Raw genomic sequence first — 57,671 nt, forward strand, 5'->3', positions numbered from 1 at the left:
GAAGCGAAGGCCCGTCAGAGCGTTCAGCTCTGATCCGCTCCCGCCCCCCAGGCAACTTTCTTTGGTGACTTTCTTTTTTGCCAGAAAAGAAAGTTACCCCCCGCAGGGAAGGCGCTCACCCCTAAAACCACAAAAGAACCCACCCAAAGCCAAAGCCAAAGAACAAGAACAAGAACAAGAACAAGAACAAGAACAAGAACAAGAACAGAAAACGCAGCAATCAAATCACCCGGCAGATTTTTGCTACTAAATTTATAGCTACCTGCACATACCATTCTTGCGCAAACGGCCTATTTAATGCTGAAAATCATTGACTGAACAACAGGAACGATCGCTAGGCCGACTTGGCCAGCAGGCCGCGCAGGCGGCTGATCACCTGGCTGTGCAGCTGGCATACCCGCGACTCGCTGACTTCCATGACCGCGCCAATCTCGCGCAGGTTGAGTTCTTCCTCGTAGTACAGGCTCAGCAGCAGGCGTTCGCGCTCGGGCACGGCGTCGATCGCCTCGATCAGGCGCTGCCGCAGGCCGTTTTCCAGCAGCCTGGCCAGAGGGTCACCGGTTTGCGCACTCCCCTCCTGCCGGCTAGCGCACTGCTGGTCAATAAAGGTGTTTTCCTGCTCGTTGCGGTCAAAGTCCTCGTAATACACCAGCTGGCAGCCCTGGATTTCCTGGAGCAGGCTCTGGTAGGCTGGCAAGGGCAGCTGCAGCTCGGCGGCAATCTCGCCCTCGGTGGGGTGCCGTCCGCGCTTTTGTTCCTGTGACTGGATGGCCTTGGCCACGCTGCGCGAAGACTGCCGCAAACCGCGCGACACCCAGTCGTTGGCTCGCAGTTCATCGAGCATGGCGCCCCGGATGCGCTGGCCGGCGTAGGTCTCGAACTTGGCGCCCTGGTCGTCCTGGTAGCGGCTCGATGCATCAAGCAGGCCGATCATGCCGGCCTGGATCAGATCGTCCAGGTCCACGCTGGCCGGCAGTTTGGCAATCAGCTGCAGCGCCAGGCGCCGCACCAGGGGCGCATATTGCGTCAGCAGGCCAGCGGTGCCGGCGGGGTCAATTTTTCCCTGGCATGTGTACATTGAGGAAGCGTCCTGCATTTCTGACAATCTGATGAGGGGTACGGGCAGCAGCTTCAGTAGAGGCCGGCCGATGGTTGGGTTTCATGGGCCGCCCTTTGGCTGGAAGGCTGAAAGGGTGTACGGTCTGCGGCTGCCGGACACGGCCAGTTCACCAGGTCCGAGGCAATCTGCAAGAAGTCCCGGGCAGCGGCGCTGGCGCTGAAGGCCTGCACGACGCTCAGCTTGAGCCGCCCGGCCTGCGCCAGAAAGGGATCGGCCCGGACAAATCCTGCAGGTTCAAGCGCCATGCCAAGGTAGCGGCTGCCGGTGGAGGCCAAGTTGGCGAGCAGGCGCCGGGCCTGGGCCGGGTCGGCGGCCTCGTTGACCAGCACCCGCAGGTTTGCCAGCGCATGGGCATAGTGCAGCTTCTTGATGCACAGGTAGGTTTGCGTGATCGCTTCGCTGCTGGCCGGGCAGACCACCAGGATATGGTCGGCACTGGCAGCCAGTGGCGACAGTGCGCCGTCGCTGTCCACGACGGCATCCACCAGTACCAGCTGGCCACCGCGCGCCGGCGGTGCCAGCTGCGGGCCGTTGCGCTCATCCAGCAGCAGCACGTCCCGGCCCAGCTGCGTGAGGGCTGCTGCCAGGTTGAGCGCGACGCTGCAGGCGCCGCTGTTGCATGCGCCATCGACCAGCGTGACACGCCGTGCGGTATGGCCAGCCATCAGCCGCCGCAGTCCGTCGGCCTGGTCGGTCACTGGTTTTTCCACACGCCGTTCCTTGTGCCGCCATCGGCTGCGTGTTGAACTGCTGACACCGGAGCCGACTCGCCGTTTTCCAGCGCATCCAGCAGCACATAGAGTTTGCCCAGGCCTTCCAGCAGGACCGCACCCGGTACCGGCTGGGCCGGCTTGAACGTCTGCCCGGCCAGTTGTGCAATGACCCTGCGCGCTGGTTCTGCCCACGCCTGCGGGGACTGCTGCAGCCTGAATACCGTCAGGCAGGTGTGCGCAAGCACCCGCAGGCGGTCAAGCCGGAGCGCATCGCCGGAGCCGGAGTCATCTTCGGGGTTGGTCAGCGACTGCTCAAGCAGCAGAAAATATGCCCTGGCGTCTGCCTGCCAGCCTGCCCACTGGATCAGTTGCTGCGCTTTTGCCTGCACCATGACACTGGCCAGCAGGTAGCTGTGCGCCACCAGCTTGCCGCTGGCCGCATCGACGATTCGCCGGACCACGCAGCGCTGCATCGTCGCATCTGCGGGCCTGCCGACGCAGCCCGATGCGGGCTGCGCAAACACATTGACCATCATTTCCGCCACCGACAGCAGGCCGGCCCTGCCGCGAAACGACACCGGCTCCGGCGCACTGAACGTCATACCGGGAAGCAGTTCATGCAGCGTTGCCGACACGCCGTCTTCGGCCAGCGCCACCTGCAGGCCGGCCGGTGCGCAAGCCATCCAGGCCAGGCCGCAAGCGTGCCATGTCTGGACGCGGTCGAATGAGGCCATGCCGGGCAACAGGTGGACCACCGGCTTGTTGTCAAGCTGTCGCAGTTCCGAAGCAGCGCAAGCTCCCATTTCAGCTTCAGCCCCGCCAGACGCCAGCAGGGCAGCAAAAGGCAGACCCGTGCCGTCAGACAGCAGGGCCGTGAGTCGCACTCCTGCAAGGGCTTCTTTCCCGGCCGGCAGACTGGTTTCACCGTGGCTTGCCAGCACGTAGCCGCTGCAATGGCGCTGGCTGTCGGCTGCGGCCCGGGACAGCAGCATCCGGCTGATCGCGCCTTCTTCCTGTGGTGGTTCTGCCGGTTCATCGGACAGCTGGCGGCAAAGCGCGCGGCCCGCATCAAAGCCGATGTCGGCCGCCGACAGCGCCGCCGCATTCAAGGTCAGTTCCTGGGCGTTGTGGGCCAGGGTGCGGATCAGCTGCTGGCACTGCGAACGCAGGCGCCGGCTGACCGCTTCGGCAGCCGCCACTTTCTCGTCGGTACGCGCGGGTTGCTCGTCCAGGTCGGCCTCGCCCGGAACAAACCAGGCGCTCTGGCTCCTGGCCTCGAAGACGCTGTCGATCAGCTGCCGGCGGTCGCCCAGGACCAGGTTTTCCGGCACCTTCTGCCCGCTGGAGACATAGTGGACCGGCAACTGGTGGCGGATCACGATGTCGATCAGCGCGCCGGGATGCGTCGCTTCGTCCACCTTGGTCAGGATGCAGCCGGCCAGGCTGCTGCTGCCTGACGCCTGGGCACCGTGACGATAGGCCTTCACCACTTCATTGAGCGTGTCGCCATGGCTGGCCGCATTGAGCAGCAGCAGGCGCTTGACCGGGCGGCTGGCGCCGCACAGCATGGCGATCTGGTCGGACACGGCGCGGTCGCGCTGGCTCATGCCGACCGTGTCGATCAGCACCATGTGCTTGTCGTGCAGGCTGGCGAGCACCGTTTCCAGGTCGCCCGCATCCTTGACCGCATGCACCGCCACGCCCAGGATCTGCCCGTAGATGCGCAACTGCTCGTAGGCGCCGATGCGGTAGCTGTCGGTGGTGATCAGCGCGAGTTTGTCAGCTCCGAAGCGCATCACGCAGCGCGCTGCCAGCTTGGCCGTGGTGGTGGTCTTGCCGACGCCGGTCGGCCCCATCAGGGCATACACGCCGCCTTCGTTCATCAGCGCGTCCTCGTCCTCCAGCATCGGCATCTGGCAGGCCATGGCCGACTTGAGGTAGTCCAGCCCGCCGGCATGGTTCAGGCCGGCCGGCAGGTCGGCCAGCAGGTCTCTGGCCAGGCGGGCGCTGAAACCGGCGCCCAGCAAGGTGCGCAGCAACTGGCCGCGCAGCGGGTCGCGCCGCTGGGTCTTGTTCCATGCCAGCCCGGCCAGCTGCTCTTCGATCATGCCGCGCATGGAATGGATTTCGCGCAGGACGCTGGCATCGCCGCTGCCCGCATCCAGCACAGTCAGGGAAGTGGGCGAAACGTCAGCCGCCGGCAGGGGTGGAAGGGGCGGCGCTGCAAGCGCAAGGGAAACGGCGTCTGCCGCAGCGGGGGCGGCGGGCGCCTCCAGGGAAGCGACTATTTCGACCCCGTCGGCGGTCACGGTGCTCGACACGATGAAGGCATCGGGCCCCAGTTGCTCGCGCATCAGCCGCAGCGCCTTCAGGATGGAAGGCGCCACGATGGCCAGGGTTTGCGCTTCTGCCGGCTTGTCGCTGGTCATGCCTTGCCTCCAATCGTGGCGGTGACGCGGATGGTGCGGGTGTCAGGAATCTCGGCATGCGACAGCACCCTGAGCTCGGGCAGGCTGCGGCGCAAAAAGCGCGCCAGCAATACCCGCAGCGGATGCTGCACCACCAGCACGGCCGGCAGGCCCAGCTGCGCCTGGCGCGCCATGGCTGCCTGGGTTTGCTGCAGCAGGTTGTCGGCCAGGCCGGGCTCCAGGCCATTGCTGTTGGAAAGCGCCTGCAGCAGCATGCGGTCGAGCGCGCTGTCCAGGCCGATCACCTGCAACTGCTCGTTGCCGGGGTAGAGGTCCTGGATGATCGCGCGGCCCAGGGCCAGGCGGATCAGCGAGGTCAGCTCTGTGGTGTCGGACACGGCCGGCGCATGCTCGGCCAGCGTGTCCAGGATGGTGCGCATGTCGCGGATCGGCACGCTCTCGTCGAGCAGGTTCTGCAACACCTTCTGAACGCTGGTCAGCGGCAGCGCCTTGGGCACCAGGTCCTGCACCAGCATCGGCGACTCCTTGCCGATGCGGTCGAGCAGCTGCTGCACTTCCTGGCGCCCGAGCAGTTCGGCCGAATGTGAATGGATCAGGTGGTTCAGGTGCGTGGCCACCACGGTGCTCGCGTCGACCACGGTGTAGCCGTAAATCTGCGCCTGCTCGCGCAGGCTGGCATCGATCCAGATGGCCGGCAGGCCAAAGGCCGGGTCCTTGGTGGGCGTGCCGGGCAGCGTGGCGCTGACCTGCCCCGGATTGATCGCCATCCACTGGCCAGGCGTCGCTTCGCCGCGCCCGATCTCGACGCCCTTGAGCTTGACCACATAGGCATTCGGCTTGATCTCCAGGTTGTCACGGATATGCACCACGGGCACCAGGAAGCCGATGTCCTGCGCAAACTTCTTGCGGATGCTCTTGATGCGGCCCAGCAATTCGCCGTTTTGGGACATGTCCACCAGCGAAATCAGCCGGTAGCCGACTTCCAGCCCGAGCGGATCGACCAGCGCCACATCGTCCCAGCTGGCTTCCTGCGACTCCGCCGCAATCGGCGCAGGCGCGGGTGCTGCGGTAACTGCTGCGGTACTGACCGCCGCTTTTTGCATCACGCGCCGCCCCATCCAGATCAGGCCGCCGGCAATCAGGAGAAAAGCCAGGTTCGGCATTCCCGGAATCATGCCCATCATGCCGATGACGCCGGCCGTCAGGAACAATACCTGCGGATTGGCGAACAGCTGGCCGGTGAGCTGGCCGCCGACGTCCTCGTCGGTGGTCACGCGCGAGACGATCACGCCGGCGGCGGTGGAAATGACCAGTGCCGGAATCTGCCCGACCAGACCATCGCCGATGGCCAGCAGCGTGTAGGTGGTGGCGGCATCCGAAAAGCTCATGTCGTGCTGGGCCACGCCCACCACCAGGCCGCCGATGATGTTGATGACCAGGATCAGCAGGCCGGCCACGGCATCGCCGCGCACGAACTTGCTGGCGCCATCCATCGAGCCGTAGAAGTCGGCCTCCTGCGAGACCTCGGCGCGGCGCTTGCGGGCCACGTCCTCGCCGATCAGGCCGGCATTCAGGTCGGCGTCAATGGCCATCTGCTTGCCCGGCATGGCGTCGAGCGTGAAGCGCGCGCCGACCTCGGCAATGCGGCCCGCGCCCTTGGTGATGACCATGAAGTTGATCACCACAAGGATGATGAACACCATCACGCCAACGGCAAAGTTGCCACCCACCAGAAAGTGGCCGAAGGCCTCGATCACCTTGCCGGCGGCATCCGGGCCGGTGTGGCCTTGCATCAGCACGACGCGGGTGGACGCGACATTGAGCGACAGGCGCAGCAGCGTGGTGAAGAGCAGCACCGCCGGAAAGGCGGCAAAGTCCAGCGCCTTCATGGTGTACATGCTGACCAGCAGCACCATGATCGACAGCGCGATGTTGAAGGTGAACAGCAGGTCCAGCAAAAAGGGCGGCAGCGGCAGCACCATCATGCTCAGGATCAGGATGATCAGGATCGGGCCGACCAGGCCCTTGCCCTTGTCGGCGCCCATCATCATGGCCGGCAGCCGTCGCAGGGAATCCATCGCGCTCATGCCGGGCTTCCTTCGGGGTCGAGTGTTTCAGGCACTGGCAGGTTCTTCGGCATGGGCGGCAGGATGCCGCCTTGCGTCGTCTGGCGGTGCAGCTGGTAGGCCCAGGCCAGCACTTCGGCCACGGCGGCATACAGGGCGACCGGAATCTCCGCATCGAGCCGGGTATGGCGGTACAGCGCACGCGTCAGCGGCGGCGCCTCAAGCACCGGGATGTTGTGCTCCTGTGCCAGCGCGCGGATGCGCAGGGCTACAAGATCGGCCCCTTTGGCAATCACGCGCGGTGCGCGCATGTCCTTGTCGCTGTACTTGAGGGCGACGGCAAAATGCGTCGGGTTGGTGACGATGATGTCGGCCTTGGGCACCTCGGCCATCATGCGGCGCTTGGCCATCTGCTGTTGCTGGCGGCGGATTTGCGCCTTGACCTGCGGGTCGCCGTCGCTTTCCTTTTGTTCCTGGCGCAAGTCCTCGCGCGACATGCGCAGCTTTTTATGGTGGCTCCAGAGCTGGTAGGGCACGTCGATGCCCGCCACCAGCAGCAGCGAGCCGATGATCATCGCGCAGGTCCTGGCCACGAGCTGCAGGGTATGCGCCAGCGCCTCGTGCACCGGCTCGCCCATCAGCGCCATGATGACGGGCAGATTGCCGGAAATCACCCACCAGGCAATGCTGCCGACCAGCATGGACTTGACCAGGGTCTTGACCAGCTCGGCCAGCGTCTCGGTCGAGAACATGCGGCCAATGCCGGCCACCGGATTCAGCTTGGAAAACTTCGGCATCAGCGACTTGCCAGAGAGCAGCCAGCCGCCCAGCAGCATGGGCGCAACCAGCGCAGCCACCATCATGGCGGCCAGCAGCGGCGCCAGCGCCTGGAATGCATGGACGATGGTGCTGCCGGCCTGCACCATCATGTGCGAGGCGTCGAATGCCGAGGCGCGTTCGAACTGCAGGCCGTTGCGCAGTGCGCTGCCCAGATGGTCGGCCATCAAGCCGCCGCTGGCCCACAGGCAACCCAGCCCGGTGGACAGCATCACAAAAGTTCCGAGTTCCCGCGAGCGGGCAACCTGCCCTTCCTCACGGGCCTTTTCCAGCCGCCGGGGCGAGGCCGGTTCGGTTTTTTCGAGATCACTTTCTTCCGCCATCAATGCTCCGAAGCTTCGGACGCAAAGCCGTCCGACTTGCAGAATTATTGAGGCGCAAGGCCCGGGCCATTAGGCCAAACAAGCCGGCGATAAAGCTGTTCCTCGGTCAATAGGACAGGCTGCCTAGAAGCCCAGGCTGGCCAGCAGGTCGTCCACCTGGTTCTGGTCATCGACCGCGTCTGGCTGGCCGGCGACGGTCTGCGGTCCGTGCAGCAGCCCATGGGGGGTGTCCTGGCGTTTTTCAGGCGGCGCATTGTCGATCAGCAATTGCAGCAGCTGCGTGTCCATGTCCTGGATCACGTGCATCATCTTCTTGATGACCTGGCCCGTCAGGTCCTGAAAATCCTGCGCCATCATGATTTCCATCAACTGGGCATTGGTGGCGCTGACCTGTTGCGGCACGGCAGCCAGGTAGGCGCGGTTGTCGAGCACCAGTTCGCGAGCTGCATCGAGTTCGACGGGATGCTCGAACCAGGCATCCCAGCGCCTGGTCAATGCCTTGGCCTGGCTGGCCAGGCCGTCCTGGATGGGCTGGGCCACGTCGATGGCATTGAGCGCCCTTTCCGCAGCGCGCTCGGTCATTTGCGCGATGTATCCAAGACGGTCTCGCGCATTGGGAATGGCCTCGGCCACCTTGGCGATACCCTTGTCCAGACCCAACTCGCGGATGCTCTCTCGCATCTGGCGCGTCAACTGCCCAATGCGGTTGATGAGTTGCTCGGCTGAATCGGGAACAGTTTCGCCAGAAATATTTTCCTGCACCATGTCACGCACTCTCTTTCGCGATTTTTTCAAAAATCTTGGTGATCTTCTCTTCCAGCGTGATGGCAGTGAACGGCTTGACCACATAGCCGTTGGCGCCTGACTGGGCCGCGGCAATGATGTTTTCCTTTTTGGCTTCGGCCGTCACCATCAGCACCGGCAGCTTGGCCATGGACGGATCGGCGCGAATCGCCTGCAGCATGGCCAGGCCGTCCATGTTCGGCATGTTCCAGTCGGACACGACAAAGCCGTAGTTGCCGGCCCTGAGCTTTTCAAGGCCGATGGCGCCGTCCTCGGCCTCGTCGACATTGACGAACTCCAGCTCTTTCAGCAGGTTGCGAATGATCCGGCGCATGGTCGGAAAATCATCCACCACCAGGATTTTTATGCTTTTGTCTACCACGTTCACTCCAAAAATTGATTGTTCAACACATGCTGCAGGCAAGCAACGCTGCCTGTACGCAAAAAACTTTCCGGCATTTCGCTACACCCGGTTGGCCTGCAGCCCCAGCGAACGCAGGTGCGCCATCACGCGCTGGCTCATGTCCTGAAGCGGCACGACCTCGTGCGCAGCGCCCAGTGCAATGGCCTCGCGCGGCATGCCAAAGACCACGCAGCTCGCCTCGTCCTGCGCCAGCGTGTAGCTGCCTGCCTGGCGCATGCGCAACAGGCCGTCGGCGCCGTCGCGGCCCATGCCGGTCAGGATCACGCCGATGGCATTTTTTCCGGCATGGCGGGCTGCCGAATCGAACAGCACATCGACTGACGGCCGGTGCCGGTTGACCGGTGGCGCCAGGTCCACCTGGGCCACATAGTTGGCGCCGCTGCGCACCAGCGACAGATGAAATCCGCCCGGCGCAATGTAGGCATGGCCGGGCAATATGCGCTCGCCCTGCACCGCTTCGGACACCACGATGCGGCACAGGCCGTTCAGGCGCTCGGCAAATGAATGGGTGAAACCTGCCGGCATGTGCTGCGCGATCATGATGCCCGGGCAGTCCGGCGGAAGGGGCTGCAGCACCTCCCGGATGGCTTCGGTCCCGCCGGTGGAAGCGCCAATGATGATGAGCTTTTCGGTGCTCAGCAACGGGCTGCGCAGCAGTGGCGCCTCGGCGGCGGCACCTGCGCTGCTGCCCGGCGCCGAACGCCTTGCCGGCAGCAGCCGTGCTGCGGCGGCGATGCGTATCTTGCCGGCGATCAGCTCGGTGTAGGAAAGCAGTCCATCGCGAATGCCCAGGCGCGGTTTGGTCACGAAGTCGATCGCACCCAGTTCCAGTGCGCGCAGCGCTGCCTCGGAGCCATGTTCCGTCAGCGACGAGACCATGACGACCGGCATGGGGCGCAGGCGCATCAGCCGTTCCAGAAATTCCAGCCCGTCCATGCGCGGCATTTCCACGTCCAGCGTCATCACGTCCGGGTTGTGCTGCTTGACCAGGTCGCGCGCGATCAGCGGGTCGGATGCCGTTGCCACCACCACCATGTCGCTCTGGCTGTTGATGATCTCGGTCATCAGGCTGCGGATCAATGCCGAATCGTCAACGCAGAGCACCCTGATTTTCTTGTCCGTCATAAAGTCCAGCCCATCTTTTTGTCAAGCGTGTACGCAGCGCCTGCAGCCAGTCTGCCGTCCCTGCTGCTGCCTTGCTGCCTGAGCAGCGCGCTGGCCAGTGCCTGCTCCTCGCGCTGCACCAGAAAAGCATCGTCCTGCTGGCGCAATTTTCTGACCGCCACCCGGCCGGAGAAAGGGAAAAAGTTGATTCGGCGCGGCAGCTTTCCGCGCAAGTCCTGTGCGGCAATACGGATACGCTTGTCCAGCAGGTAGCGCAGCACGAAGTCGGCATTGCGTTCGCCAATGTTGAGCAGCGTCATGCTGGCCAGCACGGCCCCGCCGCCAAAAACCTTGGCTTCCAGGCGCTCGCGCCGCGCCCCGGCCCGGACCACTTCGCTGAGCAGCACCTGCATCGCATGCGCGCCATAGCGCATGGCGGCGGTGGCATCAAAAAGCAGCGGGTCGGCTGCATCGGGCAGCATGAAGTGGTTCATGCCGCCAATGCCCGAGACGCTGTCACGCAGGCAGGCCGCCACACACGAACCGAGCACAGTCGTCAGCACCATGTCTTCGGACGTGACGTAATACTCCCCCGGCAGCAGCTTGACTGCCGACAGGCTGAATTCACGGTCGAAATAATGACGCGTGGCCAGGGGTTCGGCTTCTGCCGTGATCATGCCGCGCCTCTGGACAGGCTGTTGGCCAGGCCATAGACCGTCTGGCCGCGCAGCCGCAAGGTCTGCTGGGCAAAGGAAAAGTTTTCCGAATGCCCGGCAAACAGCAGGGCATGGGGCTTCATCAGGGGGACAAAGCGCTGCAGGATTTTTTCCTGCGTCGGCTTGTCGAAATAGATCATCACATTACGGCAAAAGATGGCATCAAACGGGCCTTTGAGCGGCCATTTCGGATCAAGCAGGTTAAGTTGCGAAAACCTGACCAGGGCGGCCACTTCCGGCCGTATCCGCACCTTGCCGGCATGCGCGCCGGAGCCCTTGAGGAAAAACCGCTTCAGGCGTTGCGCAGGCAGCTTGCTGGCCTGTTCCAGCGTGAAAATGCCGTCCACCGCCTTGGCCAGCACCTGCGTGTCGATGTCCGTGGCCACCACGCTGCAAGCGCTGGCGCGGCTTCCCAGTGTTTCGATCAGCGTCATCGCGATCGAATATGGCTCCTCACCGGTCGATGCGGCCGAGCACCAGATGGTGACCGGCTGCGCAGACTGGAGGACATGCTCGGCAAGCAGGGGGAAATGGTGCGCTTCGCGAAAAAAGGCCGTCAGGTTGGTGGTCAGCGCATTGGTGAACAGCTCCCACTCGTGGCTGCGCGGATCGGCCTCCAGAAAGCCCAGGTAGGCCGAAAACTCGCGCATCTCCAGTTCGCGCAGGCGGCGCGACAGGCGGCTGTAGACCATCTGCCGCTTTTGCACGCTCAGGGAAATGCCGGCTCGCTGGTGAATCAGCAGGCGAATCCGGGCAAAGTCCGTGTCGGTCAACAGAAAATCGGGGCCTGCCGGCGAAAGCGCAGCAGCGCGGGGGGATGGATTCATGGCAGGCTTGTGGGTTCAGGAGATCATTCACCATTGCTGCCCGAAGGCAAGCAATGCGCAGGCACCAATGTAGCCAGCAAACGCTCCTTTCGATGCCCCGAAAAGCATGCCAAACAGCGCCCATCTTTGCACATGGACCCGGCTCAGCCAGCCACTCCAGTTCCCGTTAAAGGTTCAGGTCCTGCGCCCACACCATGGCCGACCCGTGGGCCTTGTTCACCTGCGAAGGCGCCATGAACAAGGCGTCGGCAAGGGCTGGCGCAGAGCCGCCCTCGCCCTCGCACGCCTCTGCCAGCGCCAGCAAGGGCCCGTAGATGTCCCCCCGGTAAAGCAAGGCCTGGACAATCGCATCGGACAGCGACACCTGGCGCATCAGTTGATGCATCGGAGTCCCCATAAGCTGGTCCAGCAATGAGAAAAGTCCCACGACAAACAGGTTTCCCGCTTCGCCCGATGGGAGCAGGCCCACGCCCAGCAGTTCGACAAACCGTCCACGCACAATGGCCGTCTGGAGCAATGCCCGCGAAGACCCCGCCGAGCCGGTGGTTGCCAGCAACAGGGCCAGCCAGCGGTACAGCGGTTGGTAGCCCAGCATCGTGATGGCATGGCGCAGCGATTCGATTTCGATCTGAAGCCCGAAACCGGCGCTATTGATGTAGCGGAGCAGCTTGTAGGAAAGCATTGCGTCGCGCTGGAGAACCTTTTCCAGTTCGCGGATATCGGCGAAGTTCTGGACCATCGTCATCAGCTGCAGGATCAGCACCGTTTGCGAACCCATTTCGGCGATTCGCGGCAGGCTTCGCGGCGACGCACACAGATTTTCAAAAAACCCCGCCAGGCCAAGCGCCGCACAGGCATCAAACCCGTTCCAGTCCGACACCTTGTCGACCATCAGTTCCAGCGCAGGCTCGGCGAGCGTTGCCAGACTGGCAATCCGTGCCAGGTCGGGATGTGCCAGATCAGCCGTGACATAGGTCATCAGCGAAAGCAGGCCGTCGCTCGAATCAAACAGCGCCACATCCGGATGGCGCAGCGCCAGTCGAAAGCCCTGGGCATGCAGCGAAAGTGCCAGCTCGATGCCTTCCGGGCAGGCCAGTTCCGCCTGGCCGAACATCAGGACCGTTGTGGCGGGATTGAGGTATTGCAGTCCATCGGCAGACAGGGCAGCCGCATCGATGTCAATGAAAAACTGGCAGGACCCGGCCTGATGGGGAAACTGCGCCATCAGCGCCAGCAAAGGTTGCATGGTCCGGTCTGGCGGCGCAGTGTCCACCTGGGCGTCCTGCCATGAAAGGCGGTAGCCCCGCACGCGCTGGGTGGCGTCGATCAGGGGCGTTCGCGAAAGATAGTTGTCAGGGTTCATGGGCTGAAGTTCAGCAGTATCCGGCGTTGAATGTGTGTGGTTATGCGGCTGCAGTCAGTTGTGTTCCAGGCCCTGCCCTGTTCCGGGCAAAGGATGGCAAAAGACCGGCGCCAGGCGTCAATATTCAATGCAAAAGGACAGCAGCGTCGCAGCACAGGAATGTTGCGCTGCATGATTCTCAGGCAGGCTCTCCGGGCTGCAGGCGGCGAACAAGTGCTTGATCAGCCCTTTGTTTCCAGGATTCAAACGGGCCGTCCACGCCCTGACCTTGCCCAGGGATTTCAGGAACCCAGGAATTCACCAATAGGCTTGAGGTCTTCGACCCGGTCGCACACCGACTTGACGATCATCAGGATCGGAATGCCGAGCAACAGGCCCCACACCCCCCAGAGCCAACCCCAGGCCAGCAGGCCCATGAACACAGCGACCGGGCTGAGCCGGCTGGCGCGGCTGGTCAGCCAGGGCGTGAGCAGATTGCCCACCAGCGTGTGGATGACGATTGACGTGCCGCCCACGGCCATCGCCATGTTGATCGATCCGAACTGCAGGAAAGCCACCAGCGCCGAAGCGGCCGCAGTGACCAGCGAGCCGATGTAGGGAATGAGGTTGAGCACGCAGGCGACCACGCCCCAGACGGCGGCATTGTCCAGCCCGAGGAGCATCAGCGCGACGGCGGTCAGCACGCCGACCAGCAGGCTGGTCAGCAACTGCACCTGCAGGTAGCGCTGGATCTGCCCGGCAATCTCATGCAGCGCCTGCAGCGTGATTTTTTTCTTGCTCAGGCTCGGCCCGGCCAGCTTGACCAGCTTGCGCCGGAAGGTATCGCCCGAAAGCATCAGGAAATAGGTCAGGAACACCACCACCGCAATTTGTCCGAGCAGGGCCAGCAGGCCGATGGTGCCGGTCCACAGGTAGTCCTTGATGTTGAAGCGCGGCGCCTCGATCACCACCCGGGTCGCGCCCCGGTTGGGGCCGGTGACGGCGGCACTTTCGCGCGTGGCCTGCTCGATCTGGGCGGCCGCCTTCTGCACCGTTTCCAGCGCGCTGTTTGACTTGCCGCTGCCTGACCTGAGCGCCTGCCCGAGCTTTTGCGCCGCCGCCGGCAGGGCCTCGATCAGTTGCGCGGCTTCAAGCCGCAGCTGGTAGGCGCCGGAAACCATCGCGCCCAGAATGCCCAGCAGCAGCACAGCCGAACTCAACCAGCGGGGCACACGCCTGGTCTCCATCCAGTTGACGAGCGGCGAAAAGGCATAGCTGAACAGCACGCTGAGCATGATCGGGATGAGCACGACCCGCGCCCACTGGAGCACGAAAAGGCTGACCAGGATGGCCAGGAGCACCAGCGACATGTTGCGCACATCCACCGGCATGTGCAAAAGAAACCGTTCCGGTTCGGGAAAGTCCGTGACATCGGGTTCGGCAACGACCGGATCGTCTGCAATGGTTTCTTCGGTCATTTGTCATCCTCGTGAGGTTTGGGTGCTTGCACCCGGCATTCTGTCAGCAACAGCGGTACGTTTGGGTTGAAAGCATTGCACCCGAAATGCCGGCAACGCACCATAGGACGCCTCCCCGCAAACCGGACAGTGGCAGGAGTCACCGGCTGCCAGCGGCCGCCGTAATCCGGCCGGGCAAGGCCTTCATCCGCCGCCAGAAGGCACCCACGGAATCAGCCGGCAATGGCGTCCCGGACGGCGCCAAGCTGGCGGCGCGACACCGCCAGCAACTCATCCAGGCCATTGAGCCGCACGGCCCAGCCCTCGCCTTCCTCGGGATCGAAATGCTTTTCCAGCGCGCGCACCGCGCTTCTGGCAATCAGCGCATTGCGGTGAATCCGCACGAACCGGCCGCCAAAACGCGCTTCCAGCTCGCTCAGCGAGCCGTCCAGGATGTAGCTGCGCCTGAGGGTGCGCACCGTGATGTACTTCAATTCGGCCTTGAAATACAGCACTTCGGCCATCGGCACGCGCTCGGTGCGGCCCCGGTCCTGGATCAGCAGTGTTTCTTCAGCCATTTCGGGCTCTTGCGCAAGCCTGTTATGCATCACACGCTCTACTTTTTGTAGCGCCTGGCGCAGCCGCTCCAGCCGCACCGGCTTGGTCAGGTAGTCCACTGCGTCCAGCTCGAAAGCCTGCACCGCATGGCCGGCATGCGCGGTGACGAACACCACGGCAGGCGGCCGGGGCAGGCTGGCAATCAGCCGGGCCAGCGCCAGGCCGTCAACGCCGGGCATGTGGATGTCAAGCAGCACCGCGTCAAACGACTGGTGCTGCAGCGCATTCATTGCCTGCACCGCGTCGCCCGCCTCGGCGGCCACTACCGACGCCGGCGACGTGCAGTCGCCCAGCAAGGTGCGCAGGCGCAACCTGGCCAGCGCCTCATCGTCTACCAGCAGAATTTTCAAGGCGTTCACAAGGGAATCTCCAGCCGGACCTGAAACAGCCCGTTCTTGCAAGCCGTCCTGAACTGGGCCTGCACATCATGCAGCAGGAACAGACGCTCGCGTACATTGGCCAGCGCCAGCCCATGGCCCGGCCGTCCGCTTCCGGCGGGTGTCGAATTGGTCACCTTGATGACCACGGTGCTGCCGTGCCGGCTCGTTGAGATGAGGATTCTTGCGCCGCTGGCACTGGGCTCCACGCCGTGCAACACGGCATTTTCAACCAGCGGCTGCAGGAGCAGCGGTGGCAGCCGGGCCGTGTCTGCGCCGGGGTCCAGGTTCCACTGCACGCGCAACCTGTCGCCAAAGCGGACCTGCTCGATGTCCAGGTAGCGCTGCGCCAGCAAAATTTCCTGCGCCAGCGTAACCGACTCGGCCGGGTCGGCCAGCGCGCTCCTGAACAACTCGCTCAGGTCTTCCAGCACCGCCTCGGCCCTGGCCGGCTCCGCACGCACCAGCGCAATCGCGCTGTTCAGCGTGTTGAACAAAAAATGTGGCCGGATGCGCGACTGCAACTCGGCCAGACGGGCAGCCGTGGCCGCAGGCGTCCTGGCCTTGGCACGCCAGAACAGGCCTGCCAGCACCAGCGCCGACAGCAGCACGCCGGCGGCACCGCTGGCCCACCACGGCGCAATGGGCAGCATGCCCATCAGCGCCAGCAGGCCGCAGGCATAGAGCCCTGCAGCAGCTCCCAGGACGGTCCCGGCCAGCCATTGCCCCGGAACCTGCAACCGGTTCAAACGGGCCTTGAAAGCGCAGACGGCGATCAGCCAGGCCAGTGTGGCGGGCAGCACGCCGCCGGTCAGCAGCGAAAACCGCAGCAGCCAGTCCAGCGGGTCCGAGGTGCCAAACATCGCACCCACGCCGGCAACCGCCTGTACCAGCAGGACCACCCGCAGCACGACGCCCACATGACACGCGTCGAACAGGCTGGCACCCGGCGTTAAAGGCGAGGCAGCCACCAGCGCATCGGACGGTGTCAAGCCGCCATGCAGGGTGGAATCGTCAAAGTTCTGGGAGACAGTGGCGGGCTTCATCATTAAAAAGAAGGGTTGCGGTTCTTCAGTCCGGGTTGATTTTCAGGCCATCAGGCGCGCAGATAAAATTACCGGGATGAGTATTGCACCGGTCGAGGCTTTCAGGCCCTTGGGCTGAAGACTATTTCAGCCACCGGCTCAGCCCCAACACAGCGCTCGTTTCAACCCGCCCAGAGCCTGTCCCTTCAAGAAAGCCCGCCATGAATCAATTCGACAAAAAATCCCAAGCCTGGTCTGCCCTGTTTTCCGAGCCCATGAGCGACCTGGTCAAGCGCTACACCTCCAGCGTGTTTTTTGACAAGCGGCTGTGGCAGGCCGACATTGCCGGCTCGCTGGCGCACGCCGACATGCTGGCCGCGCAAGGCATCATTGCCCCCGCCGACCATGACGCCATCCAGTACGGCATGGCGCAAATCACGCGCGAGATCGAAGCCGGCGAATTTGAATGGAAGCTCGACCTTGAGGACGTTCACCTGAACATCGAGGCGCGGCTGACCCAATTAGTGGGCGACCCCGGCAAGCGCCTGCACACCGGCCGCTCGCGCAACGACCAGGTCGCCACCGACGTCCGACTGTGGCTTCGTGGCGAGATCGACCTGATTGGCGGCCTGCTGATTGATCTGCAAAAGGCGCTGGTCGAGATGGCCGATAAAAACGTCGAAGTGATTTTGCCCGGCTTCACCCACCTGCAGGTCGCCCAGCCGGTCAGTTTTGGCCACCACATGCTGGCCTACGTCGAGATGTTCAGCCGCGACGCCGAACGCATGAATGAAGTGCGTCGCCGGGTGAACCGCCTGCCGCTGGGCGCCGCCGCCCTGGCCGGCACCAGCTACCCGCTGGACCGCGAGCGCGTTGCCACCACCTTGGGCATGGTTGACGAGCAAGGCCAGCCGCAGGTCTGCCAGAACAGCCTGGACGCCGTCAGCGACCGCGACTTTGCGATTGAATTCACGGCAGCTGCGTCGCTGGCGATGGTTCACATCAGCCGCTTCAGCGAAGAGCTGATTCTCTGGATGAGCCAGAACTTCAGTTTCATCCACATCGCCGACCGCTTCACCACCGGCTCGTCGATCATGCCGCAGAAGAAAAACCCCGACGTGCCCGAACTGGCACGCGGCAAGACCGGCCGCGTCGTCGGCCACCTGATGGGCCTGATCACGCTGATGAAGGGCCAGCCGCTGGCCTACAACAAGGACAACCAGGAAGACAAGGAGCCGCTGTTCGACACCGTCGATACGCTGAAGGACACGCTGCGCATCTTTGCCGACATGGTCGGCGGCATCACCGTCAAGCCTGAAGCGATGGAACGCGCCGCCCTGCGCGGCTACGCCACCGCCACCGACCTGGCCGACTACCTGACGAAAAAAGGCCTGCCCTTCCGCGACGCCCACGAAACCGTCGCCCACGCTGTCAAGGCCGCCACGGCGCATCAGGTGGACTTGTCGGAACTGCCGCTGGCGGTGTTGCAGGAGTTCAACCCGTCGATTGAAAAGGATGTGTATGACGTGCTGAGCCTGCGTGGTTCGCTGAATGCGCGGAATATTCTGGGTGGTACGGCACCCGTGCAAGTGCGGGCGCAGATTGCGCGGCACCGGGCGCGGCTGGGGTGATTTTTCTGGGGTCAGCGGGGCTTTGTTGCTGATGATTATTCGGGTTCAGCTTATGCGGACAGCATTGTCCTCGCCCGAATAACTCAATGTCATCGTATTTAGCGGATTCCGCCGTGCGAAGTTCGTCCGTGAAATTTTTGGTTTGCCTGAATGCTGAACAGCTATGGCTTCAAATGGAAAATCTGGACTATCGAGTAAATGGCACGGCATTGGGGAGTGCTGTGGCAATAAGATGATGTCGTCCAATTAACGTTAAATCTCATGAGCAGACCATCCTCCCCATTCGCCAAAGCAAACACGCTGAAGGCACTTTTGCTGTTCGTCACGGCCGAAAAAAAGTACCTCGATTTAGCGGTCGCGCATGGAATGGCAGTCAACTTGCAAGCACCAGACTTGCGCCGAGCCTTTGACCAAGGCCAGTTTCCAAAGGTGGGATGGGAGAACGAGGCGCGGGAATCCGCGCATAAGTTTGCAGCTGAGCTTCGTAGAGGAATTGCATCTGCTTTCATCGCAACTTTTCTTGTCGATGGTGTCGGTGTTGCCATCGCCTGGATGCTTGGCAAGGTGGGAGCGCACATGAATGCTGATCCAGGCAAGATTTTGAGTGCATCAGGCGGCTTCCTTGCGGCATGGGCCACGCTTTGGGAGCTTGGCGGGTACGCGAAGACATACAGCGGCGAAGCGCTTCACGAGGTACTCCATCCGCTGTTCTTTCGCATTGCCTTTCTTCCTGGTGTAGCGTTAGCAACGGCAGGGCAACTCTGGTGGCAATGACGCCTAACCAATCATTGCAGTGGATGGGCTTCGCCGTCCACTGAATTCAAACGTCAAGCAGATGAAAAATGCCACACTCACACACCCGCTACCCGTACAAGACGATTACAGTGCTTGATATCTGAAAAACATAGACTACGTGGAGAAAGTTATGACAGACAAGAAAAGTATCCTGGTGATTGGGGTGCAACCTACGCTCATGGATTTTTCTGATCCAGACTACGCCGCTTACCCTGGCATGAACGCGGCGAAGGTATTGGCCGGCCTCAAAGCTTCTGAAGACAGCTTGACTGACCGAGGCTACGACGTGCAAATGTGTCTTACCGATTTTGGTGAAACTGCTGAAGCAGTTGTTCGGGACCAACTGGAACAAAAACGGTTCGATTGCATCGTCATTGGGGCAGGCATACGAACAATCGCAGGAAACTTTTTATTGTTTGAAAAGTTGATAAACGTTGTACACGCGCACGCTCCTCAAGCCAAGCTGTGCTTCAACACTGGGCCGACTGACACCACTGAGGCAGTACAGCGCTGGCTCTGAAATGCAAGACGACTTTGTGCTTTCGCAAGGTAGAGTTGCCTTACCATTCGTTGCAACGGACTGCCTTCGACAGCGGTGAAACTCCAACGTTAGTCATCAAGGAGCGCCTGCGATATAGACAAAAGCCAGGCAGAAGTCGTTTGCGATGCCGTAGCAGAGGAAGCACAAAAACAGGAAACCGGGCGCAAGAACACTGCAACTCGCCCGGTTTCGATCATGTACCGGTTTCCCGAACTCAATTCATTCGAGGCCTGGGAGCGTCCAATCGTCATAGCCAAGTCCACAAAGCGCGCAATGCGCAATAAGTCAGTTCTGCTGGCCTGGGCTGTCTCCACCGCAGTCGTTCTGGTGCTGGCCTACTTTGCAATGACTGCGTACAAAGGCACTTCACTTTTCCTGCTCTGGCCAGGCGCACTTGCAGTCTGTGCGCCCATGTACTTCTATCGTCGCAAAGTCATTCGGAAGTTGGTTTACAAGCGCTCACGGCTGCGTGTTCGTAGCAAAAGCGAAGAGTCCCCCAGTGACGCCTGGCCCTTTTTTCAGGCGGACCCGCCTGCGACGATTCGGTCCACTGAAGTCAAACGTCAAGTTGCATAAACGACCCTGTTTTTCCCTATGCGTCCAGAAGTCGAATACCCATCAAATCGATTGCAAACCGTAGCCGGCAAAGCGCTGGCATCTCTGTGCTTGGCCTATGCGGCCGTCTTGGGGGTCGGACTGCTCACCCTGCCGTCGCCAGACAAGCAGATTCAGGATCCCTGGTTCACGCTCATGGAAATTCTGATTCTCGCAATTGCACCAGCAATGGTTGCATTCACGGTAGGCATCCACTCGGCCGCATCTGCGGAGAGAAAACCTTTGGCACTGCTTGGCGTGATCTTCATGAGCATGTGTGCCGCGCTCACTTCATCAGTTCATTTTGCGATATTGACGCTCAGCCGCCAGCCCGAGATGGCAGCTACCGCATGGGCAGGGCTGGTCTTCTCTTTCACCTGGCCGTCTGTGGTCTACGCCCTGGACATTTTGGCGTGGGACGTATTCTTTCCTCTGGGGGCCTTGTTTGCTGCGTTTGCAGTTCCGGGCACTGGGCGCAGGCGGTGGGTGCGCCAACTGCTCTACGCGAGTTCTGCTCTTGCATTCCTTGGGCTATTGGGTATACCGTTAGCCAACATGAACATCAGGAACGTCGGAATCATTGGCTATGTGGTTCTTTTCCCGATGGCCGCTGCTCTGTATGGCACCACGTTCAAACCGTCAGGCACCCAGGGAGCGACCTGAGCACTTGGTCGAGCGGACCCACTTCGGCATGCCGCTTGAGGGCCCTGTTTCATTTTCGGGATTGCGTTGCTTCTGGCTTGAGTTCCATGCGCCTTCGATTTGATTTGAAGGCTTTTGTGTCATTCAGACTTTTCACAAGGACCAAAAATGCATCGTTCAAAACTAATCGCAGCGACGCTGGTCTCATGCCTGCTCGGATGTACATCCGCTATCGCAGCAGATCCGACCACTGCAAATGACGCCTTCAAGCCCTACAAGCTCGTCGGAGGCTGGGACTTCACAAGCGGAAACAGCGGGCGCAAATACTCCGGCGATGTCCGGATTGAAGTCAACACACTTGCGGCGAATGGCGTCATGCATGGAAAGGTTTCCTTCGACGGACGACAGACAAATGACAATTGCAGCACACGTGGCGTCTTCAATGATGATCCGGTTGAGGCCGAAATTCGAAAGACAGCGGTTGGCTACGATGTGTCGTTCATGCTGAAGTGTTCGAAAGGAGAAAGTCCTCAATTGCGCCAATGGACACTTGCGTGCGAGGGCGACACCTGCACCAGACCCGAAGTTCTTCCGAATGGCAAGGGCATGCTCACAGTCAAACAAGTGGACTGACGACCCTTGCCACTGAAGTCAACGCTCAACCCCTTTCTCAAACGAAACGCCAACGGCAGGCCACCAGGCATGTTCTGTGAAACGCAGCATTTCTCCCAGTCCAGGCCTGGCATCCTTCCGTTGTCACCCGCTTGTCTTGAATCCCAGATCTTATGAAATCACCCGTTGTCCTTAGCGCCGGAGCACAGGCCGCAGTCGCTGCGCTCATCATGCTGGGCATGGTCGGCGGCTCTCTGATCGCGGCCTACTCCGGGTTCGGCACGTCGCCGCGCCATGGAGGTCCGTCAACTTTCGTCCCGGCACCTCAGGCTTACTTGCTGGCTGCCACGATGTACGGCATGTCTGCCATCGGCTTGCTCGCCTTGCTCAGCAACCGAAAAGCCTCGCGCACTGTGATCACCCTTGCTGCGGTCGCGTATGCCATTGCTGCAGCAGGCCTGACAGCGGTGTTGTCTCCGAACTGAGACACTGTGGGCAAAGGGGTGTCTGGCACATGTGTCGTTTTGATTTGGCGGCTTCCTGAATGAACAGGAACCGGATTTCAATGATTTCAATCACAGCTATCAACAAGTAACGGAATTTAAACTTTTAAATGTGTCGTCAACCCGTCTTTGAATCCCGCATGAATGTGCGTTGATCAGTCAGGCTTCCATGAACCCACCCACTACTCCCGACGGGCGCTACTTTGTCGTTCGCGGCCGGCTGTGGCGGGCCACCCATCCATCCCTGCCTGAAGACGTGCGCGGCGCACTGGTGCAGCAACTCATGAACGCCCGGCGCGCCGTGAAGACGGCTCTTGGCGCCCAAGACATAGCCAGACTTGCGCAAGCCCGGGCAGAAGTCAACGCAGCGAAAATCGCGCTGGGCGAACGCGGCCCGGTCTGGTGGACCGATGGCGCCAGGGATTTCAACCGGCACCTAGTCAAAAATACACCGTATGCCGAGTGGTATCAACGCCTTGAGGGGTCCTAGACATGAGAACCACATCCAATGAATTTGCCTTCCCGTGACGGGTTCAACGCTTTGTTGAGTGCTGACTGGTGGCGCGGTTTCCTGCCGGCGCGTACCCGTATCAACAACCGCGAGCGGCTTCGCATCGTGGCAGGCTCGCTTTTCGGAATTTTCCTGACCGGGCTGCTGTGCTTTTATTTTGGCCAGAGTTCAGTGGTGCAAAAACTTCCCTGGCTGGTCGCACCGCTGGGGGCGAGCGCGGTGCTGGTGTTTGCCGTTCCTGCCGGGCCGATGTCGCAGCCATGGCCCGTGGTGGGTGGCAACACCTTGTCGGCGCTGGTGGGCATTGCCGGCGTACACGGCATGCACCTTCTGGGCTCGCCGGAGTTGGCCGCTGCGCTGGCCGTGGCTACGGCCATTGCCGTGATGCTGGCGATGCGCTGCCTGCATCCGCCCGGCGGCGCCATGGCTCTGATGATGGTAATGGGGGGAATCCGTGAGCCGGCATTTGCGCTGTACCCGGTATTGCTCAACTGCCTCTTGCTGGTGCTGGCCGGCATTGGCTACAACAATGCCACGCGCCGGCACTACCCGCACAGTCAGCTAAAGCCTGCCGCGGCGCCCACTTCACCCACCGACCAGATGCTCGACGCGGACCTGGACGCGGTGCTGGCACGTTACAACCAGGTGCTGGACGTGAGCCGTGACGATCTCAAGGCGCTGCTGGTGGAGACCCAGCTGCGCGCTTACGAGCGCAAGCTGACCCAGATGCGCTGCGCAGACATCATGTCCCGCGACCTGGTGACTGTGGCGTTTGACACGCCACTGCAGCAGGCGTGGGCGCTTCTGCGCGAACGCCGCATCAAGGCCCTGCCGGTGGTGGACAAATCCTTTCGCATCGCGGGCATCATCACACTGGCCGATTTCATGCGCGCGGCTGAACTGGATGTCTATGAAGGCTTTGGCGACAAGTTGCGAAATCTGGTGCGCACGACAGCCAATGTCTTCTCCAGCAAGCCCAAACTGGTCGGCCAGATCATGACGCGCAACGTGCGGGTGGCCAGCATGGAGAGGTATCTGGTGGAACTGCTGCCGCTGTTTGGCAGCACGGGCCATCACCATATTCCCATCGTGGACGAGGACAAACGCCTGGTCGGCATGATCACCCAGTCCGACCTGGTTGCTGTGCTGGGAAGGGCCGCTGACCCTGCGGCCTAAGCTGGGCGCATGCTGGCCAGAATGCAGATTTTTTTAGACTCGGTTTGACTCGCCCCGCTGGCCAGTCGCCTTGGCGCGAAGCATGGTTGGTCAGCATATCGAGGTGTTGCTTTTCTCCCTGGCTGTGTTCAACAAAATAGATCGACAGGCCAGATTTTTTGCATTCGCGCTTCATAAAACTGCAGTACAGGCTATCGATTGACCTGATTATGTAACGCACATATACTAAAAGACACGATTAGATACTCATATCAATACTCTGGTCAGCACCTGCTTTTTGAGGTGCTGCTTCGTCAAAACCATGCGCTTTTGTGGCAGAGCAAATAACCAGGATTACCGATGTTTTCAAACCCGAATCGCCGGCTGTGTTTGCTGAGCGTCGCGGCCTTTTTCCTTGCCAAACCAGCCCATGCGCTGGACGACCCCAAAGGAAAGGTCGTTTTGACCGTCAGCGGCAATATCAAGGTCAAAACCGCCGGTGATTTGGCCAAATTCGACATGGACATGCTGGCGGCCCTTCCCCAGCACAGCTTCTTGACCATGACCCCCTGGTACCCGGAGAAGAAAAAGTTCACCGGGCCGTTGCTGCGCGACGTTCTGGCAGCTGTCGGCGCGCAGGGAAAAACCTTCAAGGCAGTCTCCCTGAACGATTACAAGGTCGAGATTCCCGTCGCGGATATCCAGCAGTTCCCGGTGATCCTGGCGCGCCTGATGGATGACAAACCGATGGCGACAAGAGACAAGGGGCCGCTGTTCATTGTTTACCCGTATGACAGCAACATCGTGCTTCAAGCAAACTTGTATTACAACCGCTCTGCCTGGCAAATTCGTGCTCTCGAAGTGCAGTGACTGAAGCCGTCCAGCATCCTCTATTACGCTACGTGTTTTCGGGCCGCTGGGCAGTGGGTGTGACGGCGTTGCTGATAGCCGTGTTTGTAGCTGTCGGCTGGATACAGGCGCGTCAGAGCCAGCGAATCGACGGCACCATTGCCTACAAGGAAGAAAATATCTCGTGGATTTTCTTCCAGCTTGAATACGAGTACACCGCGCTTCGCGACAGCCTGCGTCAGGCACGGCGCTACCCCCAGGCCATCAATGCCGAGGCGCTGCGCCAGGGTTATGAAATTTTCGTCAGCCGCTTCTCGCTGGTGCAATCCATGCAGCTCAGCAGACCGGATGTATCGCTGCCGAACCAGCCGCATACCTCTGAACTGATCGCACAATTCATTGGTCGCGCCGATCCCTTCCTTTCAGAAAATTCGCCTTCCCGCCTGACGCCGGACGTCATCGCCATCCTGTTGAACGAAGTCGAGCCGCTTGTCGACCCCATCCATGACCTGTCATTGCTCACCATTGAGGTGGTGGGAGAAAGTAATCAAAACCGCGATGCTGTGGCGCGTGAACAGGTTCACATCAGCATTGCGCTGAACATTTTTCAGGGTTTGCTGACGCTGGCCTTCGCGGTCATATTGCTTTGCAAAATTCGTTCGCTCAAAAAACGCAGCGACGAGTTGGGTCGGGCAAAAGACGAAATCCTTTTGCTCAACAGCGAACTGGAAGACCGGGTGCGCCAGCGCACCCTCCAGCTTGAAGCGGCCAACCAGGCCCTGGAAACGTTCTCGTATTCGGTGTCACACGACCTTCGCGCACCCCTGAAAACGATTGACGGATTCAGCCATTTGCTGGAGCGGGCGGTGGCCGACAAGGCGGGCGAAAAAGGCAAGCATTACATGCACCGTATCCGCAATGGCGTGCGGCACATGGGCGAGCTGATCGATGGTCTGCTGTCACTGGCGCAACTGTCACGCGACACGCTGCAGTTCAGCCAGGTTGACCTGAGCGCACTGGCCAGGCGCGTTGCGCAGGAGTGCCAGGAACGCGAGCCATGCCGCCGGGCAGAAATCCACATTCAGGACGCAATGGTCGCCACGGGTGACTGGCGCCTGTTGGGGGTGGTGGTGCAGAACCTGCTGAGCAATGCCTGGAAATTCACGTCCAAGCGCGAACTGACCCGGATCGACATCGGCTGCGCGACGAACGCAGACAACGAAACCGTCTATTTTGTCAAAGACAATGGCGCCGGCTTTGACATGGCGTACGCCGAGAAGCTTTTTGGCACCTTCGAGCGGCTGCATTCACCCTCGGATTTTGAAGGAACCGGCATCGGCCTGGCCACTGTGAAACGCATTATTGAACGGCACGGCGGCCGTGTCTGGGCTGAAAGCAAGGTAGATGACGGCGCTGTGTTCTATTTCACGCTGGCTGATGTCAAGACAAGGCCACCCGGTGACGTCTTGCGATAGGGTTTTGGCGTCATGGCAGTGGTGTCAGCCCCGCAGCCGCATCCTGAATGCATTGCCGTAGATCGGCGTGGAGGAAACCGCAGGCAAAGGTGTGATTTCAGAATTCATGGCGCGATGTTGAGGACCGCGCCAATCGAATAGCACGATTGTGTTTTTTCAATCCTTGGCCAAGCTGTCCAGCCCCGGCATTCCCGTACACTGCCTGCCCCGCATCCTGCACTCCGCAAGGCCGCTCCCATGTCTGCTGAATCTTCTCAAGTCTGCGTCAAACAGTTCCGGCAGGTCTTGCTCTGGCCTTTGCGGCTGATGCCGGTTCGCGGTTCCGAAGGCCGGCATGCCAAACCCTGGGAATTGCTGGCAAGCATGGGCGAGGCGTCGCCCTGGCGGGAAGTGGTCGATGAATACAGCGGCGGCAGCGGCCGCTTTCACGAGCGCCACTACAACGAGTTCGTCAGTTTTCTGCCTTATGTGCAGCGGTTTTTGTACGGCGAGGGGCGCAGCCAGCCCGGCGCGGTCGCCACCGCCGGCTCGCCCATGCGGGTGTTTCGCCGCAGCGATGTCAAGGCCCTTCGCGCCGTGACGCATGCGGGTGCGGCGCCCGTCATGCTCGACATTGCCCATGTCGATCTGTATTTTTTTCTGGACTTGGACCTGGTGCTGCTCAATGTCGAGGTCAGCGCCAGCGACCTGACGCTGGTGCAGGCGCAAGAGCTGCTGTACCGCTTTGGCCGTGGCTACCCGGCCAGCTGGGACGCCGACGGCAACGCCCAGCACTGCCTGCTCAGCGCTGAATGGCTGGGCCTGGGCGGCCAGGTGCTGGCGCAGTCGGACGCCAGCCAGCGCGAGGTGTTCATGGCGCATGTCAGCCAGCACCGCGCGCCGCGCGTGGCCGCGCACTGGGCCTGGCTGCTCGAACCGCTGGTGGGCGACCATTCCGGCAAGGCCGGAAGCCTGCGCTACCGGCAGATCGAGTACTACCGGATGCCGCAGCTGGCCTTTCTGGCCGTGGACAACCCGCTTGCCGTGAGCCGCAACGACTTCATCCGCCTGGCGCTGGTGCTCGGGCCACCCGACGCTACCCTTGACACCCGCACGCCTTACGCCGAAGCCCAGCCGGGCGACTTTGAAAGGCGCTTTTGCTACGACCGCTTCTGGCGCGAAGGCGGCGCCGCACCCCACACGCGCTACCTGTGCAGCGGCCATTCGCTGGTGGTGCTGGGCGATGCGAACAGCCCGTTTTTCGTCTGCCCCGAACGCGGCGTGCTGGCGCAGTTCCGGCACCAGCATTTTTTGCTGTTCCTGATTGCGCATTTCCAGAAGGCGGCGCTTTTGATGTTCTCGGACCGGCTGGCCGAGGCGCTGAAGAACCTGGACATTGCCGACGCCGCCAGCGTGCGCACCTTCAAGCGCACGATACGCAACAGCTTTGCCAGCTTTTTGCGCTTCACGCACCGCTACTGGTTTCATGACATTTCCGAGCAGGGCCAGGTGCGCGCGCTGTTTCGCCTGTGCGCCGGGCATCTGGAGGTCGATTCCCTGTACCAGGAGGTCAAGGAGCGCATTGGCGAGATGAACAACTACCTGGACGCCGACAGCCTGCGCCGCCAGGCCAACACGGTGGTGCGCCTGACGGTGGTGACCATCTTCGGCCTCATCGGCACGGTGACGACGGGTTTCCTGGGCATGAACCTGCTGGCCGAGGCCGACGCGCCGATGGGCCGCAAGCTGTGGATTTTTGCCATCGTCTTTGTGCTGGCGCTGGTGCTGACGTTCTACACCATGGCCAAGTCCAAGCGGCTGTCGGACTTTCTGGACGTGCTGTCCGACGAGCGCGCCACGACCTGGCAGAAAGTCAGTGCGCTCGGGCTGGTGTGGCGGCGCAACGGCGACTGAGCGCGGCGGGCAAGACTCGGGTTCCGGCGTATGAACGACCTGGATTTTTACGGAAACACAAATGATTTTGGCCTTTTTCGCACGTCCCGCCTGCACCTCACGCTATCAAAACAGCAGCGTTCAAGCAACGTCCGGGCACCGTGCTGGACCCAGGCAGCCGGAGCGCGCGTTTTAAGTCCCGTCTAAGCTGCACCCATCAGACTGTGCAACTTCAAGGAAACCCCCATGCGCTTACTGCTGGTTGAAGACGACGCGATGATTGGCGAGGCGGTGCTGCAGGTGCTGCGCGCCGAACACTACGCCGTCGATTGGGTGCGCGATGGCGTCATGGCCGACGCAGCGCTCAAGAGCGAACAATACGACATGGTGCTGCTCGACCTGGGCCTGCCCCAACGCGACGGACTGGAGGTGCTTCGCGCCTTGCGCAAGCGGCGCGACGCGGTACCGGTGCTGGTGGCCACGGCGCGCGACGGCGTGGCCGAGCGCATCGCCGGGCTGGATGCTGGCGCCGACGACTATGTGCTCAAGCCCTATGACATTGACGAATTGCTGGCGCGCATCCGCGCCCTGCTGCGCCGCAGTGCCGGCCGGGGCGAGCCGGTGTTTGCGCACAAGGGCGTCAGCCTGAACCCGGCGACGCGCGAAGCCATGGTTCACGGCCAGCAGGTGTCGCTGTCGGCGCGCGAATGGGCGGTGCTGGAAGCGCTGATTGCCCGGCCCGGCGCGGTGCTGTCGCGCGCCCAGCTGGAGGAAAAGCTGTTCAGCTGGAAGGACGACATCAGCAGCAATGCGGTCGAGGTGTATGTCCACGGCCTGCGCAAGAAACTCGGCAACGACTTCATCCAGAACGTTCGCGGCCTGGGCTACGTGGTGCCCAAGGAATGAACGCCACGCATTCCCTCAAACGCCGCCTGCTGTGGTTCGTGCTGGTGGCGATCCTGCTGGCGGCGGTGTTGCAGGCCGTCACCGCTTACCGGGGTGCGCTGCGCCAGGCCGATGCGCTGTTCGATGACCATCTGCAGCAGATGGCGCGCTCGCTGCGCGGCGGCATTCCGCTGGGGCTGCCGCAGGCCGGGGCCGAAGAAGATTCAGGCTACGACCTGTTCGTGCAGATCTGGGGTCAGGACGGCACGCAGATTTTCCGATCCACCCGCTCGGCCTTGCCGCCGCGCGCAGTGCTGGGCTTTTCGGATGTCGAGGCGCACGGCAACCGCTACCGGGTGTACACGCTGCAAACACCCTTGCAGACCGTGCAGATCGCGCAGGACCTGAGCGCGCGCACCGCCCGCGCGCGGGCGCTGGCGCTGCGCGCCGTGCTGCCGCTTGCCTGGCTCACGCCGCTGCTGATGCTGGCAGTCTGGTGGATCATCAAGCGCTCGCTGGCACCCATCGAACGCACGCGCCTGGCCGTCGCCAGCCGCGCCGCCGATGATTTTTCACCGCTCGAAGGCGCCGGCCTGCCCGACGAAGTGCAGCCGCTGGTCGATGAACTCAACCTGCTGTTCGGCCGGGTGCGGCACGCCTTCGAGGCGCAGAAAAACTTTGTCGCCGATGCAGCGCATGAACTGCGCTCGCCCCTGACGGCGCTCAAGCTCCAGGCGCAAACATTGCGCCGCGTGGACGACGACCCTGCCGCGCGCGAAGAGGGCGTGGCGCGCCTGAACCTGGGGCTGGACCGGGCCATCCGGGGCGTCGAGCAACTGCTGCTGCTGGCGCGCGAGGAAGCCGGTCCGGCCCCGACCGGCGGCACCCAGCAGGTCGATCTGCATCAGGTGGTGCAACTGGCCGTGGCTGATACCTTGCCGCAGGCGCGGCGGGGGCAGATCGATTTGGGGCTGGTTGAAAACCCTTCCGGGCAGGCCGTGCCTCCCGTCAGCGGCCAGATGGAGGCGCTGTGCATCCTGCTGCGCAACCTGCTGGAAAACGCCGTCAAGTACACGCCGCCGGGCGGCCAGGTCGATGTGTCGCTGGCGCTGGTGGACGGCAGCCCGGTGCTGAGCGTCGAAGACAGTGGACCGGGCATTGCGCCGGAACTCCGGCCGCGCGTGTTCGACCGTTTCTTTCGCGCCAGCGACACGGCGCAGCAAAGCGGCAGCGGCCTGGGGCTGGCCATCGTCAAGGCGATTGCCGACAGGCACGGCGCGGTGCTGACACTGGGCGAATCGCCCCGCCTGGGCGGCCTGAAGGTGGAGGTGCGATTTGCGCCCGCCACACCTTGCCATGCTGATCAACTTTAAGTTTCGTCTAAGCCTGCGTCTCCATACTTGTCTGCATCGGTACCAATGCGTGCCTTACCCGACAGGAGCTTTCCCATGACATCAGCCGTTTCAAGCAATACCCGCCTGGTTGCCGCACTGCTGGCCGCTGGTGCCATTGGCGGCGCCGGGGTCGGCGCGTTCAACGCCATGCATACGACAGCCGCAGCGGCCATCTCGCCGCCCGCTTTCGTCGCCGCAGTCCCCGGGGCCACACCCGTGGCCCTGCCCGATTTTTCGCAGATCACCGAGCGCTACGGCCCGTCGGTGGTCAACATCAGCGTCACCGGCACCACCAAGGTATCCAACGACTCGCCATTGGCGCAAGACGGCGGCGGCGACGCGCAGGACGATCCGCTCAATGGCCCGCTCGGCGAATTATTCCGCCGCTTTCAGCAAGGCCAGGGGCACCCGGGTACAGGCCGGGGCGGACCTGGCGCACAGCAGGAAATGCCGACGCGCGGCCAGGGCTCGGGATTCATCGTCAGCGCCGACGGCATCATTTTGACCAATGCGCATGTGGTGCGCGGCGCGAAGGAAGTTACCGTCAAACTGACTGACCGGCGCGAGTTCCGCGCCAAGGTGCTGGGGGCCGACGCCAAGACCGACATTGCCGTGCTGAAGATCGAGGCCAGCAACCTGCCGGTTGCCAAGCTGGGCAAGACCAGCGAGCTGAAGGTCGGCGAATGGGTACTGGCCATCGGCTCGCCCTTCGGTTTTGAAAACACCGTGACCGCCGGCGTCGTCAGCGCCAAGGGCCGGTCCTTGCCCGACGACAGCGCCGTGCCCTTCATCCAGACCGATGTCGCCATCAACCCCGGCAACTCGGGCGGCCCGCTGTTCAACGCACGCGGCGAAGTGGTCGGCATCAACTCGCAAATCTACACCCGCAGCGGCGGCTACCAGGGCGTGTCGTTTGCCATCCCGATCGACATCGCCAACAAGATCAAGAACCAGATCGTCGCCACCGGCAAGGTCGAGCATGCCAAGCTGGGCGTGGCGGTGCAGGAGGTCAACCAGGCCTTTGCCGACTCCTTCAAGCTCGACAAGCCCGAAGGTGCGCTGGTGTCGTCGGTCGAAAAAGGCAGCCCGGCCGACAAGGCTGGGCTGATGTCGGGCGACGTGATCCGCCAGGTGAACGGCCAGCCCATCGTGTCATCGGGCGACCTGCCGGCGGTGATTGGCCTGGCGACGCCGGGCGACACCGTCACGCTGGGCGTGTGGCGCCAGGGGGCATCCAGGGAACTGAGCGCCAAGCTGGCCAATGCCGACGACAAGTCCGCGCAGGTCGCCAGCAAGAAAGAACCGGCGGGACAGGGAAAACTGGGCCTGGCATTGCGTCCGCTGCAGCCCGACGAGCAGCAGGAAGCCGGCACCGACAGCGGACTGGTGGTGCAGCAGGCCAGCGGCCCGGCGGCCCAGGCCGGCGTGCAGGCGGGCGATGTGCTGCTGTCGATCAACGGCATTCCGGTGAAGAACATCGAGCAGGTGCGCGCTACCGTGGCGAAATCGCAAAAATCGGTGGCGCTGCTGATCCTGCGCGGCGACACGCGGATTTTTGTGCCGGTTGATTTGGGCTGATCCGGTCGCGCCACGGCCAACTGAAAAAGGCGGACTGAACAGTCCGCCTTTTTTTTACGACGAATCTCGCCCGGCCACGGCAGAGCTTGGCAAATTAATCGGCTACGCTCCACCTCCTGACCAGGAGTTAACGTGGCGCAAATCCTTCCCCAAATCATCTCGGCCCTGATAGCCGCCACGGCCCTGCAGGCGCAAGCGCTGCAAATTACCAGCCTGTCCCCCCAAGGCGAGGTCGCCCAAGTCCGGCAGGTCGTCGTCAAATTCGACGAGGCGGCGGTCAACTTCGGCGACCCCAAAGCCCCGGCCCCGCTGGCCCTGCGCTGCAGCGACGCGCAGGCGGCCCAAGGCACTGGCCGCTGGACCGGCAACCGCGAATGGATTTTTGAGTTCGACCAGGACCTGCCGCCCGGCGTGCGCTGCACCGTCACAGCCGTGTCAGGCTTCAAATCGCCCTCTTCCGCCCTGCTGACGGGCACCAGCAGCTATCAATTCAATAGCGGCGGGCCGTTTATCAAAAACCTGCGCCCCGGAACCTACCAACCCATCGACGAAGAACAGTATTTCGTGCTGGAACTGAACGGGCCGGCCACGCTGGCCAGCCTGCAGCACAACGTCTGGTGTTCGATGGAAGGCCTGGGCGAGCGCGTGCCGGTGCGGCTGATCGAGGGCAGCGAACGGGGCGCGCTGCTGAAGTCGCAACACCTGGACAAGGCTGCCGCCCAGGACCCGCTGCGGATTGCCACGCTGGCCTGCAACCGGCGCCTCACGCCCGCGACCAAAGTGCAACTGGTCTATGGCCAGGGCGTGCGCACGCCCAGCGGCATCCCCAACTCGGTCGAGAAACGTTACGACTTCACGGTGCGCGAGCCCTTCACCGCCAGCTTCAGCTGCGAGCGTGAAAATGCCCAGTCGGCGTGTTTGCCCATCCGGCCCATGCGGCTGGGCTTCAATGCGCCGGTGCCGCGCAAGCTGGCCGAGGCGATTCGCCTGAAGTCTGCCAGCGGCGAGTTCAAGCCGGCCTTTGAAGCAGACGTCGGCGATGGCGACAGCCTGGTCACGGAACTCAGTTTCAAGCCCCTCTTTGCCGAGCGGGGCCAATTCACGCTGCAACTGCCCGCAGGCTTCAAGGACGCGTCAAGCCGCCCACTGGCCAACGCCGGCAGTTTTCCGATGCAGGTCGCGACCGGCGCCATGCCGCCGCTGGCCAAGTTTGCCGCTGCGCCGTTCGGCATCCTGGAGCGCTTTGCCGAACCGGGCAGCCAGGCGGGCGACCCGGCGCTGCTGCCCGTCACGCTGCGCAATGTCGAGGCGAATTTGCCGCTGAAGGACTTGGCGCCAGGCCGGGTCAGCGACCTGCAGCCGCAAGGCGACGCCGACATCATTGCCTGGTTCCGCAAGGTGCAGCGCTATGACCGCTACGAGGTGGAGCGCAAGCTGGCGGCCGCCGACAGCAAAACCCCGCTGCCCCGGCCGCTGGAGAAGCTGGACAAAAACGACCGGGATGCGGTGCAGTCGCGCATGGTGTCGCTGCTGGGCGGCCAGCCGGGCGTCAAGACACTGGACTTGCCCAAACCCGTCACTGCCTCCGGCAGCGCCGCAACGGCGGGTGCCCTGCGCCCGTTTGAAGTCATCGGCATTCCGCTGTCGCCCGGCTTTCATGTGGTCGAGATCGCCTCGCAGCAGCTTGGCGCGTCGCTGCTCGACGAGCGCCACGGCGCCAGCCGCACGATGTACGTGCGCACCTCGGCGCTGGTGACCAACCTGGGCGTTCACTTCAAGCTGGGCCGCGAGAACGCGCTGGCCTGGGTCACCACGCTCGACAAGGGCGCGCCCGTGGCCGGGGCGGTGGTGCGCGTCTCCAGCTGCCAGGGCGTCGAGCTGGCCAAGGCCACGACCGATGCGCAGGGCATTGCCCGGTTCACCGGCCTGTCGTCCGACCCGCCGCGCTGCGCCGGCGACGAGGGCGGCAATGCCTACTTTGTCAGCGCGCGCGCTGCGCAGGCCGGCATGGAGGACATGGCGTTCACCTGGAGCGACTGGCACAAGGGCATCGAGTCCTGGCGCTTCAACGTGCCGACCCGCAGCGACCCGTCGCCAGATACGCGCGTCCACACGATTTTTGACCGCACGCTTTTCAGGGCTGGCGACACCGTGTCGATGAAGCATGTGCTGCGCAACGAAACCGGCCCCGGTTTCGGCCTGCCCGCGCTGAAGCCGGACACCTTGGTCATCACCCACACCGGCAGCGGCCAGCAAACCACGCAGGCCGTCACCTGGCGCAAGACCGCCACCGGCGGGCTGAGTGCGGAAAACACCTTTTCGATTCCGCCCGCCGCCAAGCTCGGCGTGTACGAGGTGCAGCTCAAGGGCCAGCGCAAAACCTCCGACGGCAACCAGGAGGAAATCGTGAGCAGCGGCCAGTTCCGCGTCGAGGAATTTCGCCTGCCGGTGCTGGCCGGGCGCATCACGCCGGCCAACCCGCAGGCGCTGGTGAATGTCAAGGCCGTGCCTGCCGATGTGCAGGTCAGCTACGTGGCGGGCGGCCCGGCGGTGAACCTGCCGGTGCGCGTGTCGGCGCTGGTGCGCGGCAAAACCCTGCGCTACAGCGACTACGAGGAATTCAGCTTTTCGCCGCCGCGCGCCGTACGCTCTGAAACCACCGAAGGCGAGGAAGAAACCAGCGCCGCGCAAGACCAGCGCGTGATTGCCGACAAGCTGCCGCTGACGCTGGACCGCAACGGCGCGGGCAAGCTCACCATTCCCGACGTGCCGGTCGGCAAGCAGGCGCAGGAGTTGCTGCTGGAAGCCAGCTACGCCGACCCGAACGGCGAAGTGCAGACGCTGCGCAGCGTCTCGACGCTATGGCCGGCCGGCGTGGTGGCCGGCATCAAGACCGAAGGCTGGGCTTCTAGCAGCCAGAAAGTCAAGTTCCAGGCGCTGGCCCTGAACCTGAACGGCAAGCCTGCCGCCGGGATTGCGCTGGACGTGAAGGCCGTCGCCCGCATCGTCACCACCAGCCGCAAGCGCATGGTCGGTGGCTTCTACACCTACGACAACCAGACCAACCTGAAGGATCTGGGCAGCGTCTGCAGCGGCAAGAGCGACGCACGCGGGCTCCTGTTGTGCGAGGCCAAACTCGGCGAGCCGGGCGAAGTCGAACTCGTCGTGACGGCGAAGGACCAGGACGGCCACATCATCCAGGCCGCCAGCTCGGTCTATGTCACGCGGCAGGGAGAACTCTGGTTCGGCGGCGAGAACCACGACCGCATGGACGTGCTGCCCGAAAAGAAAATCTACCAGCCCGGCGAGACGGCCGTGTTCCAGGTGCGCATGCCGTTTCGCTTTGCCACCGCGCTGGTGTCGATTGAACGCGAAGGCATCATCGAGACGCAGGTGGTGCAGCTCAACGGCCAGGACCCGACGGTGCGCCTGCAGGTCAAGGAAAGCTGGGGGCCGAACGTCTATGTCAGCGTGCTGGCGCTGCGCGGGCGGCTGCGCGAAGTGCCGTGGTACAGCTTTTTCACCTGGGGCTTCAAGGCGCCGCGCGAGTGGTGGACCTCGTTCTGGTACGAAGGCCGGGAATATGTGGCGCCGACTGCGCTGGTCGATCTGAGCAAGCCCGCCTTCCGGCTGGGGCTGGCGGAAATCCGCGTCGGCACGAAGGCGCACCAGCTGGATGTCAGCGTGAAAGCCGACAAGGACAGCTATGCGGTGCGTGGCCAGGCGCAGGTCACGGTCAACGTCAAGCTGCCCAACGGCCAGCCCGCCGCCAATGCCGAAGTGGCGCTGGCCGCCGTCGATGAAGCACTGCTGGAGCTGATGCCCAACACCTCGTGGAACCTGCTGGACGCCATGCTGCAACGCCGTTCGTGGGGCGTGGAAACGGCAACGGCGCAGATGGAAATCATTGGCCGGCGGCATTACGGCCGCAAGGCCGTGGCGGCGGGCGGCGGCGGCGGGCGCAGCAACACGCGCGAGCTGCTCGACACGCTGCTGCTGTGGAACCCGAAGGTGCAGCTCGACGCCCAGGGCCGGGCGGTGGTGACCGTGCCGCTCAACGATGCGCTGACGAGCTTTCGCATCGTGGCTGTCGCCGACGCCTCCACCGGCCTGTTCGGCACCGGCCAGACGACGATCAAGGCGACGCAGGACTTGCAGATCATCAGCGGCCTGCCGCCCCTGGTGCGCGAGGGCGATGAGTTTCGCGCGCAAGTCACGCTGCGCAACACGACGAAAACGGCGATGAAAGTCGAGGTCAGCCCGCGCGCGACGCTGCTCGACCTGCCGCCGCAAACGGTCGATATTCCGGCCGGCGAGGCGCGTGAAGTCGCCTGGAGTGTCACCGCCCCGGCGCAACCCGGGCTGACGCGCGCCGAAGCCATGCTGTGGGAAATCCAGGCCAAAGACACGCTGGGCGGCGCGCGCGACGGCCTCAAGGCCAGCCAGCGCCTCATTCCCGCCGTACCGCTGACGGTGCAGCAGGCCACCCTGGTGCAGGTCGATGGCAGCTTCAAGCTCAACGTGAACCCGCCGCTGGACGCCCTGCCCGGTCGTGGCGGCCTGAAGCTGTCGCTGCAACCCAAACTCGCCGAAGGCATGGACGGCGTGCGCGACTGGTTCGCGGCCTATCCTTTCGTCTGCCTGGAGCAGCAAACCAGCAAGGCGATTGGCCTGCGCGACGGCAAGCTGTGGCAAACGGTCGCGGCGCAACTGCCCGGCTACCTCGACAGCGACGGCCTGGCCAGCTACTTTCCGCCGCGTGACGGCGACGCGGCGCGCGGCAGCGACACGCTGACGGCTTACTTTCTGGCCGCCACGCACGAGGCAACCGCATTGAGTCCGGCGTTTGCCCTGCCCGACGAGGCGCGTGCGGCGATGGAGCGCGGCTTGACCGCCTTCGTCGAGGGCCGCATCCAGCGCGATTTCTGGAGCCCCCGAAAAGACCTGGACGTGCGCAAACTGGCCGCGCTTGAAGCGCTGTCGCGCTACGGCAAGGCGCAAGGCCGCATGACGGGCAGCATCACCATTGCGCCCAACCAGTGGCCGACGCATGCAGTGATCGACTGGCTGAACATCCTCAAGCGCGTGTCCGACGTGCCGCAGCGCGAGGAACGCCTGGCCGAGGCAAACCAGATTTTGAAATCGCGCCTGTCATTTCAAGGCACCAAGCTGATCTTCAGCACCGAAAAAGACGATTACTGGTGGTGGCTGATGGTCAACGGCGATGTCAACACGGCACGCCTGATGCTGGCCGTGATGGACGACCCCGCCTGGGCGGGCGACATGCCCCGGCTGGCCAACGGCTTCATCGGCCGCCAGCAAAAAGGCGCGTGGCACACCACCACGGCCAACCTCTGGGGCGGGCTGGCGCTGGACAAGTTCTCGGCGAAGTTTGAAGCCGTGCCGGTGACGGGCATGACCCAGGCAGCGCTGGCCAGCGCATCGGCCACGGCCAAACCCGCCAGCGTGGACTGGCGCAAGGTCGAGCGCATCACGTCCGCCGATGCTTCAGGCTCCGCGCACCAGACGACGTTCTTTGGCGCACCGGCCGCGCCCGGCATGCTGCGCAACAACAGCCTGTTTTTACCTTGGGGCAGCCCGGCGAAGGACACGCTGACGGTGACGCATGAAGGCAGCGGCAAGCCCTGGCTCACGCTGCAGTCGCTGGCGGCGGTGGCGTTGAAAGCGCCGTTCAATGCCGGCTACCAGATCAGCAAGACCATCACGCCGGTCGAGCAGGCGGTGAAGGGCCAGTACACGCGCGGCGACGTGCTGCGCATCACGCTTGAAGTCAACGCCTCGGCCGACATGCGCTGGGTTGCCATCACCGACCCGATTCCGGGCGGCGCGACGATCCTGGGCACGGGCCTGGGGCGCGATTCGCAAATGGCCACCCGCAGCGAGAAAAACACCGGGGCCGGCTGGCCGGCGTTCGAGGAACGCAGCTTCGAGGCCTATCGCAGCTATTACGAGTACCTGCCCAAGGGCGTGGTGAAGATGGACTACACCGTGCGGCTGAACAACGTCGGCAGCTTCGCGCTGCCGCCGAGCCGGGTCGACGCGCTGTATGCGCCCGAGATGTTTGGCGAGGCGCCCAATGCGCGAGTGAAGGTGGAGGCGGCGAAATAGCCATTGACCGACACGGTTGGAGCCGCGCAAGGCGTACCATGCGCCGCACACCCGATTCGCCTGCACCTTGCCGCACCCGGCTGGCCCCTGCTGCGCCAGGGCGCTTGAAGCCGGGCAGCCCTTGAGCCCATCCAGGAGTCCACCGCATGCAAGTCCCTTCTTCCACTCCTTCCGCTGCCCCCGGCATCATGCCCAATTCTCCCGCTCCGACAAGCGCGCCGCTGACCACACTGGTGCCGCAGGTCGTCGTGCCGGCGCTGCTGGTGCTGGGCGGCCTGCTGGTGTTTTGCGGCATGTTCCCGCAGCGCGCCGACCTGTTTTTCTCGGGCGCGCAGAGCTGGGTGGTCAGCCACTTTGACTGGTTCTACACCAGCGCGGTCACGGTGTTTCTGGTGTTCCTGCTGATGGTGGCGGCCAGCCGCTTTGGCGACATCCGGCTCGGCCCCGATGACGCCCTGCCCGAGTTCAACTTCCTGTCATGGACCGCGATGCTGTTTGCCGCCGGCATGGGCATTGGCCTGATGTACTTTGGCGTGGGCGAGCCGCTGCAGCACTACCTCAAGCCGCCGACGCAGCTCGGCGGCACGCCGGCAGCGGCCAAGGAGGCGTTGCAGGTGACGTTTTTCCACTGGGGCTTTCACGCCTGGGCGGTGTACGGCACCATGGGCCTGGTGCTGGCCTACTTCGGCTTTCGCTACAACCTGCCACTGACGCTGCGCTCGGGCCTGTACCCGCTGCTCAAGGAGCGCATCAACGGCCCGATCGGTCACGGCGTCGATGCCTTTGCGCTGGTCGGCACCATTGCCGGCATTGCCACCACGCTGGGCTACGGCGCGCTGCAGCTGGCGGCCGGGCTGAACAAGGTCGGCGGCTGGGACACCTCGACCAACGCCTTTCGCATCGGCATCATCGTCGTCGTGGTGGCGCTGGCCGGCATCTCGGCGGTCAGCGGGCTGGACAAGGGCGTGCGCCGCCTGAGCGAGTTCAACCTGTCGCTGTCATTCCTGCTGCTGGGCTTTGTCATCATCACCGGGCCAACCGTTTACCTGTTCCAGGCGCTGAGCGAAAACATTGGCGGCTACCTGTCCAACCTGGCCAACATGTCGCTGCGCACCTTTGTCTATGAGCCGACGCGCGACGAAGGCTGGTTCGGCGGCTGGACCATCCTCTACTGGGCCTGGTGGATTTCCTGGTCGCCGTTTGTCGGCATGTTCATCGCCCGCATCTCGCGCGGCCGCACGATTCGCCAGTTCATCATCGGCGTGCTGCTGGTGCCCACGGCCTTCAACCTGCTGTGGATGACGGCGTTTGGCAACGGCGCCATCTGGATCGACACGCAGGTGGCGCAGGGCGCGCTGGCGCAGACCGTGGGCAATGTCGATGCGCTGCTGTTCCGCTTTTTTGACTTTTTGCCGCTGACCGTGCCGGTGTCGTGGCTGGCGATTTTGCTGATTGGCGTGTTTTTTGTCACCTCGGCCGACTCCGGCGCCTTTGTCGTCGATGCGATTGCCTCGCGCGGCAACCCGCGCTCGCCGGTCTGGCAGCGCCTGTTCTGGGCGGCGGTGCTGGGCGTGACCGCCGCCGTGCTGCTGCTGGCCGGCGGGCTGGGCGCGCTGCAGGCCATGACGCTGGTGGCCGCGCTGCCGGTGGCGGTCATCATGCTGGCGCTGTGCTACGGCCTCTGGCGCGGCCTGCAGGCCGACGTGGCGCATTCGACGCAAGATTTGGCGCCGGCCACCAACTTCTGGAGCGGCCAGCACTGGCGCAAACGGCTGGAGCAGATCGTGCACCAGTCCACGCGCGAGGACGTGCTGAACTTCATGCAGACCGGCGTGCTGCAGGCCATGCGCGATGTGGCGCGCGAGCTGGGCCAGCGCGGCGTGGCCGCCAGCGTGCACGAGGACGGCCTGGCCGAAGGCGTGCTGCGCCTGACGATTCCCGACCCGGCGCTGCGCGACTTTGTCTATGGCGTGAAGGCCGTGAGCCGCGCGGTGCCGGTGTTCATGGTGCGCGAAGCGGCGCGCGAGACCGAGCGCGACCAGGTATTCGAGCCCATGACCTTCTTCGAGGACGGCCGCCAGGGCTACGACATCCAGTACCTGCGCCCCGAGGAAATCATCGTGGACATCCTGCGCCACTACGAGCGCTACCGCTCGGTCAGCCTCAACCAGCGCACCCAGTTGCTGAATCGCGCGCCGGGCCATACCGAGCCGCTGCTGTGACCGCCGCGCCAGCCTGAGGTTTGCATGAAGCACAGCACTCGATGGCCACAGGGCACCCGCCGTGAGGGAAATTTTTTCCTCAAAAGCACTTTTGCTATTTTTTTAATAGCTTCTTGCGCCCTATCCGCTTGCGCAGCAGCCACTTTTGACCAAATAAAGCGCGATTTCAAGCCGTCCGACACCCTGATACTCGACCGCAACGGCGAATTGCTCCAGCGCGTGCGAACCGATGCCAGTGTGCGGCGCGGCCAATGGATCGCCCTGGCCGACATCTCGCCGGCCTTGCGCACAGCGCTGGTGCTCAGTGAGGACAAGCGGTTTTACGAACACAGCGGCGTGGACTGGCGGGCGGTGTCCGGTGCGGCCTGGGCCAACCTGTGGAACACGAAAACGCGGGGCGCGTCCACGCTCAGCATGCAGCTGGCCGGGCTGATGGATGACGACCTGCGCGCCAGCAACAGCGGACGCAGCATCACGCAAAAAATCGGCCAGACCTTTGCCGCCCAGGTGCTGGAGCAACGCTGGCGCAAGGACCAGATCCTGGAGGCGTACCTTAACCTGGTGCCGTTTCGCGGCGAGCTGGTCGGCATCGACGCGCTCAGCCGCACGCTGTTTGGCAAGGCGGCGCACGGGCTGGACGAGCGCGAAGCCGCCGTGGCCGCAGCGCTGGTGCGCGCGCCCAATGCCAGGGCCGCGCAGGTGGCGCAACGCGCCTGCGGTGTGCTCAAACTGATGCAGCCCGGCGCGAAGATCGACTGCGACGGGCTGGACCTGTTTGCCACGGGCGCACTGCAGCGCCGGGATTTTCAGGCCAGCGAAGGGATGGCGCCGCATCTGGCGCGCCGGCTTGTGGCGCGGGGACAGGCCCCGAACCCGAACCCCCAAACCATCACGTCCACCCTGCGCGCCCCGCTGCAGCGCTTTGCGGTGCAAACCCTGCAGCAGCACCTGCGCGAGCTGCGCGGCCGCCATGTCGAGGACGGCGCCGTCGTCGTGCTCGACAACGCCAGCGGCGAGGTGCTGGCCTGGGTGGGTTCTTCGGGAACGCTCAGCGCCGCCGCCGAAGTCGATGGCGTGCTGGCGCTGCGCCAGCCGGGCTCGACGCTCAAGCCTTTCCTGTACGCGCAGGCGATTGCCGAGCGGCGCCTCACGGCGGCGTCGCTGCTGGAGGACTCCTCGGCGCAAATCCCCACGGCGGGCGGCCTCTACATTCCGCAAAACTACGACCGCCAGTTCAAGGGCCTGGTCTCAAGCCGCACCGCGCTGGCCGCGTCGCTCAACGTGCCGGCCGTACGCACGCTGGTGATGGTCTCGCCCGAGGCCTTTCACCGGCAGCTGCGCGCCGTCGGACTGCCGCTGACGGAGTCGGGTGACTACTACGGCTACAGCCTGGCGCTGGGCAGCGCCGAGGTGTCGCTGCTGTCGCTCGCCAACGCCTACCGCACGCTGGCCAATGGCGGGCGCTTTGGCGAGGTTCAATTCGGGGAAGCCTCACCCCTGCCCTCTCCCATGGGGAGAGGGCGCAAAACCGCCGAAATTCATTCAGACCCCGCTTCCCCGACTGGCGCCCGCTCCTCCCTTGAGCCGGTTGGGGCGAAAGCAGCTGTTGACCCGCGCGCCGCCTTCATCGTCAGCGACATCCTGGCCGACCCGCTGGCGCGCGCCCGCACCTTCGGCACCGACTCCATCCTGGCGACGCGTTTCTGGACAGCAGTGAAAACCGGCACCAGCAAGGACATGCGCGACAACTGGGCGATGGGTTTTTCGCAACGCTACACCGTCGGCGTGTGGGTCGGCAATGCCAGCGGCGCGCCGATGTGGGACGTCAGCGGCACCAGTGGCGCCGCGCCGGTCTGGGCGGCGCTGATGAACCACCTGCACCAGACCGAACCCAGTCGCGCGCCCATCCCGCCGCCGGGTGTGCTACAGGTCCGCACGACGTTTGGCAGCCAGCTGGAAGCGGCGCGCAGCGAATGGTTCATCCAGGGCACCGAACAATCGCTATTTGCTATGGATTCAATAGCTGAAAGTGTAGGCAGGACGGGCGGAAAAGGCCTGAAAGCCTTGAATTCCGCAACGCCGCCGCGCATCACCGCGCCCGCGTCGGGCACCATCATCGCGCTGGACCCGGACATTCCGCCGGCGCACCAGCGCCTGACGTTCAGCGCGCAGGGGCACAGCCTGCGCTGGCGGATGGACGGCCGGGAGTTTGCGCGCGGCACCGAGGTTCGCTGGCTGCCCTGGCCGGGCCGGCATGTGGTGCAGCTGCTGGACGCCGGTGGCCAGGTGGCTGACGAGATCCGGATCGAGGTCCGAGGTGCCGGTGTACGGGCCGCCATTCAGAAACCAAATCACAGATAGGCCATGCGCGCCTGGCGCAGATCAATCAGCCCCTGAACGTATTTTTCAAGTGCGTCATGGCGCAAGCTGCGCATGCCGGCGCTGATGGCGGACTCGTATATTTCGGTGGGCCTGGCATTGCGCTGGATCAGCAGACGTATGGCCGGGCTGTTTTCCAGGATTTCGTAGATGCCCATCCGCCCTTTGTAGCCCTTGCCGCCGCAGCGGTCGCAGCCCTGCGCCGTCCTGGCCTCGATCTCGTTGGGCGTCTGTACCCCGGCGGCGGCCAGCAGGCGGCGGGCACCCTCTTCCTCGCTCAAAGGCGAGGCATGCACATATTCCCGGACCAGTTCGGCGAACTGCTCGGCGTGCATCGCTTCCTTTTGCGCGCAATGCGGACACAGTGACCGGACCAGCCGCTGGGCGACGATGCCGACCAGCGAATCGGCAAAGTTCATCGCGTCCATGCCCAGGTCAAGCAGGCGCACGACACTCTCGGAAGCGCTGTTGGTGTGCAGCGTTGACAGCACCAGGTGGCCGGTCAGCGACGCTTCAATCACGATCTTGGCGGTTTCGGTGTCACGGATTTCGCCAATCATGATGACATCCGGGTCGGCCCGCAAAAACCCGCGCATGGCACTGGCGAACGTCAACCCGATCTTCGGATTGACCTGCACCTGGCGCAGGCCGGCCTGGGTGATCTCGATCGGGTCTTCGGCGGTCCAGATCTTGCGCTCCTCGGTGTTGATCTCGGCCAGCATCGAATGCAGCGTGGTGGTCTTGCCCGACCCGGTCGGACCAGCCGCCAGGATCAGGCCGAAGGAGCGCGCCGACATGCGCGCCACCGCTTCGGCATCGCGCGGCTGCAGGCCCAGCTTGCCCAGCGGCACCGGCTTTGACGAGGCCAGGAGCCGCATCACCACGTCTTCCATGCCGTCGTGCGTGGGCATGATGGACACCCGCAGCTCCAGCGGATCGCCGCCGAGCTCGCTGAAACTGATCTTTCCGTCCTGCGGCCTGCGGTGCTCTGAAATATCGAGCCGGGCCATGATCTTGATGCGCGAAACCATGGCTGATCGCAGCGCGGGCGAAAGCTTCTGGTACAGCTCCAGGTCACCGTCGCGGCGCAGGCGGATGCGGGTGAATTCCTCGCCAGGATTGGTCTCGATGTGAATGTCCGACGCATGCAGCGCCTGCGCGTCCAGGATCAGGCGCGTGACGAGTTGCACCATGTCCGGCGACACGCCGGATTCATCAGCCGCTTGCGGTTCGCCCTGTCCCTGTCCCTGGCCCCGCCCGGTTTCACTCACCAGTGGCTTCATGCCTTCGTCGTGGACGCTGACGGCATTGGTGGCCGCAGGCGGCGTGTTCAATGCCTTGCGAACAAAGGCCTGGTGCATCTTGAAAAGGTCATGCTCGGGTGCCATCATGGGCGCATGAGGGTCCATGCGTTCAAGCCGCGCCGCAATCGCATCACGGTCGGCCCAGACTAGGCGCACGCTGCGGCTGGTCAGGCTGCGCAGGCGGTTGCGCATGGTTTCGTCGGTGGGGTACCAGGTTGCCACGATCAGCGTTTCATCGGCTTCTCCCAGGAACAGCAGGTCATGGGCACGCATTTTTTGCAGCAGCTGCGCATCGAACACATGGTCGGGCAGCATGAAGTGGGCGGCATCCACCTCGACGATGCCGGCGGTGCGCGCCAGCGCATGGTGCAGGTCTTCGGGCGTCATCAGCAGCCGCTCGACCAGTTCGTGGGAACGGCTGCGCAACAATTGCGGGTCCTCATCGGCCAGCATCTGAATCTCGCGGGGATGGAGCACGCCCAGCTGCTCCAGGGCCGTCGCCAGCGTGATGACGGGTTCCGACTCCAGGATCTGCGCCGCCTTGAGTAACTGGCTCAGGGTGTTGGGCCGTGGCTTTTCATGCACCAGGGAGTCAGGAAGGGTCGGAAGGAATCCGGAGTTTGTCAGCAAGATGGTTCTTTGAAGTGGAGACAATTTCATTGTGCGAGCTTGTGAAAAACAAACACTGATGCGTGTCAACAGGCTTGCCTGCACCTGCCCTTGTCAAGCCGCTACCCAGCCCATGGCCCCTTGAACCGCCGGGTGCGCCACAAACCCGCCACCCGTGGACAGTTGAAATAAATTTCTTCCCTGCAAAATTTATTCACTCGCCAAACGCGCTCAAACCGCTAGCATCAGATGCTTCAGGAGACAAGCCAAATGACCGTAATCACCAACATCGAAGACCTGCGCGTACTGGCGCAAAAACGCGTTCCGCGCATGTTCTACGACTACGCCGATTCGGGCTCGTGGACCGAGGGCACCTACCGCGCCAACGAGGCGGATTTCCAGAAGATCAAGCTGCGCCAGCGCGTGGCGGTGAACATGGAAAACCGCACCACGGCCACGAAAATGGTCGGCATCGACGTGAAGATGCCGGTGGCGATTGCGCCCGTCGGCCTGACCGGCATGCAGCATGCCGACGGCGAGATCAAGGCGGCCAAGGCGGCTGAAAAGTTCGGCATTCCCTTCATCCTCTCGACCATGAGCATCTGCTCGATCGAGGATATCGCCGCCAACACGCAGCGCCCTTTCTGGTTCCAGCTCTACATGATGCGCGACCGCGAGGCCATGGCCGCCATGATCGAGCGCACCCGCAAGGCCGGCTGCGATGCGCTGGTGCTGACGCTGGACCTGCAGGTCATCGGCCAGCGCCACAAGGACCTGAAGAACGGCCTGACGGCACCGCCCCGGCCGACGATTGCCAACATCATCAACCTCATGATGAAGCCGCGCTGGTGCCTGGGCATGGCCGGCACGCGCCGCCACACCTTCGGCAACCTGGTCGGCCATGTCAAGGGCGTGAGCGACATGAATTCGCTGGCCTCCTGGACCAATGAGCAGTTCGACCCGCGCCTGTCATGGGCCGACGTCGCCTGGGTCAAGGAAAAATGGGGCGGCAAGCTGATTCTGAAGGGCATCCAGGATGTTGAAGACGCCCGGCTGGCGGTGCAAAGCGGCGCCGACGCCATCGTCGTGAGCAACCACGGCGGCCGCCAGCTCGACGGCGCGCCGTCAAGCATCTCGGCGCTGCCCGAGATCGTCGAAGCCGTGGGCCCGGACATCGAAGTGTGGATGGACGGCGGCATCCGTTCCGGCCAGGATGTGCTCAAGGCCTGGGCGCTGGGCGCGCGCGGCACGCTGATTGGCCGTGCCATGGTGTACGGCCTGGGCGCCATGGGCGAAGCCGGCGTGACCAAGGCGCTGCAGATCATCCACAAGGAACTCGACATCACCATGGCGTTTTGCGGCCGCACCGACATCAACACAGTGGACAAAAGCATCCTGCTGCCAGGGACGTTCGACTTCAAGAACCCTTGACCGCAGCCTGGAGGCGGCAGCTCTGCGCCCAGGTTGACAGCGCTTGATCAGCGCTTGAGGAAATCCAGCAGATCGCGCGTCACGCGCTCCTTCTCGGTGACCAGCAGGCCATGTGCCGCGCCTTCGTATTCCAGCAGGGTTGACCCGGCAATGCCCTTGGCCGCTGCCCGGCCGGCGGCGTCGATCGGCACGGTCTTGTCGCCGGTGCCGTGGATGATCAGTGTCGGCACCTTGAATGCGGCCAGGTCCGGTCGGAAGTCGGTGGTGGCAAATGCTGCCGCGCAGGCCAGCGTGGCCTTCAGGCTGGCCTGCATCGCCACCTGGCGCGACCAGTCGATGACTTCGTCGCTGACCGGGCTGGACAGCATGCCGACGCCGTAGAAATCCTCGAAGAACTTGCCGAAGAATTCGGCGCGGTCTTCCTTCATGCCCCGGGTCATCTTGTCGAACACCGCCTGGGCCGTGCCTTTGGGGTTGTCGTCGGTTTTCAGCATTAACGGCACGACCGACGACACCAGCACCGCCTTGGCCACCGATTTGCCGCCATGGCGCGACATGTAGCGCGCCACCTCGCCGCCGCCCATCGAAAAGCCGGCCAGCACCGCATCCTGCGCGCCGGTCTGCTCGATCACGGCGGCCAGGTCGTCGGACAGCGTGTCGTAGTCGTAGCCGCTCCACGGTTGCGAGGAACGGCCAAAACCCCGACGGTCATAGGCGATGGCACGGTAGCCGGCGTCCGCCAGTGCCATGGCATGGTCGTCCCAGCTGTCGGCCGACAGCGGCCAGCCATGCAGCAGGATGACGGGCTGGCCGCTGCCCCAGTCCTTGACGTACAACTCGGTCTGGTCGAGAGTGGTGACGGTGTTCATGGCGGCGGTTTCCTTGAAAAGGGTTGAACCGCTCATTCTTCAGGCATGCACTTGCCGGCGGTGTCGGTGAAAGCGGCCACCGGCTGTCAGCCCCCGTCGTCAAGAATCAAACACCCGTCCAGCGCTGGTCAAAGGGCAAGCGTGTAGCGTGCCAGGATGCTGGTCTGTCCCCGCAGCCTCCTGCTCAGTCGAGAGACAGGTGTCGTTCGCGGATCAGCTTGTGCCAGAACTTCGTTTCACGCCCGATGAAGCTGGCCAGCTGTGGTCCGTTGGACGGCGCGACTTCCAGGCCAAACTCCTCCAGCCGCGATTTCACTTCCGGCACCAGGATGGCTTTTTGCATCTCGGCCGACAGCAATGCCGCGATGTCGGGCGGCGTGCCTTTCGGAACAAACAGCCCCTGCCAGGCGACAGCCGAGAAATTCGGCACGCCCGACTCGGCCAGCGTCGGCACGTTGGGCAAGGCGGCAATGCGCTGGGGCGACAACACCGCCAGAGCGCGCACCTTGCCGGCGCGAATCTGCGCCAGGCCGCCGGCGGTATCGACGATCATCATGGGCAACTGCCCGCCCATCACGTCCTGGATCGCCATGGCCGTGCCCCGGTAGGGCACATGCACGATGTAGCTGCCGGTGCGCTCCTTGATCAGCTCCATCGCCAGGTGGTGCGGGCTGCCGGCGCCGGGCGAGGCATAGCTGTAAACGCCCGGAGAGCGCTTGACCGCCGCCAGCCACTGGCGCGCGCTGGTGAACGGGCTATCGGGGTTGACCACCAGAATCAGCGGAAAGCCGGCCATGTAGCCCAGCGGCGTGAAGTCGTCTGGGCTGTAGGGCAGCTTCTTGTACAGCGCGGTGTTCAGCACCATGGCGCCGTTGTCGCCCGTCACCATCGTGTAGCCGTCGGCGGGCGCCTTGGACGCCGCGTCGGTGCCGATGATGCCGGCCGCGCCGGGGCGGTTGTCGATGATGATGGACTGGCCGAGCTGCCTGCCCATCTGCAGGGACAGGTGGCGCGCCAGGAAATCCTGGCCGCCACCGGCCGGGTAGGCGACGATCCAGCGGATCGGCTTGGCCGGCCAGGCCTTTTGCGCCAGCGCCTGCGGGCTGGCCAGGGCCAGCGCAGCGGCAGCGCCCAGCGCGGTGTGGAGCATGGAACGGCGGGACAAGGCAATGGGAACGGTCACGAAAACACCTCTGGAAAGTTCAACAACGGGGGCTGCGTTGCCCGGAAAAAAAACGCCGCCTCAACGCGCAATTTGCGTGCCGTGATTGTGACCCCTGCACCTGCGGCGGAACTGACGAGTCGCCCCGCGAGGTGGATGGCGAACTGGTTTCATGGCCTCAATCAGCCCTTGGCGCATGCCGGGCTTGTGCAAGCAGCTATGAAATCAATAGCCGATGACGGGAAATATATCTGCCGACAGACCGCAGGGTTTTTACTCCTTGAGGACGTTGACTCCAATGGCAGCGTGGCGCCTGAACGGAAAACAAGCTGCAGAACATTCGCACCCGGCGGCGCAAGGGCTTTCTGCCACGAAAGCGTCGCCCGAAGCGCGGCACAATCCTGTGCTGTGACTCCCGAGCCTGCAACAACCGCCCACAAGCTCCCCGCCCTGCCCCGGCGCATTGCCCACCTTGACATGGATGCCTTCTTCGCATCGGTCGAGCTGCTGCGCTATCCGCAGCTCAAGGGCCTGCCGGTGGTGATTGGCGGCGGGCGGCGCACGGTCGATGAAGCGCTGATGGCCCAGCATGGCGAGCGGGCGCTGCGCTTTATTCCGGTGGCTGAATTCCCGCTGCTGAAAGACTACGTAGGCCGGGGCGTCATCACCACCGCCACCTATCCTGCGCGTCAATTTGGCGTCGGTTCAGCCATGGGCCTGATGAAGGCGGCCCGGCTGTGCCCGCAGGCGATCGTGCTGCCGGTTGATTTCGACGAGATTCGCCGCTTCTCGCGACTTTTCAAAAGCACGATTGCCGAGGTCGCGCCCCTGGTGCAGGACCGGGGCATCGACGAGGTGTACATCGACTTCACCGACGTGCCGGGTGGCCAGCGGGAGGGCGGACGGGCGCTGGCCCGGCTGATCCAGCGGGCGATCTTTGAAAAGACCGGCCTGACCTGCTCCATCGGCGTGGCGCCCAACAAGCTGCTGGCCAAGATGGCGAGCGAGTTCGACAAGCCCAACGGCATTTCGATTGTCCAGCAGGCCGATCTGCAAGGCCGCATCTGGCCGCTCAACGTGCGCAAGATCAACGGCATTGGCCCCAAGGCGGGTGAAAAGCTGGCCGCCCTGGGCATCCAGACCATCGGCGAGCTGGCCGCGCAGGACCGGCAATTCCTGATCGGCCAGTTTGGCAAGGCTTCGGGCGCCTGGATGCACGAGGTGGCCTGGGGCCGCGACGACAGCCCGGTCGAGACGACCAGCGAGCCGGTCAGCATGAGCCGCGAAACCACCTTCGAGCGCGATTTGCATGCGGTGCGTGACAAGGCCGAATTGGGCGCGATCTTTACCCGTCTGTGCGAGCAGGTGGCAGCCGATTTGCAGCACAAGGGCTATGTCGCCAGGACCATCGGCATTAAGCTGCGCTACAACGACTTCAGGATTGCCACGCGCGACCAGACAGCACCGGCCCATACCGACGACGCCCGCACCATTCGCCAGATTGCCGGCCAGTGCCTCAAGCGCGTGCCGCTGGATCAGCGGTTGCGATTGCTCGGGGTTCGCGCCGGCGCGCTGACAAAAGCGGGTCAGGCGCCTGTTTATGAAGAAAAAAGCCCTTCTGCGCAGACCGGACGGGCGCAGGCAGCTACCAAAACCATAGTGAACTACACACTTTTCTAACCGGGGCAGTGCGCCATGCCCGGCAAAGTGCAGCAACTGGACAGTGACACGGAAAAAGTGCCGAGCCGGCGGGGAAAGCCCCGAGAACCAGGGTGGTGGGCCACATGGTGCATCACCCTGAGTCCATTTTTGTTGAGACGGCGTCCGCTAGCCTGCGAATAGTTGAATTTCACGCGATCAGGCGGTGCAGGCCTGCTCCGCGGATGCGCAGACGATCCACAAGATACACAGGGTCGGCTTCGTGGTCATGATGCTGCTGGACACCGCGCTGTCCTGACAGCATTGCATCAGCAAAAAAGAACATCCCCGAGACATCTGCCTTGGTGGAAGGTGCCTTCGGGGAAGTCAACGGCGTGCCCTGTCAGGCCGCCTGAAAAAACCATTTCAGTTGCGGTCTGCTCGGGCGAGGCGCGTGGCCATGGTGGAGCCCGTGCCAGTGCCAGTGCCTGTGCCGCCGCTGCTGTTGCTCGTCATGCCAGCACCCGAATTCATGTTGGCGCCGGAAACCGTGGCTGTACCACCCATGCCGGAGGCCCCGCCAATGCCTGTCGCGCCGGCGCCGGTCGTGCTGCCCGGGGTGGTGCTGGAAGCTGCAGGTCCGGTTTGCGCCTGCGCTAATCCGAAGCTGCCGGCCAATGCGGCCACTGCCAAGGCAGTGGCCATCAAGAGCGCCGAAAAAACCCAACAATTCTGGCCAACTACCATGGCCTTCACGGACGAAAATTCGGTGATCTTTGCCAAGCGATCACTGCATCGGCGAAAAAAATCTTTTCCGCTATTTTCCTGATAGCAAACAATCGAATTGCAGCAAGCGGGAAATGTCTTTTTGACATAAAAATTTTCTGCCCAATTGCCAGCTGATCCGTTGCTTGCAGGCTGAACAGGCAGCCCGGTGAATCCAGCCCCGCATGGACTGCGTATCAAGTGCTCACACAAAACACGTTTTCATACGACTAGCCAGGACCGAACCTTGATGCACACCCGACCCGCCTTTGCGCTGCTTGCAGCCTGCGCCCTGCTTCTGGGCAGCGCCAACGCACAGGCCGACACCGGCAAACTGCTGCTGACCGGAGGCGTCAGCACGATCGAAGGCGCGGCCGGTGGCGGACTCACGCCGTGGGCGGTGATAGGCAGCAATGCGACCGAAGGCGAAGTGGGCGCTTCGGCCTATCTGACGAAAGTCGGCACGCGCGACTACGGCCTGAACAGCTACGGCGCGGCCGTCGGCATTCATGACCGCTACGAGCTGTCCATCGCGCAGCAGGACCTGGACACGCGCGGCACCGGCACGGCGCTGGGCCTGCCCGGCCTGCACCTGAAACAGACCATCGTCGGCGCCAAGCTGCGCGTGCTCGGCGACGCGGTGCTTGACAGCGACACGCTGGTGCCACAGGTGGCCGTTGGCGTGCAGTTCCGGCAACTCGGCTCGACCGGCCTGGATGCCACCCTGGATGCACTGGGCGCCAAACGCCACGGCACCGATTTTTACGTCAGCGCCACCAAGCTGCTGCTGGGCCAGAGCCTGCTGCTCAATGGCACGCTGCGCGCCACCCAGGCCAACCAGAACGGCCTGCTGGGCTTTGGCGCCAGGCTGGGCGGCGACGAAAGCGGCTACCGCCTGCAGCCCGAGCTTTCAGCGGCCTATCTGCTGAGCCGTAACGTTGCCGTGGGCGCCGAATACCGTTTCATGCGCAACCGGCTGGAAAACGCCGGCCGCGTCGCCGGGCTGGGCAATGGCCTGCGCGCCAGCGACTGGAAGGATGTGTTCATCGCCTGGGCGCCGAACAAGCATTTTTCGCTGACGCTGGCCTATGTCGATCTGGGCGTGATCGTGCCGGCCACCACCGGCAGCCGCCGGCAGACCGGTTACTACCTGTCGGCACAGGCCGCTTTCTAAACCCACGCCCGCCGACCCCACGCAAGGAATCCCCGTGAAAAAACCCCTTCTCGCTTTCATCCTGGCCGCAGCCGGCTGCCTGACAGCTGGCCTGTCCAGCGCCCAGACGACTTCAATGAACGACCAGCTCTACAAAGCCTTTGGCGAAAAAGCCGGCTTGGTGACGCTGATGGACGACTTCATGACGCGTTTGCTGGCGGACCCGCGCACCGGCCCGCACTTCAAGCCGGCCAACCAGCAGCATGTCAAGGAGCAACTGGTCGAGCAGTTTTGTGCGCTCGGCGGCGGTCCCTGCGTTTACCAGGGCGCCGACATGAAAACCGCACATGCCGAACTGGACATCCGCAAGTCGGACTTTCATGCGCTGGTCGAGGTACTGCAGCGCAGCATGGACGCGCAAGGAATTGCCTTTGCCCGGCAAAACCAGATGCTGGCCCTGCTGGCACCCATGCACAGCGACACCATCACGGTTCGCTAAACAGGAAGCATCATGAAAAAATTACTGATTTCCAGCGCCTTGCTGGTTCTATGCACAGGCGCGCTGGCCGGCAGCCTGAGCGTTGCGGTCGTTGACAAGGAAGGCAAACCCGTGCCTGACGCCATCGTGCGGGTCTTTCCATCTGACAAATCGGCACAGCCCAAGACAGCGTTGCCCGCGCAGGCCACCATCACGCAGGAAAAAATGCAGTTCCTGCCCAACGTGACGCTGGTGCCCGTGGGCGCCAAACTGAGTTTCATCAACAACGACCCGTGGGACCACCATGTGCGTTCGTCGCCTGCGGGCCTGGGCCAGTTCAATGCCACGCAGGCGGGCTTTGAATTGCGCCTTGAAGGCAAGAGCGCCGGCAAGCCGTCCAAACCCGCCGAGGTCACGCTGCCCAAGGCAGGCGCGCTGAGCGCCACGCTGCTGGGCTGCTTCATTCATGGCTCGATGCGCGGCTATGTCTATGCCAGCGAGACGCCCTGGGCCGCCAAGACCAGCGCCGAAGGGCTGGCCGTGTTCGACGACCTGCCCGAGGGCGCAGCGCAGGTGAAGGTCTGGCAGGCAGACCAGCTGATCGACCTGGCGCCACAGTCGTTCAGCGTGTCGGCGTTGCCCGGCAAGCTGGGCATGCAGCTTGGCGTGGTGCCTCGCCGACGCCGGAGTTAAACCTCCCGACACAAATACGGTGCCAATCGGCGTTGACAAAAACTTTCTCGAAACTTACTTTGAACGCCTCGCATGGAGGTTTTCATGTCATCAACCGGCCAGTTTCAGAACAGAAGGCCCTGGGACCGCGTCACGCTGGCGCAACTGCAGCGCGTCAAGCAGTGGCGTGAAGCGCAGTACGGTGCGCATCCGCTGGAGCGCCAGGTTTGGGAGGCGGTGCTGACGCTGTGGATGACGGGCTGGATGGGCTGGCTGCCTGCGTTTGCCTTCGACGCCGACTGGGCCTACCCGCTGTGTCTGTTGGGCATGTACGCACCCAGCCTGTATGTGTACTGGCGTGCGCGCGCCCATGCGTCGCAGCGTCTCAGGTGTGACTGGATTGATCTGCTTCGCTGATTAAAGTGCGGACATGAACAATCTCACCTGCTTCAAACTGACCATTTCCGGGCACATTGCCCACTTGGTGCTCAGCCGCCCCGATACGCTGAACACCATGAACCCGGCTTTCTGGCGCGAGCTGGACCAGGTGCTGATGCAGCTGCACAAGTCGGCCGACGCCCGCGTGCTGGTGATCTCCAGCACCGGCAAGCATTTCAGCGCGGGCATGGCGCTGGACACCTTTGCCGGCAGCAGCACGCTGGACGACCAGAGCGCCGAAGGCCGCGCCGCCATCTTCGACCTGCTGGCCGGCATGCAGGCCACGTTTACCCAACTCGAAACCCTGCGCATCCCGGTGATAGCCGCGATCCAGGGCGGCTGCATTGGCGGCGCAGTTGACATGGTGACGGCCTGCTGCCTGCGCTATGCCACGGCCGATGCGTTTTTCTGCATCCAGGAAATCAACATCGGCATGGTGGCCGACGTGGGCACGCTGCAGCGCCTGCCCAAGCTGATGCCGCTGGCGGTGGTGAAAGAGCTGGCCTATACCGGCCGCAAGCTGGGCGCCGCCAGGGCGCTGGCCTATGGTCTGGTCAATGAAGTGTTCGACTCGCCCGAAGCCCTGCTGGCTGGCGCGATGCAATGCGCCAGGGAGATTGCCGCCAAGCCGCCCGTTGCCATCTGGGGCACCAAGCAGGCGGTGCATTACGCACGCGACCATTCGGTGGACGACGCGCTCAAGCAGATGGGCTGGCTGCAAGGCGCGATCTGGAGCAACCAGCATGTGCGCGAATCCATGCGGGCGATGAAGGAAAAGCGCGCCGGCAGCTTTCCCGACCTCGCCGCACTTCAATATTTCAATGAAAACGGCCTGTAGCGCATACCGGGCTGGCGCAAGCAGCTATTGATTCAATAGCATTAACCCGCCTATCAACCGATCCGTTGCCAGAACCACCAGCTGGCCAGCAGGACCAGCAGCACCGATCCGCCGCGCACCACCACCTGGGCGTACCACGACCTGCCCACCAGCACCTGCGACACCAGCACCCAGCCCAGCACGGCCGTCAGCTGACCGGCTTCCACGCCCAGGTTGAACCCGGCCAGCGCCCAGGGCAGCAGCCCGCCGGGCGCTGCGGCTTCGAGCAGCAGGCCGGCAAAGCCAAAGCCGTGGACCATGCCAAACAGCAACGCCAGCACGTCAAAGCGGATCCATTTCACCGGCCGCAGGTTGAGCAGCGCGGTCACCACAATCGACAGCGCAATCGCCGGCTCGACCCACAGCGGCGACGCCTGCGTCAAGCCAAACGTCGCCAATATCAGGGTGATGGAATGGCCCACCGTGAAGGCCGTCACGGTGCGCAGCAGGGCCATCCAGGTGGCACGGTTGGCATAGACCGCCGCCCTGCGCTCAGGATGCTCGCGCAGCAGCGCGGCGGGTGGACTGCGCTGCAAACTCAGCTGCAGCGGCAGCACCAGCGCCAGCAGGAAAGCCAGATGGTCATAGCCCTGCAGCAAATGGTGAACCCCGAGGCTGAAATAGTCGCGCAGCGCCGACCAGCGGTTGGAGGCGCCGGGGCTCTGGGCCTGCGCACCGCCTTCGGCCACTGCTACGCTTGTCACCCCGGAACTGAGCAACAGGCTGCCCTGCTGCGGCGACACGGTGCTCAGCAGGTCCTTGCCGCCAATGCGGCCAGCCACCAGCAGGCGATGGGTCGAATCCTGGTCTTTCAGCAGTACATAGTGAAAGCGCAGGGCTTGTCCGGCGGGGCAGCGGGCGGTTGCTGCGGCGCGCAGATAAACACCATCGCTGCGGCGCTCCAGGCCGTCGCTTTGCCAATCGAGCCGGCACGCTCCCGGCGCGCCAGCGGGCACCTCCAGCCTGGCCTGCTGGTTGAACAAGGCCAGCGCCTGCGGCGTTGCGGCCTTGGCTTCGCCCCAGGTCACGCGGCCGTCGGCATTGGCGTCCATCGGCACGACCAGGTCCAGGTCCCGAATCGCCACCGCCAGCACGAACCTGAGGTCCCGGAGCGATCCGGCGCTTTCGGCACTTTCGGCGGCTGGCTGCTGCACCTCCAGGTAGGCATCACTGCCCTTGTGCGCCCGTGCGGGGCTGCAAGCCAGCCCCAGGGCCAGCGCCAGCAGCCAGCCGGTTTGCCTCAGCGGGCGAAGCAGCGCCCGCATCATTTGGCGGCCTTGGCCGTGGCGGCGATGGCCGCAAGTCGCACATCATGCAGGCCGGCCGCCTGAATGGCACTGCCAATTTCTGCCAGCGCCAGTTTGTCATTGGCCTGCCTGGCGCTTTGCAGCGCGACCCACCAGTCCAGCGGCTCGCGCTGCAGCTGGAGGTTGCGCCTGGCCAATGGCAGCGCACTTGCTGCATCGTCGTCCAGCCACAAGGCCGCCAGCGCCAGTTCGCGCCCGTGCAGCGTTGTGTCGTCACCGCGCCGCGCCAACTCGTCCATGCGCGACTGCAGCACCTGGCGCCCGGCTTTCCAGCGCGCATCCCCCAGGCGCTTCCAGGCGGTGGCCTGGCGCAGTACGACGGCATCGGTTTCAGGCAGCGGCGTGAGCAGCTTCAGCGCCTGGGCGGTCTTGCCGGTGCGCAGCAGCAGGTCGCTGAAGGCAATGGCGGTGTAAAGATCGTGCTCGGCCGCCAGGCTGCGCGTGTAGGCGTCGGCGGCTTGCGCATCGCGCCCAGAGCGCTCATCGCTTTCCGCCAGCAGCGACAGCAACCAGCTGCGCTGGCCGGCATCGGTGGTCTGGTTGATCAGCGCCTGAAAGCCTTGCCCTGCCATCGGGTTCTGGCCCTGCAGCGACTGGGTCTCCAGGCGGCAGGCGTCGGCATACAGCGCCTGACCTGCACGCGCCACCGCATCGCAGGCGGCCAGCGACTCGGCATAGCGGGACGAAAGGCGTTCGAGCGACGCCAGGTTCAGCCAGCCCTGCGCGTGGCCGGGTGCGCGCGCCAGCGCCGCCGTGAGCACCTTTCGCGACGCCGCAAATTCATGCCGGCCCTGCTGCACGGTGGCTTGCAAAACGGCCAGATCGGCGGGTGCATCAGGCCGGTCCCACCACGGGGCCAGCGTCGCCTGCGCACGGCCCCAATAGCGTGTGTCGCCGGTCTGCCGGGCCACGCCAATGTCTTCCCGGGCCTGCTTTGCCGCCGCCACCGGATCACTGGCCTGCACGCTGGCTGGCGACGCCGCAGTTGCCTGTGCCGGACGATGGCGCGTCACGGCCGGCAGGACTTCCAGAACTTCATCGTCGCGCACGGGCTGCACCGCAGTCGCCGCTGCGGCATTGATCTGTACCGCCAGCAGCAAACCTGCCAGCGCCATGAGTTTGGAAAAACGTTGCATCTTCGGTGCTTTCATCGGCGCAGACATCAGGCGCAGCACACCGGCCCACAAGCCGGTGCGCTGCCATCACCCAAAAAATTTACAAAAAAAAATGGCCCGGCAATCGATGCATCTCGACTGCCGGGCCACATCACCCCTTGCGTTTACTGCAAGGGTGCCGGTTCCGAGGTGTCGTCAGCCGCCAGGGTCAGCGGGTTGACGTCAACCGGGTCGGTGTTCTCGCCATTGCTGGCGATCAGTCCGTTGATGTAGCCGACCACATCGGTGATGGTCTGGGCGACCGGCCCGGGCGGCGGACCACCGGCGCCATGGTCGTCGTTGTTGCCGCCGCAGCCGGCGAGCAGCGCGGCGGACAGCGCGGCGCCGGCCATCAGTCTTGCGTTAATGGTGAACATGGTGTTTCCTTGTCTGGCGGGCCAATTACTTGGTGCCCGCAAGCGGGGTGTTGAGGTAAGGGAAAACCTGCTTGAAGTCGGTCGCGCTGGCACGCACACCGTCCACAAAGGCCACGCCGCCGGCCGGTGCATCGGCGGGCTTGCAGCCCACCTTCAGCTTGTCGGTGTCGCCGGTCAGCACGCACAGCGCGCCCATGGCCACCCGCAGCGACACGTCCACCACGTCGTCGCCCAGGCGACGGCCGTTCGGGAAGCCGGCGTTGTCGCCTGCCGCCACGCCCAGCGCATTTTGCGAAGCAGCTGGCGTGGCAGCAATCGACGTGTTCAGCCGCAGCATCTCGGCCAGCGGACCGCCCATGCCCAGGCCCGTGATGTTGGCCGGCCGGTTGACCGTGGGCAGTCCGGTCAGGAAGGCGCTCATCAGGTCGGTGCGCGGGAAGTTGGTGGGCGCCTTGGCGCCAAACAGCTTTTCAAGCAACGCGGGCAGCGTCGGATTGGTCACGTAGTCGGCAAAGTTTGCGGCATCGTTGAACGGCTTGTTACCGTTGAACTTGTCCTTGTCCTTCAAGCCGATCACGACCTCGTTCACCAGCGGCATGCCCAGACGCGACACCTGCGTCCAGGCACCACCGGCTTTTTCGCTGGCCTGCAGGCCGGACGGCGGTGCGCCATTGAGCAGGCGGCCCTGGCGCAGGCTGGCCGTGGTCCAGCCGCCAATGACCTTTTCACTGCCCTGCGTCAGGCAGCTGGCCGGCACTTCAAGCGCCAGCGAGGTGACGTTCTTGTCTTCCAGTTCGCCGAACTTGCCGCCTGCTGCCGCATTGGCCTCGTTGGTGATGAAGGAAGCAGGCGCGTTGACCAAATCGAAAATCACACCCAGGTTGACCGAGAACGCTTCCTTGCGCTGGCCGACAAATACCTTGCCGGGCGTGGCGCAGCCGGGAATGTTGATGCTCTGGATGTAGGAGTTGGCATAGCCTTCGTAGCTGCCGCCGGGGAAGGTCTTGGTGCCGATGTAGTCGATCGGCTTGCCAAAGGTCTTGCCGCCACCAGCGGTCGTGACGGCCTCGCGTTTTCCGCTGCGGCGGTCGCCGCGTACCACGTTCAGGGTGAAGCTTTCGGTGTAGCTCAGCGGCGCGTCGGGGGCATTGGTCACGGCGCCAGCCTGGCGCAGGGGAATCGACACGTTCTTGCCGCCGATGGGCAAGGTGATGCCGGCGCCATTGTTGGCCAGTTCGTTCTTGAACTGGAACTGGAAGGTGATGTCTTCCTTGCCGTCACCGTTGTTGTCCAGATGGATTTCATACAGCGCGTTCGGGTCGAGCGAGAAATAATTGGGGCCGCCGTAGGCATCCTGCAGCGGCAGGTAGTTGGCAATCAGCGTGACGTTGCCGGTCTTGCCCGCCTCGTAGCTGTTGAACATGTAGAAGTCGGTGCCATCGACCTTGGGGGCGGTGGTGATGAACGGCGCTTCGCGGTGGCTAGACGCCATGGCGCCGCCGGCGGCGG

Annotated in this window: 49 protein-coding genes (1 of these 49 running past the window's edge); 27 read left to right on the forward strand and 22 right to left on the reverse strand. The window is 63.6% G+C overall.

Annotated features, from left to right (window positions below; translation table 11 throughout):
• Positions 1 to 250, forward strand: a 250-nt coding sequence (locus GZ092_RS04155) for a hypothetical protein (RefSeq protein ID WP_293634654.1), incomplete at its 5' end; no start/stop codon positions are given.
• A gap of 84 nt (positions 251 to 334) precedes the next feature.
• Here GZ092_RS04155 and GZ092_RS04160 read toward each other — a convergent pair.
• The 14 genes from GZ092_RS04160 to GZ092_RS04225 form a co-directional block, all read right to left on the reverse strand.
• Complete coding sequence (locus tag GZ092_RS04160) at positions 335 to 1,078, reverse strand: RNA polymerase sigma factor FliA (RefSeq protein ID WP_293634656.1); 744 nt, start codon at positions 1,076 to 1,078, stop codon at positions 335 to 337.
• A 53-nt stretch (positions 1,079 to 1,131) separates the two neighbouring features.
• A complete protein-coding gene (locus GZ092_RS04165) occupies positions 1,132 to 1,830 on the reverse strand; it encodes a MinD/ParA family protein (RefSeq protein ID WP_293634658.1) in 699 nt (232 codons plus the stop codon).
• Entirely contained in the window at positions 1,815 to 4,262 is a 2,448-nt protein-coding gene (flhF, locus tag GZ092_RS04170) for a flagellar biosynthesis protein FlhF (RefSeq protein ID WP_293634660.1), read from the reverse strand. The genes GZ092_RS04165 and flhF overlap by 16 nt, the downstream gene beginning before the upstream one ends.
• Positions 4,259 to 6,349 carry a flagellar biosynthesis protein FlhA gene (flhA, locus tag GZ092_RS04175; protein WP_293634662.1) on the reverse strand — a complete coding sequence of 697 codons (2,091 nt, stop codon included), beginning with the start codon at positions 6,347 to 6,349 and terminating at the stop codon, positions 4,259 to 4,261. The genes flhF and flhA overlap by 4 nt, the downstream gene beginning before the upstream one ends.
• Positions 6,346 to 7,488 (reverse strand): flagellar biosynthesis protein FlhB, encoded by a 1,143-nt coding sequence (flhB, locus tag GZ092_RS04180; RefSeq protein WP_293634664.1) that lies wholly within the window; start codon positions 7,486 to 7,488, stop codon positions 6,346 to 6,348. The genes flhA and flhB overlap by 4 nt, the downstream gene beginning before the upstream one ends.
• A 123-nt stretch (positions 7,489 to 7,611) precedes the next feature.
• Positions 7,612 to 8,253: a protein phosphatase CheZ gene (gene cheZ / locus GZ092_RS04185; protein ID WP_293634666.1), complete on the reverse strand. Its 642-nt coding sequence runs from the start codon at positions 8,251 to 8,253 to the stop codon at positions 7,612 to 7,614.
• 1 nt (position 8,254) lies between these two features.
• On the reverse strand, positions 8,255 to 8,653 hold the full coding sequence (gene cheY / locus GZ092_RS04190; protein WP_293634668.1) for a chemotaxis response regulator CheY: 399 nt from the start codon (positions 8,651 to 8,653) through the stop codon (positions 8,255 to 8,257).
• 81 nt (positions 8,654 to 8,734) lie between these two features.
• Positions 8,735 to 9,820 carry a chemotaxis response regulator protein-glutamate methylesterase gene (locus GZ092_RS04195; protein WP_293634670.1) on the reverse strand — a complete coding sequence of 362 codons (1,086 nt, stop codon included), beginning with the start codon at positions 9,818 to 9,820 and terminating at the stop codon, positions 8,735 to 8,737.
• Entirely contained in the window at positions 9,817 to 10,476 is a 660-nt protein-coding gene (gene cheD, locus GZ092_RS04200; RefSeq protein ID WP_293634672.1) for a chemoreceptor glutamine deamidase CheD, read from the reverse strand. Before cheD ends, GZ092_RS04195 begins: the two co-directional genes overlap by 4 nt.
• Complete coding sequence (locus GZ092_RS04205; protein WP_293634673.1) at positions 10,473 to 11,342, reverse strand: CheR family methyltransferase; 870 nt, start codon at positions 11,340 to 11,342, stop codon at positions 10,473 to 10,475. Before GZ092_RS04205 ends, cheD begins: the two co-directional genes overlap by 4 nt.
• 166 nt (positions 11,343 to 11,508) lie before the next feature.
• Complete coding sequence (locus GZ092_RS04210; protein WP_293634674.1) at positions 11,509 to 12,705, reverse strand: HDOD domain-containing protein; 1,197 nt, start codon at positions 12,703 to 12,705, stop codon at positions 11,509 to 11,511.
• A gap of 281 nt (positions 12,706 to 12,986) precedes the next feature.
• Positions 12,987 to 14,162, reverse strand: coding sequence for an AI-2E family transporter (locus GZ092_RS04215; protein ID WP_293634675.1), 1,176 nt, complete (start codon positions 14,160 to 14,162; stop codon positions 12,987 to 12,989).
• Positions 14,163 to 14,374: 212 nt separating this feature from the next.
• Positions 14,375 to 15,109, reverse strand: a complete 735-nt coding sequence (locus tag GZ092_RS04220; protein WP_293634971.1) for a LytTR family DNA-binding domain-containing protein — start codon at positions 15,107 to 15,109, stop codon at positions 14,375 to 14,377.
• Between the two features lie 5 nt (positions 15,110 to 15,114).
• Positions 15,115 to 16,182 carry a histidine kinase gene (locus GZ092_RS04225; protein ID WP_293634676.1) on the reverse strand — a complete coding sequence of 356 codons (1,068 nt, stop codon included), beginning with the start codon at positions 16,180 to 16,182 and terminating at the stop codon, positions 15,115 to 15,117.
• Between the two features lie 200 nt (positions 16,183 to 16,382).
• On the opposite strand from GZ092_RS04225, the gene argH reads away from it, so the two are divergent.
• From argH to pbpC, 18 genes are all read left to right on the forward strand, one after another.
• Positions 16,383 to 17,792: an argininosuccinate lyase gene (gene argH / locus GZ092_RS04230; RefSeq protein ID WP_293634677.1), complete on the forward strand. Its 1,410-nt coding sequence runs from the start codon at positions 16,383 to 16,385 to the stop codon at positions 17,790 to 17,792.
• Positions 17,793 to 18,053: 261 nt separating this feature from the next.
• A complete protein-coding gene (locus tag GZ092_RS04235; RefSeq protein ID WP_293634678.1) occupies positions 18,054 to 18,566 on the forward strand; it encodes a hypothetical protein in 513 nt (170 codons plus the stop codon).
• 151 nt (positions 18,567 to 18,717) lie between these two features.
• On the forward strand, positions 18,718 to 19,107 hold the full coding sequence (locus GZ092_RS04240; RefSeq protein WP_293634679.1) for a hypothetical protein: 390 nt from the start codon (positions 18,718 to 18,720) through the stop codon (positions 19,105 to 19,107).
• A 216-nt stretch (positions 19,108 to 19,323) separates the two neighbouring features.
• The gene (locus tag GZ092_RS04245) at positions 19,324 to 19,704 is read left to right on the forward strand and encodes a hypothetical protein (protein ID WP_293634680.1); all 381 of its coding nucleotides are present in this window, start codon (positions 19,324 to 19,326) and stop codon (positions 19,702 to 19,704) included.
• Positions 19,705 to 19,722: 18 nt separating this feature from the next.
• Positions 19,723 to 20,385 (forward strand): hypothetical protein, encoded by a 663-nt coding sequence (locus GZ092_RS04250; protein ID WP_293634681.1) that lies wholly within the window; start codon positions 19,723 to 19,725, stop codon positions 20,383 to 20,385.
• Between the two features lie 147 nt (positions 20,386 to 20,532).
• A complete protein-coding gene (locus tag GZ092_RS04255) occupies positions 20,533 to 20,997 on the forward strand; it encodes a hypothetical protein (protein WP_293634682.1) in 465 nt (154 codons plus the stop codon).
• A gap of 152 nt (positions 20,998 to 21,149) precedes the next feature.
• Positions 21,150 to 21,461 (forward strand): hypothetical protein, encoded by a 312-nt coding sequence (locus GZ092_RS04260; protein WP_293634684.1) that lies wholly within the window; start codon positions 21,150 to 21,152, stop codon positions 21,459 to 21,461.
• Positions 21,462 to 21,648: 187 nt separating this feature from the next.
• On the forward strand, positions 21,649 to 21,969 hold the full coding sequence (locus GZ092_RS04265) for a hypothetical protein (RefSeq protein ID WP_293634686.1): 321 nt from the start codon (positions 21,649 to 21,651) through the stop codon (positions 21,967 to 21,969).
• A gap of 18 nt (positions 21,970 to 21,987) precedes the next feature.
• Positions 21,988 to 23,166 carry an HPP family protein gene (locus GZ092_RS04270; protein WP_293634688.1) on the forward strand — a complete coding sequence of 393 codons (1,179 nt, stop codon included), beginning with the start codon at positions 21,988 to 21,990 and terminating at the stop codon, positions 23,164 to 23,166.
• Positions 23,167 to 23,535: 369 nt separating this feature from the next.
• On the forward strand, positions 23,536 to 24,015 hold the full coding sequence (locus tag GZ092_RS04275) for a hypothetical protein (protein ID WP_293634690.1): 480 nt from the start codon (positions 23,536 to 23,538) through the stop codon (positions 24,013 to 24,015).
• Positions 24,012 to 25,469, forward strand: a complete 1,458-nt coding sequence (locus tag GZ092_RS04280; RefSeq protein ID WP_293634692.1) for an ATP-binding protein — start codon at positions 24,012 to 24,014, stop codon at positions 25,467 to 25,469. Before GZ092_RS04275 ends, GZ092_RS04280 begins: the two co-directional genes overlap by 4 nt.
• A 237-nt stretch (positions 25,470 to 25,706) precedes the next feature.
• The gene (locus GZ092_RS04285; RefSeq protein ID WP_293634694.1) at positions 25,707 to 27,362 is read left to right on the forward strand and encodes a CorA family divalent cation transporter; all 1,656 of its coding nucleotides are present in this window, start codon (positions 25,707 to 25,709) and stop codon (positions 27,360 to 27,362) included.
• Between the two features lie 225 nt (positions 27,363 to 27,587).
• Positions 27,588 to 28,247: a response regulator gene (locus tag GZ092_RS04290; protein WP_293634696.1), complete on the forward strand. Its 660-nt coding sequence runs from the start codon at positions 27,588 to 27,590 to the stop codon at positions 28,245 to 28,247.
• The gene (locus GZ092_RS04295; protein ID WP_293634698.1) at positions 28,244 to 29,599 is read left to right on the forward strand and encodes an ATP-binding protein; all 1,356 of its coding nucleotides are present in this window, start codon (positions 28,244 to 28,246) and stop codon (positions 29,597 to 29,599) included. Before GZ092_RS04290 ends, GZ092_RS04295 begins: the two co-directional genes overlap by 4 nt.
• A 75-nt stretch (positions 29,600 to 29,674) precedes the next feature.
• A complete protein-coding gene (locus GZ092_RS04300) occupies positions 29,675 to 31,198 on the forward strand; it encodes a DegQ family serine endoprotease (RefSeq protein WP_293634700.1) in 1,524 nt (507 codons plus the stop codon).
• 132 nt (positions 31,199 to 31,330) lie between these two features.
• Complete coding sequence (locus GZ092_RS04305) at positions 31,331 to 37,327, forward strand: MG2 domain-containing protein (protein WP_293634702.1); 5,997 nt, start codon at positions 31,331 to 31,333, stop codon at positions 37,325 to 37,327.
• Between the two features lie 188 nt (positions 37,328 to 37,515).
• The gene (locus tag GZ092_RS04310; RefSeq protein ID WP_293634973.1) at positions 37,516 to 39,549 is read left to right on the forward strand and encodes a BCCT family transporter; all 2,034 of its coding nucleotides are present in this window, start codon (positions 37,516 to 37,518) and stop codon (positions 39,547 to 39,549) included.
• Between the two features lie 24 nt (positions 39,550 to 39,573).
• Positions 39,574 to 41,910 carry a penicillin-binding protein 1C gene (pbpC, locus tag GZ092_RS04315; protein ID WP_293634704.1) on the forward strand — a complete coding sequence of 779 codons (2,337 nt, stop codon included), beginning with the start codon at positions 39,574 to 39,576 and terminating at the stop codon, positions 41,908 to 41,910.
• On the opposite strand, the gene GZ092_RS04320 is transcribed toward pbpC, so the two are convergent.
• Positions 41,901 to 43,862 (reverse strand): GspE/PulE family protein, encoded by a 1,962-nt coding sequence (locus tag GZ092_RS04320; protein WP_293634706.1) that lies wholly within the window; start codon positions 43,860 to 43,862, stop codon positions 41,901 to 41,903. The two genes, pbpC and GZ092_RS04320, sit on opposite strands and share 10 nt — an antisense overlap.
• Before the next feature lie 249 nt (positions 43,863 to 44,111).
• Here GZ092_RS04320 and GZ092_RS04325 point away from each other — a divergent pair, with 249 nt between their 5' ends.
• Positions 44,112 to 45,272 carry an alpha-hydroxy acid oxidase gene (locus GZ092_RS04325; protein WP_293634708.1) on the forward strand — a complete coding sequence of 387 codons (1,161 nt, stop codon included), beginning with the start codon at positions 44,112 to 44,114 and terminating at the stop codon, positions 45,270 to 45,272.
• A 47-nt stretch (positions 45,273 to 45,319) separates the two neighbouring features.
• On the opposite strand, the gene GZ092_RS04330 is transcribed toward GZ092_RS04325, so the two are convergent.
• Both GZ092_RS04330 and GZ092_RS04335 read right to left on the reverse strand, forming a co-directional pair.
• Positions 45,320 to 46,141, reverse strand: a complete 822-nt coding sequence (locus tag GZ092_RS04330; protein WP_293634710.1) for an alpha/beta hydrolase — start codon at positions 46,139 to 46,141, stop codon at positions 45,320 to 45,322.
• 184 nt (positions 46,142 to 46,325) lie between these two features.
• Positions 46,326 to 47,324 (reverse strand): tripartite tricarboxylate transporter substrate binding protein, encoded by a 999-nt coding sequence (locus GZ092_RS04335; RefSeq protein ID WP_293634712.1) that lies wholly within the window; start codon positions 47,322 to 47,324, stop codon positions 46,326 to 46,328.
• 456 nt (positions 47,325 to 47,780) lie between these two features.
• Here GZ092_RS04335 and GZ092_RS04340 point away from each other — a divergent pair, with 456 nt between their 5' ends.
• Positions 47,781 to 48,983 (forward strand): DNA polymerase IV, encoded by a 1,203-nt coding sequence (locus tag GZ092_RS04340; protein ID WP_293634975.1) that lies wholly within the window; start codon positions 47,781 to 47,783, stop codon positions 48,981 to 48,983.
• A gap of 169 nt (positions 48,984 to 49,152) precedes the next feature.
• Here GZ092_RS04340 and GZ092_RS04345 read toward each other — a convergent pair whose 3' ends face one another.
• Positions 49,153 to 49,332, reverse strand: coding sequence for a hypothetical protein (locus GZ092_RS04345; RefSeq protein WP_293634713.1), 180 nt, complete (start codon positions 49,330 to 49,332; stop codon positions 49,153 to 49,155).
• A gap of 69 nt (positions 49,333 to 49,401) precedes the next feature.
• Between GZ092_RS04345 and GZ092_RS04350 the strand changes: the two genes are divergently transcribed.
• The 6 genes from GZ092_RS04350 (at position 49,402) to GZ092_RS04375 (ending at position 53,285) form a co-directional block, all read left to right on the forward strand.
• A complete protein-coding gene (locus tag GZ092_RS04350) occupies positions 49,402 to 49,770 on the forward strand; it encodes a hypothetical protein (RefSeq protein ID WP_293634714.1) in 369 nt (122 codons plus the stop codon).
• A gap of 186 nt (positions 49,771 to 49,956) precedes the next feature.
• The gene (locus tag GZ092_RS04355) at positions 49,957 to 50,880 is read left to right on the forward strand and encodes a DUF3034 family protein (RefSeq protein WP_293634977.1); all 924 of its coding nucleotides are present in this window, start codon (positions 49,957 to 49,959) and stop codon (positions 50,878 to 50,880) included.
• A gap of 34 nt (positions 50,881 to 50,914) precedes the next feature.
• On the forward strand, positions 50,915 to 51,358 hold the full coding sequence (locus tag GZ092_RS04360) for a group 1 truncated hemoglobin (RefSeq protein ID WP_293634716.1): 444 nt from the start codon (positions 50,915 to 50,917) through the stop codon (positions 51,356 to 51,358).
• 12 nt (positions 51,359 to 51,370) lie between these two features.
• Positions 51,371 to 52,030, forward strand: coding sequence for a plastocyanin (locus GZ092_RS04365; RefSeq protein ID WP_293634718.1), 660 nt, complete (start codon positions 51,371 to 51,373; stop codon positions 52,028 to 52,030).
• A gap of 84 nt (positions 52,031 to 52,114) precedes the next feature.
• Positions 52,115 to 52,426, forward strand: a complete 312-nt coding sequence (locus GZ092_RS04370; protein ID WP_293634720.1) for a hypothetical protein — start codon at positions 52,115 to 52,117, stop codon at positions 52,424 to 52,426.
• A 13-nt stretch (positions 52,427 to 52,439) separates the two neighbouring features.
• Entirely contained in the window at positions 52,440 to 53,285 is an 846-nt protein-coding gene (locus tag GZ092_RS04375; protein WP_293634722.1) for an enoyl-CoA hydratase-related protein, read from the forward strand.
• Positions 53,286 to 53,338: 53 nt separating this feature from the next.
• Here the strand turns inward: GZ092_RS04375 and GZ092_RS04380 are convergent, their stop codons facing one another.
• The 4 genes from GZ092_RS04380 to GZ092_RS04395 all read right to left on the reverse strand — a co-directional run.
• Entirely contained in the window at positions 53,339 to 54,592 is a 1,254-nt protein-coding gene (locus GZ092_RS04380) for a HupE/UreJ family protein (RefSeq protein ID WP_293634724.1), read from the reverse strand.
• Positions 54,589 to 55,767 (reverse strand): hypothetical protein, encoded by a 1,179-nt coding sequence (locus GZ092_RS04385; protein WP_293634726.1) that lies wholly within the window; start codon positions 55,765 to 55,767, stop codon positions 54,589 to 54,591. Before GZ092_RS04385 ends, GZ092_RS04380 begins: the two co-directional genes overlap by 4 nt.
• 143 nt (positions 55,768 to 55,910) lie before the next feature.
• A complete protein-coding gene (locus GZ092_RS04390; protein ID WP_293634728.1) occupies positions 55,911 to 56,162 on the reverse strand; it encodes a hypothetical protein in 252 nt (83 codons plus the stop codon).
• A 25-nt stretch (positions 56,163 to 56,187) separates the two neighbouring features.
• Positions 56,188 to 57,671, reverse strand: the 3' portion of a protein-coding gene (locus tag GZ092_RS04395) for a DUF4331 domain-containing protein (RefSeq protein ID WP_293634730.1). It continues 46 nt past the right edge of the window; only the last 1,484 of its 1,530 coding nucleotides appear in the window; its start codon lies off the right edge, out of view; the stop codon is at positions 56,188 to 56,190.

The organism is Polaromonas sp. (genome assembly GCF_010365105.1).
Classification (GTDB): domain Bacteria; phylum Pseudomonadota; class Gammaproteobacteria; order Burkholderiales; family Burkholderiaceae_C; genus Polaromonas.

Excerpts from the sequence above, each read along its gene's own strand:
- GZ092_RS04205 (WP_293634673.1), bottom strand. The coding sequence starts at position 11,342 with ATGAATCCATCCCCCCGCGCTGCTGCGCTTTCGCCGGCAGGCCCCGAT.
- GZ092_RS04375 (WP_293634722.1), top strand. The coding sequence starts at position 52,440 with ATGAACAATCTCACCTGCTTCAAACTGACCATTTCCGGGCACATTGCC.
- GZ092_RS04290 (WP_293634696.1), top strand. The coding sequence starts at position 27,588 with ATGCGCTTACTGCTGGTTGAAGACGACGCGATGATTGGCGAGGCGGTG.
- GZ092_RS04240 (WP_293634679.1), top strand. The coding sequence starts at position 18,718 with ATGACAGACAAGAAAAGTATCCTGGTGATTGGGGTGCAACCTACGCTC.
- GZ092_RS04300 (WP_293634700.1), top strand. The coding sequence starts at position 29,675 with ATGACATCAGCCGTTTCAAGCAATACCCGCCTGGTTGCCGCACTGCTG.
- GZ092_RS04350 (WP_293634714.1), top strand. The coding sequence starts at position 49,402 with ATGGTGGAGCCCGTGCCAGTGCCAGTGCCTGTGCCGCCGCTGCTGTTG.
- GZ092_RS04385 (WP_293634726.1), bottom strand. The coding sequence starts at position 55,767 with ATGCAACGTTTTTCCAAACTCATGGCGCTGGCAGGTTTGCTGCTGGCG.
- GZ092_RS04380 (WP_293634724.1), bottom strand. The coding sequence starts at position 54,592 with ATGATGCGGGCGCTGCTTCGCCCGCTGAGGCAAACCGGCTGGCTGCTG.
- GZ092_RS04340 (WP_293634975.1), top strand. The coding sequence starts at position 47,781 with ATGGATGCCTTCTTCGCATCGGTCGAGCTGCTGCGCTATCCGCAGCTC.
- GZ092_RS04210 (WP_293634674.1), bottom strand. The coding sequence starts at position 12,705 with ATGAACCCTGACAACTATCTTTCGCGAACGCCCCTGATCGACGCCACC.
- GZ092_RS04235 (WP_293634678.1), top strand. The coding sequence starts at position 18,054 with ATGAGCAGACCATCCTCCCCATTCGCCAAAGCAAACACGCTGAAGGCA.
- flhA (WP_293634662.1), bottom strand. The coding sequence starts at position 6,349 with ATGAGCGCGATGGATTCCCTGCGACGGCTGCCGGCCATGATGATGGGC.
- GZ092_RS04390 (WP_293634728.1), bottom strand. The coding sequence starts at position 56,162 with ATGTTCACCATTAACGCAAGACTGATGGCCGGCGCCGCGCTGTCCGCC.
- pbpC (WP_293634704.1), top strand. The coding sequence starts at position 39,574 with ATGAAGCACAGCACTCGATGGCCACAGGGCACCCGCCGTGAGGGAAAT.
- GZ092_RS04215 (WP_293634675.1), bottom strand. The coding sequence starts at position 14,162 with ATGACCGAAGAAACCATTGCAGACGATCCGGTCGTTGCCGAACCCGAT.
- GZ092_RS04265 (WP_293634686.1), top strand. The coding sequence starts at position 21,649 with ATGAACCCACCCACTACTCCCGACGGGCGCTACTTTGTCGTTCGCGGC.
- GZ092_RS04285 (WP_293634694.1), top strand. The coding sequence starts at position 25,707 with ATGTCTGCTGAATCTTCTCAAGTCTGCGTCAAACAGTTCCGGCAGGTC.
- GZ092_RS04245 (WP_293634680.1), top strand. The coding sequence starts at position 19,324 with ATGTACCGGTTTCCCGAACTCAATTCATTCGAGGCCTGGGAGCGTCCA.
- GZ092_RS04195 (WP_293634670.1), bottom strand. The coding sequence starts at position 9,820 with ATGACGGACAAGAAAATCAGGGTGCTCTGCGTTGACGATTCGGCATTG.
- cheD (WP_293634672.1), bottom strand. The coding sequence starts at position 10,476 with ATGATCACGGCAGAAGCCGAACCCCTGGCCACGCGTCATTATTTCGAC.
- GZ092_RS04355 (WP_293634977.1), top strand. The coding sequence starts at position 49,957 with ATGCACACCCGACCCGCCTTTGCGCTGCTTGCAGCCTGCGCCCTGCTT.
- flhB (WP_293634664.1), bottom strand. The coding sequence starts at position 7,488 with ATGGCGGAAGAAAGTGATCTCGAAAAAACCGAACCGGCCTCGCCCCGG.
- GZ092_RS04255 (WP_293634682.1), top strand. The coding sequence starts at position 20,533 with ATGCATCGTTCAAAACTAATCGCAGCGACGCTGGTCTCATGCCTGCTC.
- flhF (WP_293634660.1), bottom strand. The coding sequence starts at position 4,262 with ATGACCAGCGACAAGCCGGCAGAAGCGCAAACCCTGGCCATCGTGGCG.
- GZ092_RS04370 (WP_293634720.1), top strand. The coding sequence starts at position 52,115 with ATGTCATCAACCGGCCAGTTTCAGAACAGAAGGCCCTGGGACCGCGTC.
- GZ092_RS04365 (WP_293634718.1), top strand. The coding sequence starts at position 51,371 with ATGAAAAAATTACTGATTTCCAGCGCCTTGCTGGTTCTATGCACAGGC.
- cheZ (WP_293634666.1), bottom strand. The coding sequence starts at position 8,253 with ATGGTGCAGGAAAATATTTCTGGCGAAACTGTTCCCGATTCAGCCGAG.
- GZ092_RS04260 (WP_293634684.1), top strand. The coding sequence starts at position 21,150 with ATGAAATCACCCGTTGTCCTTAGCGCCGGAGCACAGGCCGCAGTCGCT.
- argH (WP_293634677.1), top strand. The coding sequence starts at position 16,383 with ATGAATCAATTCGACAAAAAATCCCAAGCCTGGTCTGCCCTGTTTTCC.
- GZ092_RS04270 (WP_293634688.1), top strand. The coding sequence starts at position 21,988 with ATGAATTTGCCTTCCCGTGACGGGTTCAACGCTTTGTTGAGTGCTGAC.
- GZ092_RS04225 (WP_293634676.1), bottom strand. The coding sequence starts at position 16,182 with ATGAAGCCCGCCACTGTCTCCCAGAACTTTGACGATTCCACCCTGCAT.
- GZ092_RS04295 (WP_293634698.1), top strand. The coding sequence starts at position 28,244 with ATGAACGCCACGCATTCCCTCAAACGCCGCCTGCTGTGGTTCGTGCTG.
- GZ092_RS04160 (WP_293634656.1), bottom strand. The coding sequence starts at position 1,078 with ATGTACACATGCCAGGGAAAAATTGACCCCGCCGGCACCGCTGGCCTG.
- GZ092_RS04325 (WP_293634708.1), top strand. The coding sequence starts at position 44,112 with ATGACCGTAATCACCAACATCGAAGACCTGCGCGTACTGGCGCAAAAA.
- GZ092_RS04330 (WP_293634710.1), bottom strand. The coding sequence starts at position 46,141 with ATGAACACCGTCACCACTCTCGACCAGACCGAGTTGTACGTCAAGGAC.
- GZ092_RS04250 (WP_293634681.1), top strand. The coding sequence starts at position 19,723 with ATGCGTCCAGAAGTCGAATACCCATCAAATCGATTGCAAACCGTAGCC.
- GZ092_RS04310 (WP_293634973.1), top strand. The coding sequence starts at position 37,516 with ATGCCCAATTCTCCCGCTCCGACAAGCGCGCCGCTGACCACACTGGTG.